Origin of the sequence: Xanthomonas cissicola (assembly GCF_008801575.1) — a bacterium.
Classification (GTDB): domain Bacteria; phylum Pseudomonadota; class Gammaproteobacteria; order Xanthomonadales; family Xanthomonadaceae; genus Xanthomonas; species Xanthomonas cissicola.
In genome coordinates, this window is record NZ_VZPL01000030.1 from 1 (window position 1) to 53,711 (window position 53,711).

The 53,711-nt window shown below is 64.6% G+C and carries 39 protein-coding genes, 1 other RNA gene and 3 pseudogenes; 15 read left to right on the forward strand and 28 right to left on the reverse strand.

Annotated elements, in window-relative coordinates; translation table 11 throughout:
• Positions 1-106: pseudogene (locus tag F7R02_RS13785) on the forward strand (IS5/IS1182 family transposase); the annotation flags it as partial.
• A 231-nt stretch (positions 107-337) separates the two neighbouring features.
• Positions 338-1,576, forward strand: coding sequence for a type III secretion system effector protein (locus F7R02_RS13790; RefSeq protein ID WP_151210112.1), 1,239 nt, complete (start codon positions 338-340; stop codon positions 1,574-1,576).
• Between the two features lie 329 nt (positions 1,577-1,905).
• Here F7R02_RS13790 and xopP read toward each other — a convergent pair.
• From xopP to F7R02_RS13810, 3 genes and pseudogenes are all read right to left on the reverse strand, one after another.
• A pseudogene (gene xopP, locus F7R02_RS13795) lies at positions 1,906-4,055 on the reverse strand (type III secretion system effector XopP).
• Positions 4,056-4,769: 714 nt separating this feature from the next.
• Positions 4,770-5,495, reverse strand: a complete 726-nt coding sequence (locus F7R02_RS13805; protein WP_005918445.1) for an AraC family transcriptional regulator — start codon at positions 5,493-5,495, stop codon at positions 4,770-4,772.
• A gap of 131 nt (positions 5,496-5,626) precedes the next feature.
• Complete coding sequence (locus F7R02_RS13810; protein ID WP_078588826.1) at positions 5,627-6,031, reverse strand: hypothetical protein; 405 nt, start codon at positions 6,029-6,031, stop codon at positions 5,627-5,629.
• 374 nt (positions 6,032-6,405) lie between these two features.
• Between F7R02_RS13810 and F7R02_RS13815 the strand changes: the two genes are divergently transcribed.
• The gene (locus tag F7R02_RS13815; RefSeq protein ID WP_235857266.1) at positions 6,406-6,813 is read left to right on the forward strand and encodes a hypothetical protein; all 408 of its coding nucleotides are present in this window, start codon (positions 6,406-6,408) and stop codon (positions 6,811-6,813) included.
• Positions 6,814-7,055: 242 nt separating this feature from the next.
• On the opposite strand, the gene F7R02_RS13820 is transcribed toward F7R02_RS13815, so the two are convergent.
• The 10 genes from F7R02_RS13820 to lexA all read right to left on the reverse strand — a co-directional run bounded on the left by F7R02_RS13820 (position 7,056) and on the right by lexA (position 22,587).
• The gene (locus F7R02_RS13820; protein ID WP_078588827.1) at positions 7,056-9,176 is read right to left on the reverse strand and encodes a S9 family peptidase; all 2,121 of its coding nucleotides are present in this window, start codon (positions 9,174-9,176) and stop codon (positions 7,056-7,058) included.
• 156 nt (positions 9,177-9,332) lie between these two features.
• Positions 9,333-9,408, reverse strand: a non-coding RNA gene (locus F7R02_RS13825) — sX9 sRNA.
• Between the two features lie 61 nt (positions 9,409-9,469).
• A complete protein-coding gene (locus F7R02_RS13830) occupies positions 9,470-10,315 on the reverse strand; it encodes a transporter (RefSeq protein WP_078588828.1) in 846 nt (281 codons plus the stop codon).
• A 704-nt stretch (positions 10,316-11,019) separates the two neighbouring features.
• Positions 11,020-12,990, reverse strand: a complete 1,971-nt coding sequence (locus tag F7R02_RS13835) for an OPT family oligopeptide transporter (RefSeq protein ID WP_078588829.1) — start codon at positions 12,988-12,990, stop codon at positions 11,020-11,022.
• A gap of 422 nt (positions 12,991-13,412) precedes the next feature.
• Positions 13,413-14,231, reverse strand: a complete 819-nt coding sequence (locus F7R02_RS13840) for an HDOD domain-containing protein (protein ID WP_078588830.1) — start codon at positions 14,229-14,231, stop codon at positions 13,413-13,415.
• Positions 14,232-14,440: 209 nt separating this feature from the next.
• Positions 14,441-16,033 carry an alpha/beta hydrolase family protein gene (locus F7R02_RS13845; RefSeq protein WP_078588859.1) on the reverse strand — a complete coding sequence of 531 codons (1,593 nt, stop codon included), beginning with the start codon at positions 16,031-16,033 and terminating at the stop codon, positions 14,441-14,443.
• Between the two features lie 432 nt (positions 16,034-16,465).
• Entirely contained in the window at positions 16,466-19,717 is a 3,252-nt protein-coding gene (locus tag F7R02_RS13855) for an error-prone DNA polymerase (RefSeq protein WP_167521031.1), read from the reverse strand.
• A 181-nt stretch (positions 19,718-19,898) separates the two neighbouring features.
• Positions 19,899-21,317, reverse strand: a complete 1,419-nt coding sequence (locus tag F7R02_RS13860; RefSeq protein ID WP_078588831.1) for a Y-family DNA polymerase — start codon at positions 21,315-21,317, stop codon at positions 19,899-19,901.
• 9 nt (positions 21,318-21,326) lie between these two features.
• Complete coding sequence (gene imuA, locus F7R02_RS13865; protein WP_167521032.1) at positions 21,327-21,980, reverse strand: translesion DNA synthesis-associated protein ImuA; 654 nt, start codon at positions 21,978-21,980, stop codon at positions 21,327-21,329.
• Position 21,981: 1 nt separating this feature from the next.
• A complete protein-coding gene (gene lexA, locus F7R02_RS13870) occupies positions 21,982-22,587 on the reverse strand; it encodes a transcriptional repressor LexA (protein WP_003490243.1) in 606 nt (201 codons plus the stop codon).
• Positions 22,588-22,734: 147 nt separating this feature from the next.
• Here lexA and F7R02_RS13875 point away from each other — a divergent pair, with 147 nt between their 5' ends.
• Positions 22,735-22,956 carry an AbrB/MazE/SpoVT family DNA-binding domain-containing protein gene (locus tag F7R02_RS13875; RefSeq protein WP_003490241.1) on the forward strand — a complete coding sequence of 74 codons (222 nt, stop codon included), beginning with the start codon at positions 22,735-22,737 and terminating at the stop codon, positions 22,954-22,956.
• Positions 22,957-22,964: 8 nt separating this feature from the next.
• Complete coding sequence (locus tag F7R02_RS13880) at positions 22,965-23,390, forward strand: type II toxin-antitoxin system death-on-curing family toxin (RefSeq protein ID WP_033479379.1); 426 nt, start codon at positions 22,965-22,967, stop codon at positions 23,388-23,390.
• A gap of 109 nt (positions 23,391-23,499) precedes the next feature.
• Here F7R02_RS13880 and F7R02_RS13885 read toward each other — a convergent pair whose 3' ends face one another.
• The 4 genes from F7R02_RS13885 to F7R02_RS13900 all read right to left on the reverse strand — a co-directional run bounded on the left by F7R02_RS13885 (position 23,500) and on the right by F7R02_RS13900 (position 26,479).
• Positions 23,500-24,003, reverse strand: a complete 504-nt coding sequence (locus F7R02_RS13885; RefSeq protein ID WP_059028485.1) for a DUF6496 domain-containing protein — start codon at positions 24,001-24,003, stop codon at positions 23,500-23,502.
• Between the two features lie 165 nt (positions 24,004-24,168).
• Complete coding sequence (locus F7R02_RS13890; protein ID WP_078588832.1) at positions 24,169-24,510, reverse strand: cupin domain-containing protein; 342 nt, start codon at positions 24,508-24,510, stop codon at positions 24,169-24,171.
• 62 nt (positions 24,511-24,572) lie between these two features.
• A complete protein-coding gene (locus tag F7R02_RS13895; RefSeq protein ID WP_033484051.1) occupies positions 24,573-25,166 on the reverse strand; it encodes a GIY-YIG nuclease family protein in 594 nt (197 codons plus the stop codon).
• Positions 25,163-26,479, reverse strand: a complete 1,317-nt coding sequence (locus tag F7R02_RS13900; RefSeq protein WP_078588834.1) for a DUF763 domain-containing protein — start codon at positions 26,477-26,479, stop codon at positions 25,163-25,165. Before F7R02_RS13900 ends, F7R02_RS13895 begins: the two co-directional genes overlap by 4 nt.
• 280 nt (positions 26,480-26,759) lie before the next feature.
• On the opposite strand from F7R02_RS13900, the gene F7R02_RS13905 reads away from it, so the two are divergent.
• Genes F7R02_RS13905 through F7R02_RS13915 form a run of 3 tightly spaced genes read left to right on the forward strand, consistent with a single transcriptional unit; the run spans position 26,760 to position 30,693 of the window.
• The gene (locus tag F7R02_RS13905) at positions 26,760-27,338 is read left to right on the forward strand and encodes a (2Fe-2S)-binding protein (protein ID WP_005920580.1); all 579 of its coding nucleotides are present in this window, start codon (positions 26,760-26,762) and stop codon (positions 27,336-27,338) included.
• Entirely contained in the window at positions 27,311-28,399 is a 1,089-nt protein-coding gene (locus tag F7R02_RS13910) for an FAD binding domain-containing protein (RefSeq protein ID WP_172397184.1), read from the forward strand. The genes F7R02_RS13905 and F7R02_RS13910 overlap by 28 nt, the downstream gene beginning before the upstream one ends.
• Positions 28,396-30,693 (forward strand): xanthine dehydrogenase family protein molybdopterin-binding subunit, encoded by a 2,298-nt coding sequence (locus F7R02_RS13915; protein ID WP_078588835.1) that lies wholly within the window; start codon positions 28,396-28,398, stop codon positions 30,691-30,693. The genes F7R02_RS13910 and F7R02_RS13915 overlap by 4 nt, the downstream gene beginning before the upstream one ends.
• Positions 30,694-31,135: 442 nt before the next feature.
• Here the strand turns inward: F7R02_RS13915 and F7R02_RS13920 are convergent, their stop codons facing one another.
• Both F7R02_RS13920 and F7R02_RS13925 read right to left on the reverse strand, forming a co-directional pair.
• Complete coding sequence (locus F7R02_RS13920; RefSeq protein WP_078588836.1) at positions 31,136-33,664, reverse strand: excinuclease ABC subunit UvrA; 2,529 nt, start codon at positions 33,662-33,664, stop codon at positions 31,136-31,138.
• 256 nt (positions 33,665-33,920) lie between these two features.
• Positions 33,921-34,559, reverse strand: a complete 639-nt coding sequence (locus F7R02_RS13925; RefSeq protein ID WP_005930538.1) for an HD domain-containing protein — start codon at positions 34,557-34,559, stop codon at positions 33,921-33,923.
• A 148-nt stretch (positions 34,560-34,707) separates the two neighbouring features.
• Here F7R02_RS13925 and F7R02_RS13930 point away from each other — a divergent pair.
• Positions 34,708-35,455 (forward strand): annotated as a pseudogene (locus F7R02_RS13930) (EAL domain-containing protein).
• A 155-nt stretch (positions 35,456-35,610) separates the two neighbouring features.
• On the opposite strand, the gene F7R02_RS13935 reads toward F7R02_RS13930, so the two are convergent.
• The 4 genes from F7R02_RS13935 to F7R02_RS13955 all read right to left on the reverse strand — a co-directional run bounded on the left by F7R02_RS13935 (position 35,611) and on the right by F7R02_RS13955 (position 38,819).
• A complete protein-coding gene (locus F7R02_RS13935; RefSeq protein ID WP_078588837.1) occupies positions 35,611-35,916 on the reverse strand; it encodes a UBP-type zinc finger domain-containing protein in 306 nt (101 codons plus the stop codon).
• The gene (locus F7R02_RS13940) at positions 35,913-37,622 is read right to left on the reverse strand and encodes an FAD-dependent oxidoreductase (protein ID WP_078588839.1); all 1,710 of its coding nucleotides are present in this window, start codon (positions 37,620-37,622) and stop codon (positions 35,913-35,915) included. Before F7R02_RS13940 ends, F7R02_RS13935 begins: the two co-directional genes overlap by 4 nt.
• A gap of 353 nt (positions 37,623-37,975) precedes the next feature.
• The gene (locus tag F7R02_RS13950) at positions 37,976-38,605 is read right to left on the reverse strand and encodes an alpha-ketoglutarate-dependent dioxygenase AlkB (protein ID WP_078588840.1); all 630 of its coding nucleotides are present in this window, start codon (positions 38,603-38,605) and stop codon (positions 37,976-37,978) included.
• A 31-nt stretch (positions 38,606-38,636) separates the two neighbouring features.
• Positions 38,637-38,819 carry a hypothetical protein gene (locus F7R02_RS13955; protein ID WP_026006896.1) on the reverse strand — a complete coding sequence of 61 codons (183 nt, stop codon included), beginning with the start codon at positions 38,817-38,819 and terminating at the stop codon, positions 38,637-38,639.
• Between F7R02_RS13955 and F7R02_RS13960 the strand changes: the two genes are divergently transcribed.
• From F7R02_RS13960 to F7R02_RS13980, 4 genes are all read left to right on the forward strand, one after another.
• Positions 38,767-39,747, forward strand: a complete 981-nt coding sequence (locus tag F7R02_RS13960) for an SDR family oxidoreductase (protein WP_078588842.1) — start codon at positions 38,767-38,769, stop codon at positions 39,745-39,747. The genes F7R02_RS13955 and F7R02_RS13960 overlap by 53 nt on opposite strands.
• A 274-nt stretch (positions 39,748-40,021) precedes the next feature.
• A complete protein-coding gene (locus F7R02_RS13965; RefSeq protein WP_078588843.1) occupies positions 40,022-42,376 on the forward strand; it encodes a GH92 family glycosyl hydrolase in 2,355 nt (784 codons plus the stop codon).
• Positions 42,377-42,808: 432 nt separating this feature from the next.
• Positions 42,809-43,711: an SDR family oxidoreductase gene (locus tag F7R02_RS13975; protein WP_005930512.1), complete on the forward strand. Its 903-nt coding sequence runs from the start codon at positions 42,809-42,811 to the stop codon at positions 43,709-43,711.
• The gene (locus F7R02_RS13980; protein ID WP_078588847.1) at positions 43,708-45,513 is read left to right on the forward strand and encodes a glycoside hydrolase family 15 protein; all 1,806 of its coding nucleotides are present in this window, start codon (positions 43,708-43,710) and stop codon (positions 45,511-45,513) included. The genes F7R02_RS13975 and F7R02_RS13980 overlap by 4 nt, the downstream gene beginning before the upstream one ends.
• A gap of 129 nt (positions 45,514-45,642) precedes the next feature.
• Here the strand turns inward: F7R02_RS13980 and F7R02_RS13985 are convergent, their stop codons facing one another.
• The 3 genes from F7R02_RS13985 to F7R02_RS13995 all read right to left on the reverse strand — a co-directional run bounded on the left by F7R02_RS13985 (position 45,643) and on the right by F7R02_RS13995 (position 49,321).
• Complete coding sequence (locus tag F7R02_RS13985) at positions 45,643-47,121, reverse strand: glycoside hydrolase family 30 protein (protein ID WP_139370860.1); 1,479 nt, start codon at positions 47,119-47,121, stop codon at positions 45,643-45,645.
• Positions 47,122-47,672: 551 nt separating this feature from the next.
• Positions 47,673-48,542 carry an NAD(P)H-hydrate dehydratase gene (locus F7R02_RS13990; RefSeq protein ID WP_078588849.1) on the reverse strand — a complete coding sequence of 290 codons (870 nt, stop codon included), beginning with the start codon at positions 48,540-48,542 and terminating at the stop codon, positions 47,673-47,675.
• Complete coding sequence (locus F7R02_RS13995; protein ID WP_078588867.1) at positions 48,542-49,321, reverse strand: histidine phosphatase family protein; 780 nt, start codon at positions 49,319-49,321, stop codon at positions 48,542-48,544. Before F7R02_RS13995 ends, F7R02_RS13990 begins: the two co-directional genes overlap by 1 nt.
• A gap of 215 nt (positions 49,322-49,536) precedes the next feature.
• Between F7R02_RS13995 and F7R02_RS14000 the strand changes: the two genes are divergently transcribed.
• A complete protein-coding gene (locus F7R02_RS14000; RefSeq protein ID WP_078588851.1) occupies positions 49,537-50,166 on the forward strand; it encodes a TetR/AcrR family transcriptional regulator in 630 nt (209 codons plus the stop codon).
• Positions 50,167-50,238: 72 nt separating this feature from the next.
• Here the strand turns inward: F7R02_RS14000 and xopAV are convergent, their stop codons facing one another.
• Positions 50,239-51,006, reverse strand: coding sequence for a type III secretion system effector XopAV (gene xopAV / locus F7R02_RS14005; protein WP_078588852.1), 768 nt, complete (start codon positions 51,004-51,006; stop codon positions 50,239-50,241).
• A gap of 409 nt (positions 51,007-51,415) precedes the next feature.
• On the opposite strand from xopAV, the gene xopAU reads away from it, so the two are divergent.
• Positions 51,416-52,990: a serine/threonine protein kinase gene (xopAU, locus tag F7R02_RS14015; protein ID WP_078588856.1), complete on the forward strand. Its 1,575-nt coding sequence runs from the start codon at positions 51,416-51,418 to the stop codon at positions 52,988-52,990.
• A gap of 246 nt (positions 52,991-53,236) precedes the next feature.
• Here the strand turns inward: xopAU and F7R02_RS14020 are convergent, their stop codons facing one another.
• Positions 53,237-53,503 (reverse strand): XAC0095 family protein, encoded by a 267-nt coding sequence (locus F7R02_RS14020; protein ID WP_078537078.1) that lies wholly within the window; start codon positions 53,501-53,503, stop codon positions 53,237-53,239.
• Positions 53,504-53,711: the final 208 nt, after the last annotated feature.

Sequence of the window (53,711 nt, forward strand, 5' to 3'; positions counted from 1 at the left end):
CGGCCTGGCCAAAAACACCGCACACGTGCTGACCTTGTTTGCGCTCTCCAATCTGTGGATGAAGCGAAAGCAGTTGCTGCCGGCTATGGGGAGCGTGCGCCTGTAAACCAGGAAATTCCCACGGAAAGCGCCAGAAATGGCGAAATTCCAAAGATTCAAACGCCACTCTTCGGAACGACGCGACATCCCGCACTCTCAGGCCTCGTTATTCAGACCTTCCCTAGCCACCAGGGCCGACATCGGCGGCCATCGCCACGCGATGAGCCTGTCCGAAAGCGCTGTTGTCTTCTCGCGCTCCAAGGCGACGTTGGGAGGCAGCGATGTGGGCATGGTCGGGATGCTCGATGGCCAGGAGCATCTTGTCAAAACCGGGATTTCGCGCAGCCTGCTAGGTCAGGCAGTGGATTGTTGCGCGAAGGGCCGAGGCGTGGAGGCCAACAAACGCTTGGGCTACATCGTCGGCTCGGCAGCCAGGCTGCTTGAAGGCAGCATGGACAAGCAGGCCACGCAACAATGGCTGACACTGGCCTTCCATGCCTATCTCGATACCGAAAAAGGTAAGAGATTGACGGAAAAGGCGAAGACAGGTGCGTTGGACATCGACGATGTCTGCGAGATTCACGACAGCCTGGTTGCCGCTGATCCTCGATTACGCAATCCGCTTGGCATCCCTGCCTTGTTTGACGTCATCAACGTCGCTGCCTCACAGGATTTGGTCAACGCGCTGCAGGGGCACCATCTTTCGCGGCAAAACATTCCGGACTCATCACTGCTGACACTGCCCGACAACGCCTTGATCACCTCGCGCCTGATTCATGATGCAGAGCCGCTGGATACATTTCTGACCAAGGCGTTTCTGCCGCCTGACGTTACGCTTGCGCAGGCCAAGCAAGCCGCTGTCCGTGTGAAAAGCTCCGCAGCCGGCAGCGGTGCGCAGGCCGATGAACTTGCCGCAGACCACGCGCTGCTTGCGCGGATCAACGATCCGGCTAATCTTCGTTCGGGCAAACAGGCGTTGATCGATACCTTGCGCCACAGCGGTCTGGACGGGCTGTTCGCCTCGTTGCTGGCCAGGCTGACCCTGGGCGAAGCGTCTGATCTGGGCCCTGACAATATGCTGGTCATTCCCGGAGAAGATGCACGCCACAAGGTCATCAGCATTGATGTGACCGGCTTTCGCTACGACCGGGAGAAAGATACGCAGGCAAATTCACGGGAGCCGCTTCGGTATGGTTGGGGAGACGTCATCCAGAACCCGGTACGGGCACTGCAGGTGCTGCTTGATGCAAGCGTGATGAGCAGTCGTTATGCCAAAGGCCTGGATGGCGTACATGCCATGGTCATCGAGGCCATACACGAGGCCCTTACCTGGCAAGCCACGCCTGAGGTGGAAATGGTCAAGCAGTGGTACGCCGCGCTCGATGTAGACTCCGCCACGTCCTCCTTGCGCTCGTTGGGCGATCAATTGAAAGGCATGTCTGCCGCGGGTTGGATGCCGGATGCCGCGCTGGTGAATCAGGTATTGGCACGCAATTCCTCCTTCCTCAGCAACGTGGTTCAAAAATGCCGCAAATGATGGCTGCGACCAATATGAGCCACGGACTGCAAGTGCGCGGTACCAGTACCGCCCACCGCGAAGGTCTTGGATGAAACACGCCTGGCCGCGCGCCAGCGCCTGCGCGTACACTGGCTCGGGCGTTTGACACCGGCTTTCTTCCAGCAAGGCGTTGGCAGGAGAGAGACCCGAGCTCCCTGACGCCGAATTGCCTCTATCAAATGCTCACCGTTTTCACGCCCTTACCTGGCCTGCTGCAACTGGCCACTCACAGTGAGTGATCCGTGCAGCGCTGAGGGCGCTCGTTCCGGCGATCTCCTTCCTTGGTAAGGACCGACCGAGCGTCGTGATTATTGTTGCCCGCCAGAGCCAGCCGCCCAAAGCTGGCCAAGCAGCTTGGAGCCGATGGTTGCCCGGTGCACCTTGGCCTCGGTATTTCCGAGGGCGCGCATCATCTCCTCCCAGCGTGCGCCCAGGTTGACCTCCCTCGCGGTCTTCAGGTGGACGGCGGCCAAGTCCTTGTAATGGAGCGCGCGCAGCTTGGCGGGGGTTACCGGTTTTTCGGTATGTATGTGGATGAACCAGGGCGCGGGAATGTCTCCATTTGACTGCGGCGCGTGCTCGATACGCACCTCGAATAGCCTGCCACGGTCGCCCTCCGAGCGAAGGCGCTTCGGCGCCGTGACGCGTGCCACTCCATTCATCGCCAACAGGCGCTCCAGATGCGGCGCCCGTGGCTGCGGATCGGTCTTGAGCGCATCGGCTTCGCGCCGTTCGAAAGCATCCTCGATCCTCTGGAGAAGCCGCAGCCGCGTATCGAGTTGTTCGATGCGCCCGTCTCCTGCACGGAGCTTGCTTTTGAGCTGCAGCAGACGCTCACTCGATCCGAACCAGCCCTGCATGCAGGTCCTGGCAAAATCGAAGGCCGTCGCCGCGTCATGCCTGGAGTCGCCGATCAGGCGCTCTACGTCAGTGGTGTCCTTGCCGAGGCGCTTGGCGAGCGCGATGAAATCGCCCCCGAGTTCTGCCACTGGCAACGACTCCAAGCGCGTGCCTCTCAGTATCTCGTCGGCCTGCTTTTGCGCTGCGCTGCGCTCGTCAATGACCCGCCGCGCGGCGGGCGCTGCCGCCGAGCTGGAAGCATCAGGCGTACGCGTGCCTGCCTTGTGTGACCTGCTCGATTTGCCTGCTGTCGTTGTCGTTGTCGTTGTCGGCATGCTTGGTGTGCTCGACGCCGGTGCTTGCTCGGGCGTAGCCGCTGCTGCGCCAATCAGCTGCCTGTCCTGGATGGCGAAATCACACACGTCAAGAATTGCCTGGCGTTGGTCGGCAAGTGCCTGGGCAAGATCGAGCATCGTTGGCCATAGATGATCTGTGGCACGCCCCCCGTCCTCGATGAGCGCGGCGGCATCCATACACAGCTGCGTCGCCGCTCGGCCACGCAGCTCGGCGTATTCGACAAGCACTTGCTTGTACATGGCCAGCATCTGCGGCGTCAGTGAGTGCTCGGTTGAGGACAGGCGTTCGATATGGACCTGGATCACATGCCTGAGCGCTTCACCCACCTCAGCGTGGCCAAGATCCTCGACTTCTTCGAGCTCCCTCAGACCGTCAAGCACCTGGGGCAGGCCGCAATTGCAGGCCTCATCGGCAAGTCTCCTTGAATGTATTTCGACGAGCATTCCGCGGACCGTCTGCATCCGCTCATGGCACGATCCCATCATCGCCCTGACGACCGGAAGATTGACCTTGAGCGAGTCGCGCGGCCCCTGACGCGTCATCGGCGATTTGATGCGCTGGCAAACGTCCTCCATCGCGGCAAGGGCATTCAGAAGATGGCCGCGTAACGCAAGCCATGGTTCCGGTTGCTGCAGACGGAGGGCCTCAGGAGAAAACACCACCATCTCGACCCTTTGGGTCCGCACATGGCCCAATTCGGTAGCCACTTTCTGATCGATCATCTCCTTGCATGAGTCGTGGTGCAGGCATGCGGCTACGGCGAGATGCGTCACCAGGAAATCCTCGTGTTCTCGATATTGTCGACCGGCATGCATTTTTGGATATTCAACTCGGCCAGCGCCTGCAAGCCTTGTCGAGCCGATTCGATCGCGGACGTTCCGGACCGAAGTCTTGCTTCCAGTGCTCTGATATCCGTTGGCTGTGTCGGCACTATGTTTTGTGCCAGGTCGTTGAAGCGTGTCAGCCTGGACGAGGCCTTGCTCAATACTTCGAAAGGATCTGGCCCTTGCGGAACTGACGGCGCGGCAAAGAGCGCCGCCATGACGTCCTGTGCGTTGGTAGAGGATGCCGCTGGGAGATTGGCTCTGGAAGCCCGGCCCAGCCGCCGCGGCCTGATGGAAAGCCCGCCGAGTTGCGCTGAGGGCGCCGCACTGTCGGCAGACGTGCTTGCGGCTGATCCCGAGCCCGATGGTGTCGGTGCAGTTTGAATCAACTGCGCGGGATCCGGTGGGGCCTGCTTGGTCGATTCAATCTTAGGCACGGTGCATCCTCCGATATCGCCATTCAATTTGCTCGCGCACGGCGTCCGAGTGTCCCCCCGCCCGGGAATGTGCGTGGAACGTGGTGGTGCGGCACCCCAGCCTTGCTAGCCGGCAGCAATGCGTGTTGCCACTGCGTGACGCAATAACCGCGTTACCTGTGCCATGGCGCTCGATCCACCTGCCTCATCGTGTTGCATGCTGCAGCGCCTGCGTCACTCACTGCTGGCTCCACCCGGCATTCTTCATCATGCAATTGCGGGATGACCTGCAGCGACTCCGTATTGCCGTTTCAACGCAAGAAGCGCGACCCACTCATGTCGATGTACGTGACATCGCCGCCTTAGTAGACCACCGAATGCTGCGCCGTTCGCATGCGGCGCGAATGCTTGGTGACTGATACGAAGACGACTCGACTGCGCACGCCGTTATTCAAGGACCGGACAAGGCGATCAAGGCATCTCCAAATACTTTGAGCTCCTATCAAGACCCGCTAACACGTCCGACGCCCTTTGACTGTGAGACGAGTGCGAAGCGTCCTGTGGCGCGTGGAGACAAGGCGTGCGCTGCGGCCCAGGCTAGCCGCCTGGGCAAGGCACGCGACGCGGTATCGGCCCGCCACAGGGCGCTTGTTCGAAAAACACCTCATCGGGCAGTTCAAGAGAATTCAGGCGCACCCCATGTCGTGCGCATGCACGTTGAGATCGCCCCGCCCTCTACACTGTTTCGGTCGAAAACTGCTGCGCATTCGCCAACGCACGATATTCGCGCGGCGTCATACCCACCGCTTGCTTGAATTGCCGCGCGAAGGCGCTTTGATCGCTGAAGCCGCAAGCGTGGCCGATTTCGGTGAGGCTCTTGTTTCCGTGCAGCAGATGCATCGCCATCTGCAGGCGCAGCTTGGCCAATACTTGCTGCGGCGTGAGCTGGAATACCTTGCGGAACGAGCGCTGCAGCTTGGACATGGAAAATCCGGTGATCTCCACCAACGCCTGCATGCGGACGTTCTGCGCGTAATTGGCGTTGAGATACGCCAGCGCAAGTCGCAGCTTTTCGTATTGCGATTCGTGGCCATCCTGCGGGCCCAGATCGCGCGAGATGCCGATGATGCCCTGCACCTTGCCGTTCACCACCAACGGCCGCTTGCAGGTCAGGCACCAGCCAGGCTCACGGTTGGCGAACAGGTGGAGCTCCAGCAGGTTGTCGATCACCTCGCCGGCAAGCACCTGCTCGTCCTGATTGGCGTAGTTTGCGCCCAGGCCACTGGGATAGACCTCGGCCACACGCTTGCCGATCAGGTCCTTGCGCGACTTCAGCCCCAGCCGCCGCAGCATGGTCTGGTTGACGTGGGTGTAGCGGCCCTCGCGATCCTTGACGAAGAACAACACGTCCGGCACGGCATCGAACAACGCTTCAAGATCGGCAGGATCGATGCTCTTCATGCGAAAGGGTTCATGCAGGGCAAGGTGCTCGAGACCGGGAAAGGCGCATCAAACCAGGCGCGCGATCGAAACAATCCGCCCCTGCCGCGCCATGATACGCCGCATGCGCGATCTGCCTGCGGCCTGGGGACTCAGCGCGAGTTGTTGCCTGCGTCCACTGCCGCCGGTGCAGGCTTGGCATCTCCCGCCGCAGCGGTCGGGTTACCGATGCGATCCAGCGGCACCTGTCGCGCACGCCAGCTCTGCACCACCGCCGCACCGGCCTGTGAGCCTACCTGCACGCGCAGGCGCGCGCTGCCGCCGGGCGCAATGAACTCGATCTCGCAGTCGCCAGCGGCCATGCAGCTATCGGCCGCAAGGGGATCCACCACTTGCCAGCCTTGCTCCATCACCGCCTGCGCAAACGCGCGATACCCCATGCCGGATTTCAGCACGGCCAGCAATGGCACGCTCGCGTCGCCGCCTTGCTCGGACGACGCAGTCAGCGCCACCTGCGCGCGCGCAGGCGCAACGGCAGGCCGCGACGCAGCGCCCAACGCGGGACTGCAGATCAGAGCGATACCCACAATGCGGGGCGGAACGACGTGCGCATGCAAACGGTCCTTGCGGTCCTGGCAGGGAACTGGGAAGAGGAAGATGCGCTAGTTTGACATGCCCGTGATGCGCTGCGGCAATCGCATTTGGGATGCATTGGCCCGTGATCTGGACAGCGGCGTTGCAACCGGGCCAGTTCAAGCGTCCTCATCCAGCGCGCGTCATTGGAACTGACAACGCTGCAGATCACCATTCGCCGCCGCCATCCATCGTTGCAGCCAACGGCAGACGCATCGATACCGGCGCGACCAGCGCCTGCCCGGTCGCCATCGTCGCGAGCAAGCTGCATCATTGGGGTTTGCCCGCGGAGTCACCGATGGCCATGGCCAGCTCTTCAACCACGACGTCTTCAACCTATGCAGTCGGGCAGCTGTGGCGCTGCCGCGGGCGCAGCGCCGCCGAAACGCCGCTACTGCTGATCAACCAGATCGATACGCATCCGCAGGGTGGCCAGATCCTGCACGTGACCAGCAGCGACGTCCATGTGCGTCATGCGGGAATGCCCAACGGAACGCTGGACACGCTGCCGCACATTCCGGTCATTGCACAGACGCTGGAGCGCAGCGCTGCCGAACACGTCGGCGACAGCACGCCCAATCAGGCGTATTTGCCCGGGTACGCCGAGTGGAAGGCCGCGTTCGACGCCGGGCGTGCCGGCTCGTTCGGGATTGCGGTGTCCGAGATTCTGGACATCGTGGAAGGCCAGCTGGCCAAGCGCGGCTAGCACTGAGCAGGTGTCAGGTGGGCATGGACTGCCAGGAAGAACCGCAGCGCACGCGCGGCAGATGCCGGCGTGGAGTGCCGGCAGCGTGCGTCTGGCAGTGCGCGCAATCGGCTCGCTAGCACTTCAGGCGCAACAGTCAGGATTCGCTTGCCGGAACGGTGACGTCGACAGCGCCCATCGCCCAGAGAACGCATTCGCTCAAGCAACCGACACGCCGCGCCTGGCGGCGTGTCGGTCGTCCGTCACTGACCGATATGCTGCTTCAGCCAGCTGTTGACGGTGTCATGCCACAAGATGCTGTTATCCGGCTTGAGCACCCAGTGGTTCTCGTCCGGGAAATACAGGAACTTGGAATCGATGCCCTTGCGCTGCAGCGCGGTGAAGGCGGCCAGGCCTTGTTCGACCGGAATGCGGAAATCCTGCTGACCGTGGATGACCAGCATCGGCACCTTCCACTTGTCTACGTGCAGCACCGGGTTGAACTTCTCGTAGCCGGCCGGGTTCTGCCACGGCGTGCCGCCGTTTTCCCACTCGCTGAACCACAATTCCTCGGTGGCGTAGCCCATGGTGCGGTTGTCGAACACGCCGTCGTGGTCGACCAGGCACTTCCATGGTTGATTCCAGTTGCCGGCCATCCAATAGACCATGTAGCCGCCATAGCTGGCGCCCAATGCGCAGGCCTTGTCGCCGTTGAGGAAGCCGTATTGCTTCTGCGCGGCGGCCCAGCCTTTTTGCAGATCTTCCAGCGGGCGGTCGCCCCAATGCTGGCTGATGGCGTCGGTGAATTCCTGGCCGTAGCCGGTAGAGCCGTGGAAGTCGATCATGACCACCGCGTAGCCCTGGCCGGCGTAGGTCTGCGGATTCCAACGGTTGCTCCAGCCATTGCCAAAGCTGCCCTGCGGGCCGCCGTGGATGAGGAACGCCACCGGGTACGTCTTGCCTTCCTGGTAGTTGTACGGCTTGACCACGTAGCCATGCACGGTGTCGTTGTTCCAGCCCTTGAACTGGAACTGTTCGTAGTCGCCGAACTGCACCTCTGGCAGCAGTTCGCCGGCGCTCTGGCTGATCGCACGCAGGCCCTGGCCTTGCGTGTCGCTGACGAAGACCTGGTCGCCACTCTTGAGCGAGCTGCGCGTAAACGCCAGCGTATTGCCGGCCAGCGTCGGGGCGTGCACGCTGCCCTCGCCCACCAGCTTGGTGGCCTCGCCGCTGGCGATATCGATCTTGAACAGCGGATGCTCGCCGAGATCGTCGGCACTGGTGTACAGGCTGCTGCCGTCGTCGCTCAGCACGATTTCGCCGGCCGAGCGGTCCCACTTCGGCGCGATCTCGCGGGTCTTGCCGCTGGCCACATCCATCGCCATCAGGCCGAAACGGTCGGCCTCGAAACCCGGGCGCTTCATGGCGCGGTAGTACAGGGTCTTGCCGTCGGTACTGAACACCGGGCCGGCATCCCAGGCCGGGTTGGCCGCGGTCAGGTTGACCGGCGCGGACTTGCCGGTCGCATCCAGGCGGTACAGATCGAAGTTGGTCTGCCACGGCTCGTCGTTGCCGACAGGCTTGCCGCCGGTCTTGGCGGTCTTGCCTGCTTCCGGGCCATGCGGCTGCGGAATGCGCACGCTGGCCACCACGCTGCTGCCATCCGGCGACCAGGTGTAATCGTCGTTGCCACCGAACGGCTTGGACGGCGCGTCGCCGGCCAACGTGGCGCTGATCGCCGACGCCCCGACCACTGCCTTGGCACCGGTCGCAGGCAACTCGGCGACGAACAAGGTATTGCGGCGGCCATCGTTCCAGGTGTCCCAATGACGCACGAACAACTGGTCGTAGACCACGCCGCTGGCCTTGTTGTTCTTGCGCTCGCCCAGCTTCTTCTTGGTGCAGCCCAGGTCCGAGCCGCAGTCCTGGAACACGCCCGCGCTGAAGGCGATGCGCTTGCCGTCCGGCGAGAGCTTGTAGCTGTCCACGTCTACTGCAAATGCGGTGAGTTGCTGCGGGGTGCCGCCGGCCATCGGCTGCGCGTAGAGCTGCTGGCTACCGGATTTGCTGCTGAGGAAGTACACCGTCTTGCCGTCCGGCGACAACGCCGGGCTGTTGACGTTCCATCCTTCCGGGATGAGCCGCTTGGGCGGAGACAAATCGCGGGTGCGCAGATTGCGCACCCACAGGCTGGTGGCCGGCTTACCATTGGCGGTCTTGGCCTGGCGCTTGGCGAACAGCACGCTGCTGCCATCGGGCGTGAGCGTGGGCGAGGACACCCGGTCCAGCGCCACCATGTCGCGCACATCGAAACCGCGCGCGGCGGCAAGGCTTGGCAGGGCAGCCAGCAGACACAGGGGCAATACGGCGTGACGCAGCTTCATCGAGCTCTCCGGCAACGGCAAAACGTCGATGGTAGGCGTTGCTGCGGCGCACGCGCAAAGGCAGGAGGTCATGCGCACGCGACGTGGTGCGCCGCGCACGCATGCGCCTGGCCCATGCCGCCTGCACGCGGCACGGGCGGCTGGGCGCTCTAGCGCGGCTCACAAAACGTAGCGAGCAGTCGTCAGGCGGGTGCGGACGGCGCACAGGAACCGCGGTGTACGCGTGGCACATGCCGATTCCGAGCACCGGCCGCACCCGCCTGGCGGCTACGCAGTCGTTTTGTGAGCTGCTCTTAGAAGCGGTGCGACAGGCCTACGTAGACCTGCCTGTCGGGCGTGTGGTCGTTGAGGCCGAAATTCGCACCCACGTCCAGCTGCAATAGCGGGTTGAGCAGATACGTCGCCGCAATATCGGCCGAGTACTGCTCGACGGTCCGTGCAGGGTCGCGGTTGATCGAGGACCACAGCTCCACCGCCATCGACACCTTCGGTGTCAGCGGGCGCGCCAGATTGATCACGTTGACGATGGCGACATGCTTGCCGCTGCCATCGCTGTCGGCCAACCAATCCAGTTCCGGACCGAACGTCAGCGAGAAGCTGTTGGGCAGCGCAAAATTGATCGGCAATGCGACGCCGCCCTCCCATTCGTCGTTGCCCAATCCGGTGCGCGCGGTGGGTGCCTTGACGAACGGCAGCAGCGCCACGCTGGCGGTGTCGCTCTCGTACACACTCGCCTTCATGCGCAGATAGAGATCGCCGCCGCCGCTCAGGCTGCTGCGCGCGCCGGTGGCGCGGTCGGTGGTCTTGACTTGCAGCTGCGGCGCCCAATTGAGTTGCAGATCGATGCGGTCGCTGACGCCGTACTTGAGCGTGGGATTGGTGAAGTACGCTGTTTCTGTGCGTGTGCCGGGCTGGCTGTCGCGCGTGTCATTGCCGATGTCGGTTTCCAGCTGCCAGGCGCCAGCCGGCACGGTGCAGGTGGCATTGGCCTTGGTCGGCCGATCGGTGCAAAGCGCCGCTTCGGTGGCGTCTTGCGCCTGCGCCTGAACTGCGAGGCTGCTCAGCGCTACAGTCACGATGACGGCGAGCAGCGATGCGGGTGTCTTGCGGGTGGACGAGCGCGAGGTGATGGTGGGCATTGCAGTGATTCCAGGCAAAGCGCGGCACGGATCGCATGACCGTGCAGCGTTGAAAAGTGGGATGAGTAAAGCGTTACGACGCGCGGCATGGCGGCGCTGCGCTTGGTCGGCGGCGCCGCAACTGGTTTTTTTCAGTGCGGCGTCAGTGCGGTCACTGATGCGATGCATACGCCTGCTGCCGAGAAGTGCGCGGGCTTGCACTGCCAGACACGTGCCTGGCTTTGCGGCGTCATGCACAGCGTGAGCGCGCCACGTTCTACAGCGTGGTTGGGATCAGGATCAGTCCAGGCATGCAGCACTCATGGCGCACCGTTGTGCGGGAGACGGCACGATAAGCAGCAGCGGCATAAAGTCGCTATGCCTGGCAGCTGCGCAGGGCGTAAAGCCGGCGCAAAGACATTGAATGTCGATGGCGGTAGCTGATGGCTATGCAGGCAGAGATGCCCTGCATGCGGTAATGCTGCACGGTTCGCATGCGGTGCGTCGGACGCAGTCGCAGCCATGCAATCGAAACGGCGAATCAACTTCCGTCGTACGGAGGACCTGGCGCCATTGCGGCGCTGGCATGTCTTCGCCGGGTAGAGACCGGCGGCCCAGACAGCTGATTCCCGATCCATCACACCTGCAATGGATCAGCCACGCATACAACCACGCGCGGCTTGCAGATGGCGCATGCTGGGCGCATGCGCCATCTGGCATCGCACTCAGGCGACCTGTTCGCCGCGCTTGCCGACGCGATACAGCAGCCAGCCGACCAGGGCCAGAATCGCCAGGCCGACCCACTGGTTGAGCTGCAACGCGGCCGGCAATGCCAGCACATCGGCGCGGCTGGACAGCACGATCGGCACGGCGATGGCGATGCCCATCAATGCCTCGCCGGTGATCAGGCCGGCGGCAAACAGCACGCCCGGGCGATGCACGCGATCACGGCCGTCTTCGTCGTCGGCACGGATGTTGTGGAAGCGCTCCACCAGATGCGCGATCAGACCACCGAGGAAGATCGGCACCATCAATTCCAGCGGCAGATAGATACCGATGGCCGCGGCCAGCACCGGTACACGGAAGCGCTTGCCGGTGGCCTTCAACCATTCGTCCAACGCGATGATGGCTGCACCCACGCCGGCACCGATCGCGATCATGCTCCACGGCAGCTGGCCGCCGAACAGGCCCTTGGCCACCGAGGCCATCAGCGTCGCCTGCGGCGCGCCCAGCGAATTGGGATGCTGTGGCGTAGCTGGGCCGATGCCGTAGGCCTGGGCCAGCAGGTTCAGCACGGGAGCCATGATCAATGCGCACGAAAACGCGCCGATACCCAGCATCAGCTGCTGCTTCCACGGTGTGGCACCGACCAGATAACCGGCCTTGAGATCCTGCAGGTTGTCCCCGCCCACCGCCGCCGCGCAGCACACCACCGCACCGATCATGATGGCGGCCACTGCGCCCAGCGGCGCAGCGCCGATGCCCACCGGCACCAGGCCGCTCTTGCCGAGCAGCAACACCAGCACCGCCGAAGCGAACAGGATGGTGGAGATGGTGATGCCCGACACCGGGTTGTTGGACGAACCGATCAAACCCGCCAGATAGCCCGAAACCGATACGAACAGGAAGCCGGCCACGATCATGATGATGGTCATCGGGATCGACACATGCCACTGCTGCACGATGGCCTGATACAGGCCCAGCAGCGGCAGCGTGCACAGCACCAGCGCCACCAGCATCCACTTCATCGGCAGATCGCGCTCGGTCTCTGCAACCACGCCGCCGCCACTCTTGCGCTCAGCGGCAAAGCCGCTCTTGACGCCGGAAAACAGCGATTTACGCAGCGAGAACAAGGTCCACACGCCACCGATCAACATCGCGCCGACACCGAGGTAGCGAATCTTCGCGCCCCAGATGCCGAACGCTGCATCGGCAGCCGACGCACCGACCAGGCTCTGCGCCAGGGCCGGGTCCGAGCCCATGAAGAACTGCTGGTACAGCGGGATGGCGATGTGCCAGGACAGGATCGAGCCGGACAGCACCACGATGCCTACGTTCAACCCGACGATGTAGCCCACGCCCAGCAGCGCCGGCGACAGGTTGGTGCCGATATAGCCCACCAGCCGGCTGCTGCCCAGGTAGGTGGCCTGCGCCCAGGTGTCGGGAATCACGCGCAGGCCGCTGGCCGCAGCCAGCTTGACCAGCGCACCGATGGCGCCGGAGATGGCCAGGATCTTCAAGCCCGGGCCGGGATTTTCGCCGGCCTTGAGCACTTCGGCCGCCGCCTTGCCTTCGGGGAACGGCAGCGGGTCTTCGACGATCATCGAGCGCCGCAGCGGCACCGAGAACAACACGCCAAGCAGGCCGCCCATACCGGCGATGCCGAGCACCCACCAGTACTTGAAGTCCGGCCAATAGCCCATGATCACCAGCGCGGGGATGGTGAAGATCACTCCGGCCGCGATCGACGAGCCGGCCGACGCACCGGTCTGGACGATGTTGTTTTCCAGAATGGTGCCACCGCCCAACAGGCGCAGCACGCCCATCGACACGACGGCTGCCGGGATGGCGGTGGCGATGGTCAGGCCGGCGAACAGGCCGAGGTAGGCATTGGCGGCCGAAAGCACCACCGCCAGCACGATGGCCAGCGCGACGGCACGGAAGGTGAGCTGGCGCGGCTGCGCGTCGTGGCTCATTGGGCATTCCCCTGTAGGCAAAAAATCCGCACCACGCTAGCGCCTGCGTCCACGCGAGTCCAGCTGCGGCGCGGCGTGACAGTGTGCGCGCTGTGGCGGGTGGGCTTCACAGGGGCGACCCGACGCACGCGCTGCTGCCTGGGTTGCAATCTGCCAAGCGCGGCGGTATCCGGCGCGTTGCTCTTGAGGACGCGGGCACGTTTCGAAGCACGTTCACGCCAACGTCGATACAAGTTCGCCGCGCCTGTCACTTGGCGCCAGCTGCCGCCCAGCGGGGGCGTTATGGGGCCAATGCCTGCCGGTATCTGCGCCGGGCGCGGTGATCACTGCATGGCAGCGGCCCGACACCGCGCGTGCGACGCAAGGCGCAGGAGACTGCGCATGCGCCGCTACGCGGGAATGATGCAGCGTCCTGCCGAGGGTTAGTGCAGCAACTCGGCAAAGGCGCGATCTGCCTCGATGACCTCCGGCAGCGCGGCGAACAACGCGTCCAGATCCACACCGTCCATCAGCGGGCTGCGTATCGCTTCCAATGCCGCCGCGGTGGCGCCGCCGTGCGCATGCAGCGCATCGCAGACCAGTACCGCCTGGGCCACCAGCAATGGCATGCGCGCCCCGTCCGGGGCCGCGGCAGGCCGGACCTGATACCCGATGGCTTCCTGGATCACCACGGGCAACTGCCAGCGACGTGCCAGCTCGGCCCCGACTTCCGGATAGCCGAAGCCCAGTTGCAGGGTTTCTTCGGCCGCATGACCTGCAGAGGAGGTTTCGTGATTGATGCGGCTGGCGTATTCCGGCGCACCGGACTGGATCAAGAGCTCGCCGATGTTGTGCATCATCCCGCAGGTGAAGGCCGTCTCCGGGTCCGCCCCCTGCTGGCGCGTCAGCAGGCGGCAGATGCCGGCCACTTCGAAACTGTGCCGCCAGAAGGCCTTGAGGTCGAAGCCCGGGCCAGCCCGGAACGCGCCAGTCATCGCCGACGCCAGCACCAGCGTGCGCAGGGTGTTGAAGCCCAGCCGCATGGCCGCGTCTTCCACGCTGGTGGAATCGCGCAAGCCATGGAAGCGCGCCGAATTGGCCAGCCGCAACACTTTGGCGGCGATCACCGGATCGCGCTCGATACTGTGCGCCAGCGTATCGATATCGGTCTGCGGATCGTCGAATTGACGGATCAGGTCTTGCGCCACCTTGGGCACGGTGGGCAAGGTGTGCAACTGGTCGAACAACGCCTCCAACTTCATGATCGCCTCGTGGGTGAAAGACAAGCCAGCGCGGCTGCGCGGACCTGCATGGTGTAGCACGGACCGGCTTACTGCCAATGACCGACGGCAGGATGATTCACTCAGGCTTCTGGCTGGGTCTGTACAGCGCACTACCTCCCCGCATGGCCCGACTGACCGCAGAAGCAAGCGAACTCGACAATTCGACGAGGCGACCGTCTCGGTGACCCTCAGTCGGCCTTGGCGCCACCCAGCGATTTGGATAGAAACGCCAGCAGCTGGGCGTAGAACGCGCGTCGATGGGGCTCGGTGTAGAAGCCGTGGCCTTCTGTATCGAAGTACAGCGTTTCCACTGGCGTGCCGGCCTGGCGCAACGCCGCTTCCATTCGCTTGCTGTGCTGGATGGGCGCGCGCTCGTCCTCGCCCCCTGCGGCCAGAAACACCGGCACCTTGATCTGCCTGGCTAGATTAACCGGCGAACGTGCGGCCAGCGTGGCCGGATCGCCCAACCATTGCTTGAGATAGTTCTCGCCGGAACCGCGCTTCTGGATATCGCCGCTGGTGAACATCATCGGCAAGTCGTAGACGCCCACATAACCGGCCGCGCACGCATACAGGCCCGATTCCTTGGCCGCACCCATCAAGGCTGCGTACGCACCGTAACTGGCGCCAAAGATGCAGATCTTGCGTGCGTCGGCATACCCCTGGGCAATCGCCCAGCGCGTTGCATCGGTCACATCGTCCTGCATGGTGCCGCCCCACTGACGCGCGCCGGCGTGCTGGAAGTGGCGCCCGTAATTGCCCGAGCCACGGAAATTGATCTGCAGCACCGCATAACCCGCTTGCGCCAGCAGCTGCGCATCGTCGTCGAACTGCCAGCTGTCGAAGATCTCGAAGGGACCGCCATGGGGCATCACCACCATTGGCAGATGTTTGTCGCCCGCGCTGCGCGGCAGCGTGAGATACCCATGCAGTGGCATCCCGTCACGTGCCTGCAGTGCAATCGGCTGCACGGTGGCCGTGCGCTCGGGGTCGAACCAGTCGCGCCGACTGATCACATGCTGGGCTTTGTTCTGTTGCGTATCGAACACGTAGAAGTCGCCAGGGTTGCTGCCCGAATAGGCTTCCAGCATCACGTAGCGACCGTCTTTGGTGCTGGAGGTCACGCGCACCGCGTTGCCGGCGAAGGCCGCCTCCAGGCTGTGATACATCCGCGCTTCACCACCATGCTCGTCGAAAAAGCGGGTGCGGGGGCGGTCGGCCATGAAGATGGCGCCGACCGGGATGGTGGTGCCGTTGCGGTAGATGATCTCCAGTGGGTCGGCCACCGCGTCGCGCAATACCTGCTCACGGCGATTGGCCTGGATGTCCCAGCCGACGATCGCATCGGGGCCGTCGGCGCTTTGCACGCGCAAGTACGCAATGCGCTCGTCCTGCGAAAAACCCAGCGGTGTTTCGACATGGCCACTGACTTGCTCGTCGTTGATCAGCGCCCATTCGTCGCCCGCGCCCTTGCGGTAATACAGCTTGCTGACATTGTCCGAGCCCGCCCCCTGCGCAAAGCGCACCTGCCCATGATGGTCGGTGGTGAAGCTGGCGCGCTGAATCGGCGCACGCGCCAGCGGCAGGCGACGGCCGGTGGTGACGTCGAGCTTTTCTGCGCGGGTGTAGGGATCCTGCCCCGACATCGGCCAGATCGCCACGATCACGCTGCGGTCGTCGTCGGGCAAGGGATCGGTCAGGAATGCGGCCACCGCTTCGGTCTTCTTGACCTTGATGTTGGTGCCAAGGCCGGTGCCGCGTGCGCGGTAACCCACCAGCAACTCGGCTCCGGTGCCATCGGCGTTGATGGCATACAGCTCGCCGGTCGGCAACGGCTTGTCGAGCAGGCCGTACTTCTGCGCAATGGAAATCAACACGCGGGTGTCGCTGACCCAGGCGAAATCGCTCACGTAGGTGTTTTTTTCCAGCACGAAGGTGGCGCCGATGCTGTTGTCCGAACGCCGCATGATCGCAAGGGCGGTCTTGTCTTCCATGGGCACGGTCGCGGCGAAATACGCGCCGCTGGGCGATAGCTTGATGTCGGCGAACTTGTCTTTCTTGATGTAGGCGCCGACATCCACCTGGGCCGTGGCAGTGCCGGCCGCCATCAGCAGCACCAAGGCCGCAGGAATGATCCATTTCCGCATGTACGACTCCGTGTTGTAGGCAAACCGATTGCGGAATCTAGCAGCAATCCATGGACCTAAAAAGCGTCAATGGAAATCGCGCGAGGGCAGCTGCATGTCGCCGAGCAGGTTGCTGAGGTCGTACAGGTCGCCGGCGATGAGATGCTCTACGCCGTCCACGCGTTCCCAGCGACCGCGCACGGCCAGCAGGCGCGATTCCAGCAGCGCGCGGCGGCGACGCAGCGCAAGGTGCGACCAGACGATGACGTTGATCATGCCCTGTTCGTCTTCCAGGGTGACGAAGATGGTGCCCTTGGCGGTGGCCGGGCGCTGGCGCTGGGTGACCAGGCCGGCCACATGCACGCCGCTGCCGTGGCGGTGGCCCTGCAATTCGCGCAGACCCAGGATGCGCCGCTGGCGCATCTGCGGGCGCAGCAGCGCCATTGGATGCTGGCGCAGGCTCAGGCCGACCGAGCGGTAATCGGCAAGGATTTCTTCGCCCGCGCGCGGCGCCTCGAACTCCACCGGGCGCTCCTCCGGGCTGCCCGGCAACAGTGGGCGACGCGGCTCCACGCCGGCCATTGCCCAGCGCGCGGCATTGCGGTTGCCCACCATGCCTTGCAAGGCGCCTGCTTCTGCCAATGCCAGGCGTGCTTTTTCGTCGAGTGCGGCGCGCAGGCACAGATCGCCGATATCGGCGAACGCCCGCTGCGTGCGTGCGGCAACGATGCGCTGCGCCACCACTTGCGACAGTCCGGCGACCTGCCGCATGCCCAGCCGGATCGCCGGTTGTTCGCCGGGATCGGCAGCGCTGCGCCACGGCCGGCCGCCGACCAGGGTATTGTCCCAGTCGCTGTGCAACACATCCACCGGCAGCACCTCCACACGCTCGCGCTCGGGGCTGCCGCGGCGCGCATCCTGCACGATCTGGCTGGCCGAATAAAAGCCCATCGGCTGCGCGTTGAGCAGCCCGCAGGCGAATGCGGCCGGCTCGTGGCGTTTGAGCCAGCAGCTGGCATAGACGAGCTTGGCGAACGAGGCGGCATGGCTCTGTGGAAAACCGTAGGAACCGAAACCCTTGATCTGTTCGAAGATCTGGTCGATGAAGCTGGAGGCGTAGCCTTTGCCCTGCATGCGTTCGCGTACGCGCGTGCGATGCTGTTCCATGTCGCCGCCGCGCCGCCATGCGGCCATCGAGCGACGCAAGTTGTCCGCTTCGCTTTCGGTGTATTCAGCGGCATGCATCAGCAGTTCCATCACCTGCTCCTGAAACAACGGCACGCCCAGCGTGGGCTTGAGGATGTCTTCAACCGCAGGCGACGGGTAGTTCACTTCTTCGCGGCCCTGCCGCCTGCGCAGATAGGGGTGCACCATGTCGCCCTGGATCGGCCCGGGGCGCACGATCGCCACTTCGATGACCAGGTCGTAGAACACCGCAGGCTTGAGCCTTGGCAGCATCGCCATCTGCGCACGCGACTCGATCTGGAACACGCCGACGGTGTCGGCGCGCTGGATCATCTTGTAGGTTGGCGCGTCATCGCCTGGCAGCGTGGCAATGCTGTAATTGCGCCCACGGTGGCCGCGCACCAGATCCAGCGTCTTGCGGATGCAGGTGAGCATGCCCAGCGCCAGGCAATCGACCTTGAGCAGCTTCATGGTTTCCAGATCGTCCTTGTCCCACTGGATGATGGTGCGGTTGGCCATCGCGGCATTTTCCACCGGCACCAGCAGCGACAAGGGCTCGTCGGAGATGACGAAGCCGCCGACATGCTGCGACAGATGCCGTGGGTGATCGCGCAAATGCTCTGTAACGGCCAGGATCTTGTTGATCAGTGGGTTGGCCAGATCGAACCCGGCTTCTTCGATGCGCTGGTCCATCGGCGTTTCACCATTGCCCCAACCGTAGCAATTGGCCAGCAACGCGATCTGGTCCGGTGGCAGACCGAAGGCCTTGGCCACGTCGCGCACCGCGCTCTTGCCGCGATAGCAGATCACCGTCGCCGCCAGCGCTGCGCGTTCGCGCCCGTATTTGGCGTAGACGTATTGCAACACCTCCTCGCGGCGTTCGTGCTCGAAGTCCACGTCGATATCCGGCGGCTCGTCGCGTTTTTCGGACAGAAAGCGCGCCATCAACAGGCGCGTTTCATCCGGGTTGACCGCGGTGATGCCCAACGCATAACACACTGCCGAATTGGCCGATGAGCCACGGCCCTGGCAGAGAATGCTCTGCTCGCGTGCGAAGCGCACCACATCTTGCACAGTGAGGAAGAACGCCTCGTACTTCTTGAGCGCGATCAGCGCCAGCTCTTTTTCGATGTCCTCGCGCACCTTTGCCGTGATGCCGCCCGGCCAGCGCCTGCGGATGCCGGCTTCGGTGAGCTGGCGCAGATAGCTGGTGGGCGTGTGGCCTTCCGGCACCAGCTCTCTGGGATAGGTATAGCTGATCTTGGAAATATCGAAGGTACAACGCTGCGCCAACTCCACGGTGGCCTGCAACAACGCATCCGGGTAGATATTGCCCAACGCGCGCCGGGTGCGCAGATGCCGCTCGCCATTGCGGAACAGGTGTGCGCCGCACTCGGCCAGCGGCAGCGTGTGGTGGATGGCGGTCAAGGTGTCTTGCACGATGCGCTCGCGACGCTGCGCCATATGCACATCGCCGCTGGCCAACGCGGTCATGCCCAATTGCTGCGCCAGCGCTTGCAGGACGTGCAGGCGCGCGACATCGTCCTGTTCGCGATGCAGTTCCACTGCCAGAAACGCCCGCTCGCCGAAGACCTGTTGCAACCAGGCGCCCTGCTCTACCTGCGGCTGTGCGCCGGGCAGCCACAGCGCAAACACGCCCGGCGCCACGTCGCGAAACTGCGCTTGCACCTCGGCGCGATCCAAGCGATAGGCGCCCTTGCTGGCCGCACGCCGTGCGGTCGTGATCAACCCGCACAGCTGCGGGTAACCGTGCGCGTTTTCCACCAACAGCACGAAGCGGGTGCCATCGACCAGGGTGAATTCGCTGCCGACAATCAAGCGCACGCCGGTGGCACGCGACGCTTCCAGGCCACGCACGATGCCGGCCAGCGAGCATTCGTCGGTAATGGCCAAGGCGCTGTAGCCGCACTGCTGCGCGCGTGCGAACAATTGTTCGGCACTGGAGGCACCGCGCAGGAACGAAAAGTCCGACAGACAATGCAGTTCGGCATATGCAGGCAGACCATCGGCCTGCTGCGCGTGGACGATATCGTCATTGGCCGCGCGCAGGCGTGCAGCCACATTCCAGGCGCGCGGCATGCGCCCGCCGGGCGTGTCGCGGTCTACGCCATCGATGGCGTCATCCCAGCTCATGGATGCTGGATGACTTCAACAGCGCCATGCTGTCTCGCACGGCCCTTGCAATACGCGGCAGATCGCGTCGCTGCAGCTCCTGCTGCGTTCTTTTTGGAGGCCCGGCACCTGTAGCCTGCACCCAACCCGCGACCAGCAGCCAGGCGGCCCGTGCTCGGATCCTGCAATGGCATCCCTGCGCTCACGCAAACCACCCATGCAGCATCCAGCCGTCCACCCGACCGGGCGCGGCGAATGCCCAGCCACGCCGGCCGCGTGCGGTCTCCACCACGTAGTAATCGCGACGCGCTTCATCGTCGTCCCACCAACCGCTTTCCAGCCGCTCCGGGCCGGACACGATGCGCAGGTGCGGGTCGTGGAGCGGCACCGGCTGCGGCAGCAGCCAGGTGGGGCGCGGCGGACGCGGCGGCGCAGCGACTTCGCGCACCGCATCGCCGATGGCGCGGCGCCACGCGCGCTCCGGGCGCGGGTCGTCGGCCGGCAACACGCGATAGACCGCGTCATCGCCCAGCCGTGCACGCAGGCGCTCGCGCAGTTGCGGCCACTCCACCGATTGCTGCGCGCGCTGATCGAACAAGTCGCGCATGGCCGGTACGAACGGTGGCAGCTGCCGTGCCAGCAAGCGCATCGCCACCACCGGCCGCGGAATCTCCACCCGCTCCAGCCGGTTACGGGCCAGCTCGAACAGCAAGGTGGGCGCGCGTTCCGGCGTGAGCAGGCCGATCTCCACATCGGTCGCGCCTTCTTCGTGCTCCAGGCGTAATAAAAACCGCTGCACGCCGCCATCGCGAATGGACAGATACGTGCACAGGTCGCCGATCAGCCGGCGCAACGGAAACAGCAGCGCCGGATGCGTTTCCACCTCATACCCCAACTCCACGCGGTGGTCGAAGTGGTCTGGCGGCGCGTAGCACTCCAGTGGGTCGTCGACCTGCCCGTAGAGGCGATCCAGATGATCGAGCAGGCCCGCACCGAAACGCCGGCGCAACCCGTCGCGCGGCAGCCCACGCACCGCCGCGAGCGTGCGCACGCCCATATGCTGCAGGCGCTCGCCGGCATCGTCGGGCAATGCAGCGCGGCGCACAGGCACCTTGTCGAGCGTGCTGTGCAGGGCCGGCAATTGCGTCACCACCATGCCGTCGCGCAGGCCGGCCAGCACGCGCGCGGCGCGCGGCGTGGGTGCCAGCGCAAGCCGGTGCTGGAAGCCCAAGGCTTGCAGCTCATCGCGCAGGCGACGCTCGAAGCGCGGCCAGGGGCCGAACAGGCGAAAGCTGGCACCGGCTTCCAGCACGATGGCGCGCGACCACTGCAGGCTGACCAGCGAACTGTGCCGATATGCCCAGGCCGCAAGAAAGCGCTGCGTGCGCGCTTCGTTTTGCGCGTCGTAATCGATGGTGCGTACCTGAGTCATCAAGGCATGCGCCGCCGATAGCCGCATGCCGGCCTTCAACCCAGCCGCGCCAGCGGCGGCATTGACCGAATGCAGGCTGCGCAGTTGCGCCGGGCCTTCCACCAGCACCAGCGGCGCCTGCGGCGCTTCCAGACGCCGAAGGACAGCGTCCAGCGCCAGCTGCGGCAGCACTATGCAGGCCCACAACATGCGCGCGCCTCAATGCGCCAGCCGCAGCGGCTGCGACGGTACCTGCCCGCCGCGGCACTTGCGCACCTGCCAGGCATCGCGCTCGGGCAGGAATTCCAGCCGCAAGGCCGCCGGCGATGCATTCACCGCATGACGGCGGTCGCGCAGTGCGAAGGCGCAGCAATTGCCGCTATCGGCCGCGACCTGCAACCGGCGCAGCGCACGCGCATCGCCGGTTTGCGGCCAGCCCAGTACCGCAGCGCATGCGCCGCTGCGCAAGCATTGTTCGAACGCCCATAACGCTTCGCGCGGCTCGGCCTGCACCACTTCCAGATGCTCCAGCACCACCCCGCCCGCGTGCCAGGCCGGCGCGTAAGGAATGAACGGCGGCGCGACCAGCACGACCCGGCTGCTGCTGGCGGTCATGCGTGCCAGCGTGGGCAGCAACAAGGCGATCTCGCCGATGCCATGCGCAGGCAACAACAACTCGGTCAAGGCACGCCGCGGCCAGCCGCCATCGGGCAGCAACGCATCCAATGCCACATGCCCGGTGGATTCGCCGCCATTGGCGGTGGCCGTGCCCTGGCCTGCACGCCAGACGGTGCGCGCGGCGAGCAGGGCGTCCAGCGGCAGTGCCACTGCTGCATTGCCGTCCTGGCTGATGCGCGCCGGCTCCTGGCTCATCTCAGCCCTGCCGGATCAGGCCGCAGTACAGCCCTTCGATAGCGAAGTCGGCATCGGCCGCCACCACGATCGGCGCATGGGCGCGATTGCGCGGCAGCAGGCGGATCCGTTCGGCGCCGCGCTCCAGGCGCTTGATGGTGATTTCGCCATCCACCCGCGCCACCACGATCTGTCCGTCGCGCGCCTCATTGCTGCGATGCACGCCAACCAGGTCGCCATCCAGAATGCCGTCATCGATCATCGAATCCCCCTGCACCTGCAGCAGGTAATCCGGGCGCAGCGAAAACAGCGCGCGGTCCAGCCAGAGCTGACGCTCCAGGCCGATATCCGCACCGATCGGCAGGCCTGCTGCCACCCGCCCCAGCACCGGCAAGGCCAACAATGCATCGCGACCGGCGCCTCCCGGCAGACGGATGCCACGTTTCTGATTGGGCAGCAGCTCGATCAACCCGGCGTCGGCCAGCGCCTGCACATGCTTTTGTGCGGCATTGCGCGAGGCAAACCCGAAGGCCTGCGCGATCTCGGCCAGACTGGGCGAGACGCCTGCCTGGGCCTGCTCCTGCAGGAACGCCAGCACGGCGGCACGTTGGGGAGGAAGCGATGGCATGAGACTCGGCAGCAGAACGGGACAAGGTGTACATTTGTACACCCATCGATCGCAGCAGGCGAGACTGGCTTGCTGAGCGGCTTCAGCACGCACTTGCGACTGGCTGACGACAAAGTTATAACTTTAGTACTAACCCGAGATGCCGCCATGAAACTCAAGATCACTGCCATCGGCAATTCCGCTGGCGTCATCCTGCCCAAGGAACTGCTGGCCCGCCTGCGGCTTGGAAAGGGCGACGAACTCTATGCACTGGAAACACCCGACGGCATCAAGCTGACCGCATTCGACCCGACGTTGGCGGCGCAGATGGATGTTGCCGAACAGGTGATGCGTGAGGATCGCCAGGTGCTGAACAAGCTGGCCAAGTGAACACGCGCATGCTGGTCTGGGTTACGCATGCGCTTGCATTGGCCATCCACGAACGCCAATTGAGCGAGCACGGGGGCGCAAGCGGAGTGCGCGACGAAGCGCTACTGGATTCGGCACTTGCACGCCCGCAACAGCTGTTTTCGTATGGCGACCCTCCACCCGATCTGGTTGAGCTGACGGCCAGCCTGGCTTATGGGCTCGCGCGCAATCCCCCATTCGTGGATGGCAACAAACGAACTGCCCACGTGTGCTACCGAGTCTTCTTGCTGCTCAACGGTGCCGAGCTCATCGCCTCGCAGGAAGAAAAATACGTTGCCATGATGAGGCTGGCCGATGGCGCGTGGAGCGAAGCGACATTCGCCCAGTGGCTACGGCCGCGCGTGCGATTGCGTGCAGACACGCATGTGCACGAACCGCAAGGTCATTACGGCTGAAGCAATCCTGGGCAGCAACGCGTCAGTATTGGCACATGCATGCGCAAGTAGCAGATCTACATATCGCAACTCGGTCAGCATCGACGTCGCTGTCTGACGCATGCCCCCTTTATTCAGCACGCTTCCGCGTCGCCGCCGCTTTCTTCGCGGCGGCCTTGCGTACTGCCGGGCCCTTGGTCTTTGCCGCCTTCTTTGCTGCCGTCGAACGGTCGCTGGCTGTGCGCTTTTTCGCGGCACTCGTGGTCTGTTTGGACAATGCCTTCTTCCCCACCGTCTTCTTGGCGGTAGTGCCCTTGCTGGCGGTCTTGAGGGCTTTCTTGGCACCGGCCGAGCGCGTCGGCGACACCGGCTTTTTGGAGGTTGCAGCTGCCTTGTCCTGCGCGGCTTTTTTCTTGGTGGCCTTGGACGCGGAACTGCGCGGTGCAACATCCACACCATCGCGGCGCGCCTTGGACAAGCCGATCGCAATGGCCTGCTTGGTGCTTTTCACACCATGCGCGCCGTCGCGCACCTGGTCGATTTCTTCTTTGACATATTCGCCGGCCTGGGTGCTGGCCGATTTTCCTTCGCGCTTGTCCTTGGCAGCAGCGCGGCGTGTCTTGGCTTGTGGCATGGCACTTCCCCTGTCGTGGATGGCAACTCGATGTAACAAGCGCAGCGTCAACGCGCAGTGGGCGCGGTGCTCACCTGGCGTTGAAGCATGCCTGCCGCTTTTGCAAAGTCACGCACCTGCGCAGTGACCGATCCAGTCAACGACATGCGACACCGCCAGCGATCACTACGCCTCACCGGCTGGCAAGGGTTCGCCTTGGGCATCGTAGGCGGGCGGGTGATAGAAATTGACCGTCTTCAGCGGCGTGTTCCCGGTATTGCGGATCTCGTGCGTTTCACCGCGCTCGATGGCGATCAGGCTACCGGCCTGCAGTGCATGCCTCTGCCCCTCGACGACCGCCTCGCCGGTGCCGTCCACCACGTACAGCCATTGATCGGCACCTCGGTGGCGATTGTCTGGCCCGCCTTCGCCCTCGCCTGGTGCAATCACCATTTCAGCGGCTTGCACCTGGCGCACCGAAAACAGCACCTTGAACGCGTCGGTCAATGTCAGTTGTGCAATCTGCATCAGGCACTCCTCAGGGTTGAGGCGATGCTGAGGCGACGCACGTCAACGTGCTGGCAACATGCTCAGCCGTTGCGGCAATACCAAGCCCAAATGTGTTCGGGCAGATGGTGCTGCACGGGAAAATCCAATGCGCGATAGCCATCGAGTACATCGCGCAGCGCACGTTGCGCTGGCGTAGGACCGGCCAGGCCATCCAGTTCGTCCGCACTCAACTGCACCGCGGCCCAGTCGTAGAGCCGATCGATACGCTGGGCCATCACCGCCTGCAGCCAGTCGCGCAACACGAACACGCGATACCCGCCCTGCTGCAGTTGCGCTACTGCACGTTGCAATGCATCGCCAACGCCCCGAAACCATTCGGTATGCCCACCGGCCACTGCACGGATCGCCATCGGTGCCGGTGCGTTGTGCGCAAGCAGCGGACGCCGCAGTTGCAGCTCAAGATCGCGTGCATCGCGCTCGCGCTCGGTTTCCACCAGCAGCCCGTGCTCCAGATCGAAAAAATCGAACCAGCGCGGATGCAGGCTAGCGATGCGCCCCAGCGGATCGCGCGAGAAACCGATCTTACAATGGTCTTCCCACTGGCACGGGAACACGTAGGTGAAGCAACGTCCGTCGATGGCTACTGGCGTGCTGCTACGTGCGCGTACGCTCATCGGCGACCTGCATGCGCTTGGGTTTGCACCGCGTGCGCATCCTCCGGCGCCGGCTCCCAGCCGAACACGCTGCGCCCGCCATAGCGATGCGAATCGCGACGTTCCTGCGCGATGTAGTCGTCCACCGTCGGCCCTTGCGTACTGGCTTCGAGCCGACGCGCCTGCGCGTCCAGCCGCGCGATCGCCTGCAAGCGTTCGTCGTTGCCCAGTTTGGCCTGCTGCATCGCTTGCTTGAGTACGCCGATGGTGTGGTCGAGCACGCGTGTGGGCACCGGGAACGGTTGCCGGTCCTTGCCCCCATGCGCAAGCGAAAAGCGCGCCGGGTCGCTGAAACGGCATGGCGTGCCGTGCATCACCTCGGCCACCATCGCCAGCGAGCGCAACGTGCGCGCACCCACACCAGGCACTTGCAGCAGCGCGGTGAAATCGCGCGGTCCCGCTTCGGCAGCGGCGGCCAAGCTGGCGTGCAGTCGTCGTGTAATCACGTTTTCGCTGCGCACGTCATGATGATCGGGCATGGACAGATGCGGGTGTTGTGCCGGGTCCCAGGCGTGGCCGGCGAACAGATCGCCGGTGAGCGGACCTTGCGCCGCAGGCGCCTCCACACCCGCAATCCGTTGCCATTGGCGTGCCAGCCGGTCCGGCGCTGTGCTGCGCAGCAGTGCCACCTGCGCATCGCGCGAGGCAGCGGCGCGGTGATCGGCGAGATTGACGATCTCGCCTTGATGCGCGCCCTCGATGGCAGCATGCGGCGCATCCACAAAACTGCTCAGGCCTTCGGAGAGCCAGTGATACCGGCGCGCCTGCTTGCGCTGCCCGTGCATGCCCTGCTGCACCACCACCCAGCGGCCATCGTCGCTGACGATGAAACCATGCAGGTACAGATCGAAGCCGTCCTGCACGGCAGCGCTGTCCACCTTGGCGACCAGGCGGCTGGCCTGTGCCAAAGCGGCGCCGTCCAGCCCGACCGCATCGCCCACTGCCAGCAATTCGGAAGGCGTGGCACGCGAATGCCGGCCGCGCCCGCCACAGACATGGATGCCCAGTTCGCCGGCCAGTGGCGTCAACCCACGCTTGAGCGCGCCGAGCACGCTGGTGGTAATGCCGGACGAATGCCAGTCCATGCCCATGACCGCACCGAACGACTGAAACCAGAACGGGTGCGCAAGCCGCCGCAACAATTCATCGCGCCCATAGCTGTGCACGATCGCCTCGCACATCACTGCGCCAAGCCGCGTCATCCGCTCACCCAACCAACGCGGGACGCGACCTCCATGCAAGGGAAGATCCGCACTGCCACCACGCCGGCTCATTGCTGCCGCCTCTTCTTCATGCGGTCAGGATAACGGCGGCACGTCGCAACAGCTGGGACACCAGCGCGCTGACGCGCGCGGAAAGCTGACGAATTCAGCGCATGGCATGGCACTTTACGCGCACCGCATGCAGGCACGAGCGTGCAGCGACCAGGATGCCGCTCCTGAATGCGCGTACGCCGTGTTGTATCGCCGCCAATCGCAGCCGTGGTCACTTTGCGTTGACCACAGCGCCGTCAAGGTGGTGGTCCTTCTCCTCAGCCATCGCCACGGGGTTCGCATGACTGCCACACCCGCCACTGCCCATGACACGGCGCCGGCCACTGCCACCACCAGTGCGCCGACCTACCCGGTCAACCTGCGCATCAACGGTCAGCCATATCACTTGCAGCTCGAAGCCTGGGTGAGCCTGCTCGACCTGCTGCGCGACCGCCTCGACCTCACCGGCACCAAGAAAGGTTGCGACCATGGCCAATGCGGCGCTTGCACGGTGCTGGTCGATGGCCGCCGCATCAACAGCTGCCTGACCCTGGCCGTCATGCAGGACGGTGCCGACATCACCACCGTCGAGGGGCTGGCCGATGGCGACGCACTGCATCCGCTGCAACGCGCCTTCATCGCCAACGACGCATTTCAGTGCGGTTACTGCACCCCGGGGCAGCTGTGCTCGGCCGTGGGCTTGATCAACGAAGGCAAGGCGCACGACCGCGACCAGGTGCGTGAACTGATGAGCGGCAATATCTGCCGCTGCGGTGCCTATCCGCAGATCACCGATGCCGTGATGGAGGTGATGGGCAAGCCCAGCGACAGCAGCGACAGCGCGGCCACCCCGTGGACGCCCGGGACGGTGCCGGCATGATTCCGCTCACCTATACACGCCCGGACACCGTCGATGCCGCACTCGGCGCGATTGCAGTGCGCAGCGGCGACACGCAGCCGGTGCCCTCCGAGGCACCGGTACGCTTTATCGCCGGCGGCACCAATCTCACCGACCTGATGAAACTGCAGCTGATGCGCCCCAGCAGCCTGGTCGACATCAATCGGCTGCCGCTGGACAGCATCAGCACCCAGCACGATGGCGGCCTGCGCCTGGGTGCGCTGGCGCGCAATGCCGACACCGCATATCACCCGGAGGTGGAAACGCGTTACCCCTTGTTGAGCGCGGCGATTCTGGCCGGCGCTTCGCCGCAGATTCGCAACATGGCAAGCAATGGCGGCAACCTGCTGCAGCGCACGCGCTGCATGTATTTCTACGACCATGCCACCCCTTGCAACAAACGCGACCCGGGCACCGGCTGTTCGGCCATTGGCGGGTTGACCAAATACAACGCCATTCTCGGCACCAGCGCGCACTGCATCGCCACGCATCCATCGGATATGTGCGTGGCCTTGGCTGCGCTGGATGCGGTGATACATGTGCAGGGCACCAAGGGCGAGCGCGACATTGCGTTCTCGCAGTTCCACCGCCTGCCCGGCGATCACCCGGAACTGGACAGCACCTTGGCTCCGGACGAGTTAATCGTGCATATCGACCTCCCCGACGCGAAGCGCTTCGTCGCACACAGTGCGTATCTCAAGATCCGCGAGCGCCTTTCGTACGCGTTTGCGCTGGTGTCGGTAGCGGCCGCATTGGACCTGGCCGACGACGGCAGCATCCGCGAAGTGCGTGTTGCACTGGGCGGCGTGGCGCACAAACCCTGGCGCAATGCCGATGCAGAAGCACAGCTGGTCGGCCAGCCGGCCAATGCCGACACCTTCGGCCGCCTGGCCGACACGCTGCTGCAAGGTGCGCAACCGCAAGGCGAAAACGCCTTCAAGCTGCCGCTGGCACGCCGCGCCATCGTGCGCGCATTGAGCGTTGCACGCGAGGGCACCATCGACAACCGCGGGCGCACCAGTGCGCTGGAGGAATCGCCATGAACGCACGCAGCACCGACCTGTCCGACAGCGAGCTGACCCCGCCGGTTGCCGACAGCGGCACCGGCTATCGCCCCACCGGCACCGGCGTCACGCGCATCGACGGACGCGCAAAAGTCACCGGACAGGCACGTTATGCCGCCGAATGGCCGGTGCCGGATCTGGCCTATGGCGTGGTGGTCAACAGCAGCATTGCCAAGGGTGAGATCGTTGCCTTCCATCTGGATGCAGCACGCGCAGTCCCCGGCGTGCTGGAGATCGTCACCCACGAAAACCGCCCGCATATGCGCGGCATGGACCTGTTCTACAAGGACATGACGGCACCGGCCGGTTCGCCGTTCCGTCCGTTGTACGACAACAAGATCTTGTACAGCGGCCAGCCCATCGCGCTGGTGGTTGCCGAGACCTTCGAAGCGGCGCGCCATGCGGCGCATCTGGTGGAAGTGGAGTTGCTGCAGGATCCACATGACACCAACCTGATGACCGACCTGGACCGTGCGCACAAACCCAGGCCGTTGAAGGCCGGCTTTTCGCCGCCGCCCAAGGACAAGGGCGATCCGCAGAGCGCATTCGACAATGCCGCGTGCCAGGTACAGGCCGACTACTACAGCGGCGTCGAGCACCACAACCCGATGGAGTTGTTCGCTTCCACCGTCATCCGCGATGCCGACGGCCACTTCACCATTTACGACAAAACCCAGGGGTCGCAGAACAGCCGTTGGTACGTGTCGCACGTGTTTGGGCTCAGCAAGCGCAAGGTGACCGTGCGCAACCCGTACGTGGGCGGCGCGTTTGGCTCCGGGCTGCGCCCGCAGTATCAACTGCCACTGGCGGTGATGGCGTCGATCCTGCTGGATCGATCGGTCCGTGTGGTGCTGACACGGCAACAGATGTTCACCTTCGGCCACCGCCCGGAAACGCTGCAGCGGCTCAAGCTCGGCGCAGACCGCGACGGCACCTTGCGCTCGGTCTGGCATGAAGCCATCGCCGAAACCTCTCGCATCGAAGACTACGTGGAGGTGGTGGTCAACTGGAGCGGGCAGTTGTATGCCTGCGACAACGTGCACCTGGGCTACAAGTTGGTGAGTCTGGACCAATACAGCCCGATCGACATGCGGGCGCCCGGCGCCGCGCATGGTGTGCATGCGCTGGAAGTGGCGATGGACGAGTTGGCCTATGAGGTCGGCATCGATCCGTTGGCACTGCGCCTGAAGAACTACGCCGAGGTCAACCCGGCCGACGACAAGCCCTACTCCACCAAGGCGCTGCGCCAGTGTTACGAGCAAGGGGCAGAGCGCTTCGGTTGGGCGCAACGCCCCTTGCAACCGCGCGCGCGCAAGGAAGGCAGCGAGTGGGTGGGCTGGGGCATGGCCACCGGGCAATGGGACGCGATGCAGATGTTCGCGCGCGCTCATGCAGCGCTGCATGCCGACGGCCGTTTGGTGGTCAGCAGCGCGGCCAGCGATATCGGCACCGGTACCTACACGGTGATGGCGATGATCGCTGCCGAAGCATTAGGCCTGCCGTTGGAGCAGGTGACGTTTCAACTTGGCGACTCCACCTTGCCGGTTGCGCCGATCGAAGGCGGCTCCTCGCACGTCACCACTGTGGGATCGGCAGTGGATGGCGTGTGCGCGAAGCTGCGCGCGCGCCTGTTGCGCCTGGCCCAGGCCCTGCCAGAGTCGCGCTTTGCCAAGGCCAGAACTGACGATGTGGTCTTTGCGGACGGCAAGCTGGCATTGCGGGCCGATGCCAGCAGCGCCCTCGCCTTGACCGACCTGCTGCGCACTGCAGGGCTGGAGCAGATCGAAGATAAATTCCTCCTGCTACCGAACGTACTCAAGCAACGCAAATACACCCGTGCCACGCACGGCGCCGTGTTTGTGGAGGTCCGGGTGGACGAAGAACTGGGCACGGTGCGGGTCACCCGCGTGGTCAGCGCCATTGCGGCCGGGCGCATCCTCAATCCGATCACCGCACGTAGCCAGATCGTTGGTGGCGTGGTCTGGGGCATTGGCCAGGCTCTGCACGAGCACACCCAATCCGACCATCGCTTCGGCCGCTTCATGAATCACGACCTGGCGCTGTATCACGTCTCCGCCAACGCCGACATTCACGACATCGATGTGATCTTCGCGGACGAAGACGACCGCGTCGTGAGCAGCCTGGGTGCGAAAGGTGTTGGCGAAATCGGTTTGGTCGGCGTTTCGGCGGCGATCTGCAACGCCATCTTCCACGCCACCGGCAAGCGCATCCGCAGCACGCCGATGACACCGGACAAGGTGATGGCGGACTGACCTGCATTGCACGTTGCGCTTGCAGGGGATGCTTGGCGCTGCGTGAAGTGAAGTGAAATGAAGTGAATGAAGTGATCCCAATCATCGGGCCCAATGCATCGCTGCATTGGGCCCGCTGCCATGTGTCGGCGACAAACCCGCTCGTACCGTCGCGCCGCAGATGCAGCACCTGCCACTGCCACCCAGCGGCGCGCAGCTTTTTTCCTGCCTTATGCCCCAGTACCGCCCACGCACCTACGTTAGCGGTCGTGATCGCTAGGCAGGCATGTGGGTGATCGGCCTGGCAGGCAGCGGCAAATCGACGGCGATGCCAGACACATCCCGCAACGTGTCACCGCTTTTTTCCGGTGTATCCGTGTGCGTCCCGCCTGGGCCGACCGGGAGCGCAGGCATGCATGGCATTTCGTACGACGCGGCGCGGGCTGACCAACATGTCGGCTACTTATTCCCCGCGCAACACCTGCGCCAGGAACGGTGCGGTGCGGCTGCCACGATGGCGTGCCACGACATCCGGTGGTCCTGCCACCACCACGTGACCGCCGGCGCCGCCCGCGCCCGGCCCCATATCCAGCACCCAGTCGCTGCTGGCGGCCACGCGCATATCGTGTTCGACCACGATCACGGTGTTGCCTGCATAGACCAGCCCTTGCAACTGGGCCATCAAGGTATCCACGTCGGACGGATGCAGGCCGGTGGTGGGCTCGTCCAGTACGTAGACGGTGTCGCGCTTTTGGGCGCGTTGCAATTCGGTCGCCAGCTTGATGCGCTGCGCTTCGCCACCGGACAGTTCGGTGGCCGGCTGGCCAAGACGCAGATAGCCCAGCCCCACTTCGCGCAACACCTGCAACGGGCGCAACACGCTGGCATCGTCGGCAAAGAAGATGGCTGCCTGATCCACCGTCATTTCCAGCACCTGCGCGATGTTGCGACCGCGTAGCGCGATCTCCAACGTCTTGGCGTTATAGCGCGCGCCGTGGCAGGTCGGGCACGGTACGTAGACGCTGGGCATGAACAGCAATTCCACATACACCGAGCCTTCGCCCTCGCAGGTGGCACAGCGGCCCTTGGCGACGTTGAAGGAGAACTGCCCTGGGTCGTAACGGCGCCGGCGTGCGGCGGGCGTGGCCGCAAACAGCTTGCGCACCGGGTCGAACAGGCCGGTGTAGGTGGCCAGATTGGAGCGCGGGGTACGGCCGATGGGTTTTTGATCCACGCGCACCAGCCGGCGCACCTGATCCAGCCCGGCAACAATCGCACCCTCCGATGGCACCTGCGTGCCGCGCTCCAGTGGATCCAGCGCTTCTTCGTCCTCTGCCTGCGCCTGACCCAGATGGGCGGCCAGCAGTTCCACCAGCGCCTGACTCACCAACGACGATTTGCCCGAGCCGGACACACCGGTCACGGTAGTGAACACACCTAACGGCAGGTCCACATCCAGCGCGCGGACGTTGTTGCGGGTGATGCCGCGCAGCTGCAACCAACCGCTTGCCGCGCGCGCCTGGCGCTGCACCTGCGGCGGCGTGCCGAACAGATAGCGCCGTGTGGAAGAGGCCTGCACCTGCTCCAAGCCTGCGGGCGGCCCGCTATAAAGTACCTGCCCGCCCTGCGCGCCGGCCGCCGGGCCTACATCCACGATCCAGTCTGCATGGCGGATCACGTCCACTTCGTGTTCGACCACGAAGACCGAATTGCCGGCCGCCTTGATTTGATCCAACGCACCCAGCAGCGCCTGCGCATCGGCGGGATGCAAGCCGGCCGATGGTTCGTCCATCACGTACACCACGCCGAACAACTGCGAGCGGATCTGCGTAGCCAGCCGCAGCCGTTGCAACTCGCCCGGCGACAAGGTGGGCGTGCTGCGCTCCAAGCTGAGGTAGCCCAGACCCAGCGCCTGTACGACGGCAATACGCGCGCGCAGATCCGCGGCGATGCGTTGCGCGGCGATCGCTTGTTCCGGATGTTGGCGCGTATCTTTACGCGTACCTTTGGATGGGGCGGCTTCGGCGGCGGGGCGCAGCAGCTCGGCCACCTCGTCCAGCGGGCGCCGCGACAGCTCCCCAATGTCCAGCCCGGCAAAGGTGACCGACAAGGCCTCGCGGCGCAGGCGCTTGCCATCGCACTGCACGCATTGTGTGCTGAGCAAATACTGCGCCACGCGCTTTTTCATCTGCGCGCTCTGGGTGGTGGCGAAGGTGTCCAGCACATAACGCCGCGCACTGGTGAACGTGCCCATGTAGCTGGGCTCTTCCTTGCGCTTGAGGGCGCGCCTGACCTCGGCCACGTTGTAACCGGCGTATACCGGCACCACCGGCTGTTCGTCGGTAAACAGGATCCAGTCGCGGGTTTTCTTCGGCAGCGTGTGCCATGGCACATCCACGTCATGGCCCAGCGTGGTGAGGATGTCGCGCTGGTTCTGCCCATGCCATGCGCCCGGCCAGGCGGCGACCGCACGGTCGCGAATGCTCAGGCTGCGGTCGAGCACCATGGTCGCTTCGGTGGCGTCATAGATGCGCCCCAGGCCGTGGCAGGTGGGGCATGCCCCTGCGGGCGTGTTCGGCGAAAAACCGTCGGCGTAGATGATCTCCTGCCCCGGCGGATACTGGCCGGCACGCGAATACAGCATGCGCAACGAGTTGGAGATGGTGGTGACGCTGCCCACCGACGAGCGTGCGCTAGGCGCGCCGCGGGCCTGCTGCAGGGCCACCGCCGGTGGCAGGCCATCGATGGCATCCACCTCCGGCACGCCTACCTGGTCGATCAGGCGCCGCGCATACGGCGAGATCGAATCCAGATAGCGCCGCTGCGCCTCCGCAAAGATGGTGCCGAACGCCAACGACGACTTGCCCGATCCGGAAACGCCGGTGAACACCACCAGTGCATCGCGGGGGACATCCACATCCACGTTCTTGAGGTTGTGCTCGCGCGCGCCGCGTACGCGCACCAGGCCACTGGAAGACGTCGCGTTTGACATGACTACCGACACCAGAGTCGACAAGACGCCAGCCTAGCGCGCGCGACATGCAGCCGGTGTCAGCGATGGTGACCGAGCGCAGGCAACACCTGACCTGCCAGGCGCTGCAGATGCTATGGCGTGGCGACCACGCGTGAGAGGCAGTCGTCAGATGGGGGGCGAACAGTGCGCTGCAACCACATCTTCGCACGGTACCGGCTCCTGCCGCGCGTAGCCAGCGCCCGCCTGCCGGGCGTACGCCGTCCCTCAGCGGCGCTTAGCCCAGCGCATGCGCAGGCGTCACCTGCTCACCGGTGGCGGCCAGCGCATGCATGCGCATCACCATGCCACTGAACAGGCGCGCAGTGGCAGCATTGCGCGTACGGAAGACCTCTTCCAGCGCGGCGTAATACCACAGGGTGCCTTCGCGCCCGGCAGTGAACACATTGAAGATGTCCTGACCGACGGCAGGATTTTCCAGGTCCTGCACGATGCTGCGCGCGTTATAGAGCTTGTCGCAGCCGGACACCAGCAGCGCGCGCTCGGGCGTCTTGCGCAGGTGCGCAAGATAGGCCTGCTTGCGCTCGCGCCAATCGCGTTTGCGTGCGCGCTGGTTGTTGTCCACCTCGGCCTTGTCTTCGGCAGTGGCATCGGTGCAAGCCATCACGATATCGGCCACCGCATCGCCGAACTGCGCACGGATCGAGGCCTCGTGCCCGCCACCGCAGTCTTCCACCACATCGTGCAGCAGGCCGGCGATGGCCTGCTCCTCATCGCCGCCGCATTCCAGCACCAGCGTCGAGACGCCCAGCAAATGACTCAGGTAGGGGACCTGCGTGCCCTTGCGCACCTGGCCGGCGTGAGCGATGCGCGCGTAGTCCACGGCCAGGGCGTAGCGTTCGGTGAGAGCGGTCATGGGGCATCCGATGCGAGCGATGCGCCTAGTATCGCCGAGCCCGACTGCCGACAGGTGAGGACGCTGCCATGAGCGATTCAGGCTAAATACTGCGCGATCGCGGCCGATAGGTCTAGGCTGCACCTACGCCGTTCGATGATCTAACGCCATGACCACGCTTCCTGTCTGCAACGCCTGCCGCGACGGCCAGGACTTCCCCACCGCGATCACCATGGCCTTCCAGCCGATCGTGGACGTGTCCACTCGCAGCATCTACGCAGGCGAGGCTTTGGTGCGCGGCATCAACGGCGAGTCGGCCGGCAGCATCCTGGCCGCAGTGGATGAGCGCAATCGCTATGCATTCGACCAGGCCTGCCGCATCAAGGCCATCGAATGCGCCGCGCAGATCGCCTTGCCGGCGCTGCTGTCGATCAACTTCATGCCCAACGCGGTCTATAACCCCGAGCATTGCCTGCGCGCCACGCTGTCGGCCACGGCGCAATACGGCTGGCCGCTCAACGCCATCATCTTTGAAGTCAGCGAGCAGGAACATCTTACCGACCCGGCGCACCTGCTCGGCATCCTGCGCACCTATCAGGCGCGCGGCATGAAAAACCGCCATCGACGACTTCGGCGCCGGCTACGCCGGGCTCGGCCTGCTGGCCGAGTTCCAGCCGGATCTGCTCAAGCTGGACATCGCCCTGGTCCGCGGTATCGACACCGACCGCAGCCGCCAGGCCATCGTGCGCCACGTGACGCGCATGTGCGAAGAGCTCGGCATCGCCGTCATTGCCGAAGGCATCAAACAACCCGACCAATACCGCGCCCTGCGCGACCTGGGCATCCACCTGCAGCAAGGTTATCTGTTCGCCAGACCGCAGATCGGCGAACTACCGAAGGTGCATTGGCCGGAGTGAGTGCGCGCGCGTACCGATGACGTGGCATTGAGTCACTTCTGGAGGGAACATCAGCGAGCAATCACCACCCACTGCGGCTTCACGGGAAAACAAAGCGCACTGAATGCACTCTTACGAATCTTCAATCCCAATTCCCGGCGGCGCACCAGCGCCGCTCACACATACCGCGGAATCGGGCCCAGCTGCGGCGTCTGATCTGGCAGCTCCACTTCTACTTCGTCCACATAGCACCAGCCCCAGCCTTCGGGCGGGTCGTAGCCTTCGATGATGGGGTGGCCGGTGGCGCGGTGATGCGCGGTGGCGTGGCGGTTGGGCGAGTCGTCGCAACACCCCACATGGCCGCAACTGCGGCACAGGCGCAGATGCACCCATTCGCTGTCAATGGCCAGACATTCTTCGCAGCCACGCGCACTGGGCGTGACCGTATTGATTTGATCGGTATGGCGGCAGTGCTGGCTCATGCGCTGGTGGACTCCTGGGTGGCGCTGGCAAGTTCGGAGACCGGCACTGGGTTGGCCTGATGGGCGAGGTACTGATGGATCTGCGCGACCACGGCGGCGCCCTCGCCCACTGCAGCGGCCACGCGCTTGACCGAGCCCGCACGCACATCGCCGATGGCGAACACGCCAGGGCGATTGGTTTCCAGCGGCAGGCACGCCGGTACGCCGTCGCCACGCGCGGTGCCGGTCATGACAAAGCCGCGCTTGTCGGTGTCCACGCAGTCCTGCAGCCAACCGGTGTTGGGGTCTGCGCCGACGAACAGGAACAGGTGCCGCAACTCCACGCGCGCGGTTGCACCGTCCTTGCGGGTGCGCAACACCGCGGCCTGCAAGCCGCGCTCGGGGTCGCCTTCCAGCGCGGCCACTTCGGTGCCGGTGTGCAGCTGCACGTTCGGCAACGCGGCGATACGTTCGATGAGGTATTGCGACATCGAGCTCTCCAACCCGTCGCCGCGGATGATCAGGTGCAGCTCCTTGACCCGCGGCGCCAGGAACGCCACCGCCTGCCCTGCAGAATTGCCGCCGCCTACCAGCGCCACCACGCCGCCTTCGCACAGGCGCGCTTCCACCGGCGAGGCCCAGTAGGACACACCGTGGCCTTCGAAGCGATCCAGGCCCTCGATCTCCGGGCGCCGGTAACGCGCACCCGACGCGATCACCACCGTGCTGGCCAGCAACTGTTTGCCATCGGCAAGATCCAGCTTCAGCGCGCCATCGTCGCGGCCGCATTCCAGCATGGCCGCTTCGATCGGAATCACCAGTTCCGCGCCGAATTTCAGCGCCTGGTTGTACGCGCGCCCGGCCAGCGCCTGCCCGGAAATGCCGGTGGGAAAGCCGAGATAATTTTCGATACGCGCCGAGGCACCGGCCTGCCCGCCGATGGCGCGCTGGTCCAGCACCAGCACCGACAAGCCTTCGGATGCGGCATACACCGCCGTCGCCAGGCCGGCGGGGCCGGCGCCCACGATCGCCACGTCGTAGCGTTTGTCCGGGTCGATGTCCGGCGTCATGCCCAGGCAATGCGCGGCTTCGGCATCGCTGGGCTGGCGCAGCACGCGCCCGCTCGGGCACACCATCACCGGTAGCTCGTGCTCCTGGATGCCCAGGCGCTGCACCAACGCGCGGCCTTCGTCGTCGGAGACATCCATCACCGTGTTGGGGTAGCCGTTGCGGGTCAAAAAGCCCTGCAACCGGGTCAGATGCGGGTCGTCCGGCTCGCCGATCAGCACCGAACCCGACGCATCGCCCTCGATCAGCCCGACGCGGCGCAGGATCAATGCACGCATCACCACTTCGCCCACTTCGGCCGAACTGATCATCAGCGCGCGCAGATGCGCGGTATCGAATGGCAGCGCCAGGCAGCCGTCCGGCCCGGCACGTCCAGCCGCCAACGACGCGCGCCCGGCCAGCTGACTCACCTCGCCGGTGAACTGGCCGGGCGTGTGCCGGGTGATCGGCTTTTCGTTGCCCAATCCATCGCGGCGCACCACTTCGATGGCGCCCTCCAGCACCACCCACACCGGCGCATGGGCATCGCCGACCTCGAACACGGTATCGCCCGCGCCGAACCGTTGCGCCGGCCCGCTGGCGAAGCGCCGGGTGATCGACAACTGGCCCGCGTCCAGCTCGGGAAACATCTGATGGTGGCGGGTCTGGTCCAAAGACATGGAGGGACGACGCAGCTAGGGGATCACATGCAAGCATGGGCAGTGGTGACGGCAATGGCAATCACCCGAAATGGTCACTGATGGCCACGACAGCGCGCAGACGCCAGGCAGGCGTACGCGAGCGAACGCTGCTGCCGGTCAGACGTACCCAGCTGCTTTGAAGACCGCACGCGCTCAGCGTGAGGACATCCAGCACGCGAATAACGGAGCGGGCAGTCGTCAGGCCGGGGGCAACCGTACATGGCAAACGAAGGTAGGTGTAGCGCATCTCGCACGGAGCAACGCCCGTGCGCGTCCGGCAACTGCACGGGCGTTTTGTGCGCTGCCCAGTCAATCGAGCCCAAGCATGTGCCTTACGACTGCACAGGCTCCCAATGTGGGCCATGCTGCCCGGCCGCCATGCGCTGGGCCGGGCGCACGCGAAACACCACACTGATGCGCTCGCCCACCGCACGCGTGCTCTTGGCAATACCGTGCACGTGCGTGTGTTGCGAGGCGTGGCTCATCGCCAGCAGGCTCCCCGGTGCCAGCTCCAGCGCAACTGCCCGCGTGCTGCCGTCCTTGGCGCGCAGTTGCATCCGGCGCGGTGTACCCAGCGACAGCAGCGCGATGGGGTGCGGTGCCACCAGCGTGTGTAGCGCGTCGTGATGCATTGCCACGCTGTCGCGCCCATCGCGGTACAGGTTCAAGCCCACTGCGTTGTACGGCGCCGGGAGCACCGCCTGCACCGCATCGAGCAAGCGCTGCAGCGGCAACCCCGCAGGCAATGCATCATCCAACCGATACGAGGCCAGCAGGCGCGGCACGTCCACCACCCGGTCGTACATTTCGCGGCGCTGGCTGCGCCAATCGGCGCCATCGCGCAATGCGTCGAACGCCTCCTGCGCCAGTGCAGGCGGCAGCAGCTGCGGCCAATAGCACACGCCGCCTTGCTGGTCGTGCAGCACCTGCAGCGGTGCGATGGGAGCGTTGAACAAATCCATCAGCCCGCTATGCGGGCGCCTGCAGCCGATTTCAGCGCCACGCTGTCATCACGCATGGCGCCAGCCCGACCAGTTCAGCTTCACGCTGCGGTACGCAAAGCGCCGCACCGTGTTCACGTACGGCGATCAAGCATGCCTGCTCGTTCTTGTGGAGACATCCCATGCATCGCACCCCTCCTGCCCACGTGGTGATTTCCGGCGCGTCCAGCGGCATCGGCCAAGCCACTGCAGAAGCATTCGCCGAACAAGGCGCGCGCCTGGTGCTGGCCGCACGCGGCGAAGACGCCCTCGATGCGGTTGCCGAACGCTGCCGTGCGCGAGGTGCCGAGGTCTTGGTGGTGCCCACCGACGTCAAACATGCCGAACAGGTCGAGGCACTGGCGACCAGCGCGCAGAGTTTTCTGGGGCGCATCGACCTGTGGTTCGGCAATGTCGGGGTGGGCGCAGTCGGCAAATTCCATGAGGTACCGATGGAAGCGAGCGCGGCCGTGATCCACGCCAACCTGCTCGGTCGCATGCACGACGCCCATGCGGTGATCCCCATCTTCGTCGCACAAGGCCACGGCATCTTCGTCAACATGATCTCGTCGGGCGGCTTTGCATCCACGCCATTTGCGGCGGCGTACGGCGCCAGCAAATTCGGGCAACGCGGCTTTTCCGAAGCGTTGCGCGCCGAGTTGAGCGACTACCCGCACATCCACGTGTGCGACGTGTACCCGTACTTCGTGGATACGCCGGGCCTGCGCCATGGTGCCAATTACGTGGGCCGCCGCATCAGCGGGCCACCGCTGATGCTGGACACCCGCACCGTCGCGGCGGCTGTCGTGCGCCTGCTGGACCGGCCACGCAACACGGTGGTGTTGGGCACTGCCGTCCATGCGATGCGCCTAGGCCATGCGCTGGCGCCGCAGGCCCTGGCACGCGCCATGTACCGCTTCTTCGACCGTTATTTTGCGCAGGCACCCCGGGTGGCGCGTTCCACCGGCAATGTGTTCGCAGCACCCAGCATGGCCGGCGGCATCGACGGTGGCTACCGGCGGCGCCCCAGGTTGCGCGCACGTTCTACACGCGACAAGGTGTTGATCGGTGCGGCCGCTGCAGCAGTGACGGGCTTGGCGGTGCTGGCTTTACGACGCAGGTGAGTCCCCGAGGTCCGCGGTTGCAGTGGCGACAGTGGCGCGCTCTTGCCAGCGATTTCCAGACGCTGCGGCAAGGTGGGAAGCAGACGGGCCTCAATGCGACACGACAGCGGCGAGCGTGCGCGCCACTGTGCATGCCGATGGGCCACACCTCGATGACGACGCGTCTGCTCAGCGAACCCAACCATGACGGCGATGGCCATCGCACATCCTCAGGTGTGGCGCGCCCACGCGGCTGTGCTACGGTCCGGCGCTGCATCCGCCTGGAGCACTCTGCATGCCGTCTCGCTTGATCGTCCCACATCGGGCTCGTTGGCTGGCAGCGCTTGCGGCCGTCATCGCCGTTTTCGGCAACGCCGCGCCGCGCACGCCTGCAATTGCCTTCGACGCAGTCGACCCGTTCATTGGCACCGGTGGCGAAGGCCACACCTATCCTGGTGCCACGGTGCCGTTCGGCATGGTGCAGCTGAGCCCGGATACGCAAATCAAGCCGCGCAAGGACGCCTATGGCTGGGCGGCCGGCTACCGGCATAGCGACACCACCATCGTCGGGTTCTCGCACACGCATTTTTCCGGTTCCGGGCATTCGGATCTGGGCGACATCCTGCTGATGCCGCAAGCTGGCGACATCAAACTCGAACGCGGGGATGCCAGCAAGCCGGGCAGCGGCTATACCGCGCAGTTCGACCACACCAGCGAACAGGCGCAGCCCGGCTATTACGCCGTGACCTTGAACGACCGCAATATCCGCGCCGAACTCACTGCCAGCGCGCGTGTGGGCGTGCATCGCTATCGGTTCCCGAAAGGCACGCCGGCGCATGTGCTGGTCGACCTGCGCACCAGCCTGTACGACTACCCTGGCAAGGTGCAGTGGTCGCGGCTGCGTGTGCGCAGCGATGGCACGGTGACCGGCTTTCGCGAAACACGCGGTTGGGCGCCCGGCCGGCAGTTGTATTTCGCCATGCGCTTCTCGCGCCCGCTCACTGCCACGCAACTCCATGACACCGAACAGGACATCCCGTACAAGGGCTTTCCACCGCCGGGCGAGAAGAATCCTGCGCAGCGCGCGCAGATCGAAGGCCGGCAACTGGTCGGTGTGTTCGATGTAGCCAACGACGGCACACCGCTGGTGGTGAAGGTGGCGCTCTCGCCGGTCAGCGAGGCCGGTGCCATCGCCAACCTCGATGCCGAAGTGCCTGGCTTCGATTTCGATCGCGTCCGCGCCGATGCACGCGCGCAATGGACGCAGGCGCTGTCGGCGATCGATGCACAGGGCACCACGCAACAACGCACCCAGCTCTACACCGCGCTATATCACACCCTGCTCGGGCCTACGCTGTTCATGGACAGCGACGGCCGCTACCGCGGGCCAGACAACGCGGTGCATCAAGCGACTGGCTGGACCAACTATTCCACCTTCTCGCTGTGGGATACCTACCGCGCCTTGCATCCGCTGCTCACCCTGGTGCAGCCAGCGCAACGCAGCAGCGATGTGGTCAATTCGCTGCTCGCCTCGCGTCGCGAAAGCGCCTACGGCATCCTGCCGATATGGGCATTCCACGGCCTGGAAACCTGGTGCATGATCGGCTACCACGCCGTCCCGGTGATTGCGGACGCGTACATGAAAGGCATCGGCGGCTTCGACCCAGATGAGGCCTTGCAAGCGATGGTCGCCAGCGCCAACTACGGCCCTTACGACGGCATCGCGCAGTATCGCGAGCTGGGCTATGTGCCCATCGACGAAGAAGGCGAAGCCGCATCCAAGACGCTGGAATACGCCTTCGACGACTGGCCCATCGCGCGCATGGCCGACAGGCTCGGCAAGGCCGAGATTGCCGCCGAGTTCACCAAGCGTGCCGGCAACTGGAAGCACGCCTTCGACCCGGCCACCGGCTACATGCGCGCGCGCACCCGCGCCGGCAACTTCCGCGAGCCGTTCGACCCATCTGCCAGCGGCTACGGCAGCGACTACACCGAAGGCAATGCGTGGCAATACTCCTGGTACGTGCCGCAGGACGTGGCCGGCCTGGCTGCCGCGCATGGCGGCGAGGACACATTGCTTGCCCGGCTGGATGCGGTGTTCGATGCCAAGGTGGCCCCGAAGGTCTTCGAGCATATGGAAGACATCACCGGCCTGATCGGCTGGTACGCGCATGGCAACGAACCCAGCCACCACGTTGCCTATCTGTATGCTTATGCCGGCCAACCGTGGCGCACGCAGGCGCGTCTGACCCAAATCATGCGCAGCCAATATCACGCAGGGCCAGAAGGCCTGGCCGGCAACGACGATCTCGGCCAGATGTCGGCGTGGTATGTATTCACCACGCTGGGCTTCTACCCGGTGGCGCCCGGCAGCAACCAGTACATCATCGGCCGCCCCTTCCTGCCGCGCGCCACGCTCAACCTGCCCAATGGCAAACGCTTCTCGATCATCGCCGAAGGCTTGAGCGATGCACGCAGCTACGTGGGCAGCGCCACGCTCAACGGCAAACCGTTGACCCGCGCTTACGTGACACACGAACAAATCCTGGCAGGCGGCGAACTGCGTTTCCGTATGCAGGCGACACCGAATCAGCAGTGGGCGACCGACCCAGCGCAGCGGCCGTATTCGATGTCGGCGCAGGTGCAATAAATCAGAGCAACTGCGAGATGGAGCGACCGGGTGATCCTTTAGGGATGCAAGTCCGCAGGACATGAGGCGGATGCGCAGGCTCGACCGGACGCTCGCTACGTTTCGTTAGCGGACCCCTGCATTGGCCTGGCTTACTGCCTCAGTAGTACATCCGCATGCGCAAGCCGCATGGATCGCGCGCCACCACTGCTGGCAGGCTGCCGGCGTGCTCGCGCAGTCGATTCCTGCACAACCCATGCGCTTGTCTGCCGTTAGTTTCCGAATGCGAGGCCTTCGATGCCGAGGTGATCGCACCACGTGCACCACCGTCACGTATTCACATGATGCACAACTTTCGTTCACCGATACGCATCGCCCTGCTTTCCACACTGGCTGCCATCGGTACGCACGACGACTGCGTGCCTGCCCTTCCCCCAATGCAGGAGCGTGTGCATGTCCAGCACCAAGAATCAGTATGAAATGCAGAACCCGTTGACCCAGTTTCCCCAGCCGCAATTTCCGGAACAAACCCAGCAGGCGCCGGGGACCATCCATGCACTGCAGCCCAAGGCAGACCACGGCGAGCAGAGCTACAAGGGCTTTGGTCGTCTGCAGGGCCGCAAGGCACTGATCACCGGCGCAGACTCCGGCATCGGGCGCGCCACCGCCATTGCTTTCGCACGCGAAGGTGCCGATATCGTGCTCAATTATCTGCCTGAAGAAGAACAGGACGCAGCCGAGGTGGTGCAACTGATCCAGGCAGAAGGGCGCAAAGCCATCAGCGTTCCGGGCGACCTCAAGAACGAGGCGTTTTGCACCGAACTGGTGGACCGTGCGGTGAAGGAGCTTGGCGGCCTGGACGTGCTGGTCAATATCGCAGGCAAACAGACCGCCGTGAAAGACATCGCAGACATCACCACCGAGCAGTTCGACGCCACCTACAAGACCAACGTCTATGCGATGTTCTGGCTGTGCAAGGCCGCCATCCCGCATCTGCCGCCGGGCGCATCCATCATCAACACCGGTTCGATCCAGTCGTACCAGCCCTCGCCTACACTGCTCGACTACGCCTCCACGAAGGCGGCCATCGTCAACTTCACCAAGGGGCTGGCGCAGCAGATCGCCGAGAAAGGGATCCGCGTCAATGCAGTCGCGCCCGGCCCGGTATGGACGCCGCTGCAGCCCAGCGGTGGTCAGCCGCCGGAGAAGATTCCCGATTTCGGCTCTGAAACGCCGCTCAAGCGCGCCGGCCAGCCGGTAGAAATGGCGCCGCTTTACGTGATTCTGGCATCGCAGGAATCGAGCTACGTCACTGGCGAAGTGTTCGGTGCCACCGGCGGCCTGCTGCTGTCTTGAGTCGCACCGGCGCCGACTTCCAACGCGATGCCACCGGCACCTTGCCGATTGCTGCGTACGCGGCGATCGGCGACGGGCGCACGGTGGCGTTATGCGGTGCGGACGGCAGCATCGACTGGTGGTGCGTGCCAAAAATGGACTCGCCGCCGTTGTTCGATCGTCTATTGGATGCAGGCGAAGGCGGCTATTTCGCCCTCACGCCGCAACAGCTGCAGCATGTACAGCGCCGATACCGCGACGGCAGCAATATTCTCGAAACGACCTTCACCACCGCAACCGGCAGCGCACGTCTGACTGAGTCGCTCAACAGCGGCGAAGCCGGCCGGCTGCCGTGGTCGGAACTTGCGCGACGCATCGAAGGCATCGAAGGCAGCGTGGTCTTCGACCTGATCTACCGGCCCGGCACCCGTGCCGGCGAAGCCACGCCCTGGCAAAGCGAGACGCCGAACGGCCGTGTGCATCACGTCGGCCCGCTCATGACCATGCTGCGCTACGACAAGGATGCAGCGCAGCTGTTGCAGTGCGACGACCGCGGCGTGCACGCCACGCTGGCGATCGGCGCAGGCGACACACAGGTGGTCGCGTTGCTGGCCGCCGAAGAAGATGCGCTACCGGTGCCCGCACTGGAAGACATCGGTGGGCGCATCGAGCGCAGCGACCAGGAGTGGCGCGAATGGAGCGGCAACCTGTCCTACGCCAATGGTTACCACGATGCGGTCGTGCGCTCTGCGCTGGCGCTCAAGTTCCTGTGGTTTTCGCCGACGGGCGCCATCGCCGCCGCGGTCACCACGTCATTGCCAGAGCAGATTGGCGCAAATGGCAATTGGGATTATCGCTATGCGTGGGTCCGCGATGCCGCCTACACCACCAAGGCCTTCCTGCGCGTAGGCGCATTGGCCGATGCCAAGGCTGCGTTTAGCTGGTTGATGCGCACCATCCGCCAGCATCGGCCAGGCGTGCGCCCCTGCTACACCCTGGAAGGCGCGTTGGTGCCCGACGAGCGCGTGATCGATCTTCCCGGCTACTGCAATACGCGCCCGGTGCGCGTCGGCAACACCGCCAGCAACCAGCTGCAGCTGTGCCTGTACGGCGACATCTTCGAAATGGCCGCGCGCTTTCTCGATGCCGGCCATATCCTGGACCAGGAAACCGCACGCCAGTTGTTCGAGCTCGGCAACGAATGCGCAAACACCTGGATGCGCAAGGACGCCGGCTTCTGGGAACTGGAAGCCGCCGAGCATTACACCATGTCCAAAGTGGAATGCTGGCTGGCGCTGCGCCGCGCCAGCGAGCTGGCCAAGGCCGGCCATCTCTCCACCGCGATGCTGCCACGCTGGGAGCGCGAACAGGTGCGCATTCTCGCGTGGATCGATGTGCACTGCTGGTCCGACACCAAGCAGGCTTACACCTTCTACGCGGGCACCGACGACCTGGACGCGAGCCTGCTGTTGGCCTCGCGCTTTGGGTTGGGCGGGCCGCGCCGCGAGCGCATGATCGCCACCCGCGATGCCATTGCCTCAGAACTCGGCAGCGATGCATTGCTGCACCGCTACAGTGGCATGCAACAACGCGAAGGGGCATTTATTGCCTGCTCGTTCTGGCTGGTGGAAGCCTATGGCCTGCTCAGCGAGCGTGCCGAAGCCAGGCGCTTGTTCGAGCAGTTGCTGGAGCAGTTGGGCAACGATGTCGCACTGATGCCCGAGATGCTGGACACGAGCACGCGCGCCGCCCTGGGCAACGTACCGCAAGGCTTGAGCCACCTCGCGCTGATCCACGCAGCGCTAGCCGTGGATGGCGAATAAGCGCAGCGCAGCACCTGTCGCCTTCACCAGGTTGTTATCGCAGCAAACTCCTTCTCCACTCGGCAGAAGGAGCACGCTAGACGGATGCGGCTGCGCCAGATCGCAGCTCGACCAATTGCGGCAGTTCGCTTACTGCGCCAATACCACGGTCTGGATCGCATGCGCCGGAATCTCCAACGTACTGGATGCCTCGCCCACATACAGGTTGTAAGCAATCGCAACGTCGCCGGCATTCATGACCACCATGGCCAGGCTGCCATCGGTGTTGAGGAACGCCGTGGTCGCCAGATTGCTACGGCTGCTGGCTGAGCTGACCCGCCGTGCGCCCGGCCGGATGAATTTGGAAAAGTGGCCGATATACCAATAGCTCGGCGTATAGATCACCTCGCCCGTGCGCGTATCGGCATGCACCGGCGCAAAGCAGTAATTGCCCACGTGGTTCGGCCCACCATGCTGGTCGAGCAGAATGTTCCAGTCCGTCCAGCCCACTGCGCCATGATTGAGGTCGTTGATGATGGCCGTGCCGTAGCGTTCGCCATTGGGCCAATACTGCAATTTGGCCGGGTCGAACTTTTCCACCGCCGCTTCGGTCAACAGCAAGTGCTTGTCCGGGTACGCCTGCGCAACTGCCGCCACGTTCTCCACCATCGGCTCGAATCCGGCCCAGGTTTCATACCAATGGAAGCCCATGCCCCATGCATATTTTGCCGCTTCCGGGTCATCGAAGATCACATGCGCGCGATGCACCATCATGTCGCGGTTGTGGTCCCACACGATGATCTTGCGCTCGCCGTAGCCGGCGCCGGCCATTGTGGGCCCAAGATGATGCTTCAAGAAGTCGCGCTCTTCCTCGGCCGAAAACAGCATCGACTCCCAGGTCTGCACCGCCATCGGCTCGTTCTGCAGGCTGATGCCCCAGATAGGGATGCCCGCTTTCTCGTACGCGGCAATAAAGCGCGTGTAGTAGCTTGCCCAGGCCTGCGCGTACTCGGGCAATAGCTTGCCGCCCTTGAGCATGGTCTTGCTGTCTTTCATGAAGGCCGGCGCACTCCACGGGCTGGCGAACGTGGTGAGCTTGCCGCCGGCCGCCGCAATCGCCTGGCGCAACATCGGGATGCGGTACTTGGCGTCGTGCTTGACCGAAAAACTCTTCAGCGCCGCGTCGCCCTCCTTGATGTAGGTGTAGCTGCCGCTGCTGAAATCCGAGCTATGGATGGTGATACGCGCCAGCGTATAGCCAATGCCCTGCTGCGGATCGTAGTACGCCGTGAGCAGCGCACGTTGCGCACGCTTTGGCAGCTTGGCAAAGGTCTCTGCGCTGGAATCGGTGATCGCGCCACCGATGCCCAACAGTTCCTGAAATTGCCGTTGCGGATTGACGAAGATGGAGTTTTCTTTTTCGGTCAGCGGATGCCCGTTGGCAGGAGCAGCAGCCGTGCTGACGCGCATCTGCTGCGTGGCGCCTTGAGAACTGGTGTAGACGCGCAGTGCACCAGTGCTGCTCACCGCTGGCGAGGTCTCATCTACCGCTGTTGGCGTCGCTGCGGATGCAACAGCCGTCGCTGCTGCACTCGCGCTCATCACTGTGCCCAGCCCCATCCCTAACATCCCCACCACCGACCACGTCATCGCTCGCTTCACCGCGCACCCTCCCAGGTAGATCGCGCAAGCCTAACCGACCAACGCGCCGCAGCATTGCAGGACAAACGAGCGCAAGCGCAGTGCGGTGTGACATCAGACTTCCTTCTCCCGTCGGGACATTGCCCCCCTTCATGGGAGAGAAGGTGACGCGCAGCGCCGGATGAGGGTACGTGAGCACTTAAAGGTGCCGGCCGCGCGCGTAATGCGTCGCGAACAAAACAACGTAAAAGACTTCAATCTTCACCAATCCCAGCAGCCGTACCCTCACCCCAACCCCTCTCCCGGAGAGAGAGGGGCTAAGCCGCGACGCCAGCATTTCCTTCTCCCGTCGGAACATTGTCCCCCTTCATGGGAGAGAAGGTGACGCGCAGCGCCGGATGAGGGTACGTGTGCACTTAAAGGTGCCGGCCGCGCGCGTAATGCATCGCGAACATAACAACGTAAAAGACTTCAATCTTCACCAATCCCAGCAGCCGTACCCTCACCCCAACCCCTCTCCCGCAGGGAGAGGGGCTCACTCACTTGCGCGACAAACGATCCAAAATCCCGGGCACTTCTTGTGGAATCTCGCGTGCCAGAAATCCAACCGTGCCAATCCGCCTGGACAGCTGCTTACCCGCTACCGCGTGCACAAATACACCCCACAGCGCGGCGGTCAACGCATCGCTGCCCCGCGCAGCAAACCCCGCGATCAAGCCGGCCAAGGTGTCGCCCGAACCAGACGTGCCTAATCCGGGCACACCACCGCGATGCACCCACAACGCACCAGCCGGCCCGGCGATGAAACTGTCCGCCCCCTTGACGATCACCACGCTGCGCATCTTCTGCGCGAAGGCAAGCGCGTACTCGCCCGGCGCTGCTTCCACCGCAGCCTTGTCGTCGCCGGCGAGCGTTGCCATTTCGCCGGCATGCGGCGTCAGCACGAATGGGCGCCCAGGCGGCGCACGCAAGCTGCGCGACAGCGCGCCGGCGTCCAGCACCAAGGTACAGACCGCCTTGGCAGCGGCCAGCTTGACCAGCGCCGTTGCCGTCGTGGTCGACGCCATGCCAGGCCCGATCACGGCCGCGTCGCAGGCTGCCAGCGCCGCGTCCAATGCACGGTGCCCGCGCGTAATCTCGCCCTGCCCGTTCTGCCCCAGTCCCAGCACCAATGCCTCGGGCACCGCCAAGGCCATTGCCGGCGCCACGGTGGCAGCGGTGGCGATCTGCAATTTGCCGGCGCCCGCGCGCAATGCAGCTTCCCCGGCCAGCAATGCGGCACCGGGCACGCGCATCGAGCCCCCCACCACCAACACGCGCCCCCGCTGCTCCTTGTCGCCGCCGGGCGATGGCAGCGGCATCGCACGCAGTGCGGCAGCGGTCAGCGTGCGAAGGCGTGCGGCAGCCATCAGCGCGCTCCAGCCGGGCGATCGGATTCGGTGGTCACCGGCTCATCGGCCAGCTCTGGCGGCACGAACTTGGTGCGCACCAGTTGCAGCGATTGCCCATCGGCCGCGGCCTCATATTCGGTGACGCCACAATTGGGCACGTCGCCTTCGCGGTCGATGGCCAGGATCGTAGCCTCGTCCATCCGCTCGATCAGGTAACGGAAGCAATTGACGATCACCTGGTGCCCCACGATCAGCACGCGCGCACCTACATGATTGCGCTGCAGGTCGCCCACGATGCTGCGCAAGCGAAAGATCACATCGCACCAGCTCTCGCCACCAGGCGGGCGGAAATAGAACTTGCCCACCAGCTTGCGCTGCTCGGCCAGCTCCGGAAACGTCGCCAGGATGCCGGCCGTGGTGTAACGGTCGAGTACGCCGAATTCCTTCTCGCGCAGCCGCTCGTCCACGCTGACCACATCGGTCGGCTGGCCGAGCGCACGCGCAACCGCAGCGGCGGTTTGCCGCGCGCGCACATAGGTCGAACTCAGGATCAAGGTCGGCCGCTCGTGTTCGGGAAGCCCAGCCATCCACGCGCCCAAGGCCTCGGCCTGGCGCTCGCCCAGCGCCGAGAGCGGCACGTCCGCATCGCGATGCTCCAGGTCGATCAACGTCGCGCCATTGGACTCGGCCACATCGCGCGCCACGTTGCCTGCGCTTTGCCCATGCCGCACCACCCACAGGCGCGCCGGCCACTGCGCCGACACCCCCGCAACCGCACTGTGCTCACTCACACCCATCTCCTGCATCACGTCGGCACCACGTGTCGCACAGCCGCCGTGAACAGGTGGTCGACCATGCGCGCGGCATGCGCCGCCGCGCTACCGGTGTCATACATGAGCCCGCACATCGCGCACGCTGCAAGGAACATGCGCCATAGCACGGACCAGCGCGGCTCCAACGGATGCATAACCCTGTCTCGGTATACTGCAGGCCCCCGACACACCGCTCGCCCATGTCCAACGTCCTTCAGCTGCGCACCGCAAAACAGCGCGAAGAGCTCCTGGTAGACGACGTACTGGACGCCGCCGAACGCTGCATCGACGAGATCGGCCTTTCGGCCACCAGCTTCGAGCTCATCGCCGAACGCACCCGTCTGTCATGCGGCAGTCTGCTGCAGCGCTTCGAAGACAAGGACGCGCTGGTGCGCGCATTGCTCGAGCGCAACTACATGCCCGCCATCCGTCAGATGTGGCTGGTGGAACGCCCGGCCAACGTGCACGTGGTGGACTTCATCGCCGGCCTGCTCGAAGACTGGCTGCTGCAGGAAATCAACATCAAGCGCACCCGCATCGACCTGGAGCTGCACCTGGCCACCCTGCGCGACCCGGTGCTGGCCGCCTTCATGCGCCGGCAGAGCGCATCGCTGATCGAACACCTCAGCGCATTGCTCAAGCGCCTGCTCCGCGGCCATACCGACACCGCCAGCAGCGAACACGAATTCCAGGCCCGCGTCCTCGCCGTCGCTGCCATGTGCGGCGGCCTGCACAGCGTGATGACCAGCGGCATGGAACTCAACCGCATGCATCTGCAGCTGATCCTGCGGGAGAGTTTGTCGGGCATCCTCAAGTCGGCGCCGGTGTAATCCTCGAGCAGCACCGGCTCGCCGATTGCGGGCCGCATGCTCCCGCCATTTGCCAGCGCTCACTCAGTCTGCCTACGACGTCGACGCTTGATCCGCTGCACGGGCTCTGGCTGCCTGCAAAAGCTGGGTGACCAACCTGTGCGCATCGTCGCCAACACCGCTGGCCGCTTGCCACAATTCCGGCGGCAAGCGAGAACGCTCCACCGTCATGAGGTGCAGCAGATCCGTGGCCAATACCAGCTGCTCGCCTCCGTCCATGGCAGGCCCAGGATGGTCGGCGTCGAATATGGTCACCATGTCGACCGCCTCATCCAGGCAGGCCTCGGTTGTTCCCAACTCGCTTGCCCGCTGCGCCTTCGTCGGCACTTCGTACCACCGAGCTTGCGCCTCCACGTAGCGAGCGGCCATCACATCGGCCAGCCTCATCCCCAGGAATGCGGCCAGCGCTCCTACTGCCTGGCAGCTACTGACCACAGCGAGATTCTTGTAATACAGATCATCGTTGAGATAGCCGTATGCCGCCGCGGCAGGTGCCTGGAGCGCCGCAAACCCTCCGCAGAGTGCGGCCCCGGCGGCGCCCACATATGCGATCGAGCGTCCCACATTTGCGAGGTGGGCGCCATGCGGCGTGCCAGGCGCTCTCAGCGGCGCCTCGCGCACGGGCCGCCGCGGCAGGTTCTGGGCCAATTGCGTGTTGGCGTGCGGGTCGCTGGCCGGTGCAGACGGGCCGGCGTCTGCCACGGTCGCGCCCTCTTGCTGCTCGCGCCTGGCGCCTCGGCGCGTGGCAGACGTCAATGCTGAAGGTCGCATGGTCACCTCTCCGCGATCGATGCCCGCCATTGTTCCCCAGCGTGATCGGGCATGACGCATCCGGCCGAAAAACCATTGCCGAACACGAAACAAGCGGCACTGCGCTTGCCAAAGCGCGCACGCGTTCCAGCCGGCACCAGCGCATCGCGGCAGGCGAACGAGCCGAGTGGCTGGCGATCGCGTGGACATTGCGCGTCGGCCACACCCGCCGGGGCGATCCCGCCGCCCCAGATGCCAAGACACGCAGCACTGGCGCAACTTCGCACACGCCTGCACCGCTTCGTGCATTGCTCCCTACGCATGCACCACTGCCTCAATGATGATGCCGGGTGACGCAGCCGACATCGCCGCTGAGTGGCTCCTGGTTCCAACGGGCGCACGCCAGTTGCCGCATGGCCGCGTGTTGCAAGCGAACCGCCAGAGCCACCTCCCCTGATCGTTGACCACACTGGCCTCGACCATGAAACAGATCTCCGGCAACTTCACTCTCCCTTCCACGGCGCTACGTGCAGACGCAGAGCGCGATGCGCCCGAAACTGCACAGGCGCCCGAGCCGCATACCCCGCCCCATCCCGTCGCAGACCATCCGCTCAACCTGCTGGAAAAACGCAGAAGCATCACCGGCATGCTCGCCGATGAACGTAAGCGCCTGGAGGTCGTGGTGCCCCACCTGCAGGCAGCGTCGGCACCGCACACCTGGTCCTCATCCAGTAGCGATTCGCCAACGACGCCTGTCACCGGCCGCAGCCCCCGTCTCGGCCAGCAGCCCGGCTCACCGACGTGGGCCTGCCTGCTGGAGACACCGGCGCGCACATCGGCCCTTGCGGGCGCCGACAGCAATGACGCATTCCAGAACTTGCGCAACGCACGGCGGCTGGTCAGCGAGATGCGTCATGCCCGGCAGCACGTCGTGCTGAGCCCGCGTCTGGTGAAAGCGCTGACCAGCCGCTCCGAACGCCCGGACTTGATCCAGAAGCTCTCGGCGTTGAAGCCAGGCGCCCTGGATGTAGACACTGGTTTTCTCAAGGTGACGCTGGAAACCGGGCACGCAGGCACTGCAGGAACGCTGGACGCCATGCCCACCGTCGGCACCGGCGCATCCGCCTCAACCTACGCGGTGCGGCTGGCCGAAGATCTCTGGCAGGGCGAGCAACATTGCGGACGCGACTTCATCTTCAAGGCCTTGTTGTGCACGAACCCGCAACGGCCGATCCCACTGACACTGTACGACCCTGCCACCGTTACAGACGCACCGACGCTGCAGGAACGGATCGCTGAGCGCAAAGCCATGATCTTCCATGAGTATCAAATGATCAGGTCGGTGGATGCAGTGCCGTATATCGTCCACGCCCATGGCGTGGTGCAGATCGAACATACCTTCGGAATTTTGCTGGAGAAAATCGACGGCATCAGCGTGCGCAGCATGATTGGCCGCGCACGCCCGGCGCTGCAGCAAGGCGCCATCAGCGCAATGGAGTATCTCGGCCTGGCCCGGCAGCTGATGGCCGATGTACTGGTGGGCATCGCCTGCTGCGAAGACGCCGGCATCGTGCATCAGGACATCTCGCACAACAACGTCATGTACGACCAACCCACCAAGATCTTTCGGCTGATCGACATGGGGCTCGGTTCAGAGGAAGGCGACCCTAACCGCGGCGGCACACCGGGCTTTTACGACTTGAGCACCCCCGCCAGGCATACGCGCGACGTCTACAGCGTGGCGCAACTGCTGGTGCATGTGCTCAAGCGCCCCGACTACAACATGGGCATGATCGGGATCAATCGCCCCAAGACCGCAGACACCTTTCCCTTCATGGATGCGTTGCAGGCCCTCCCCGCAGACCACAAGCGCACGGTGGTCGGCTTCTTCAACAGCATGCTGGACGACGGAACCGGCGAACGCACCAAGGCCGAGAGACTGCTGCGCGCCCCCTTTTTCACCGAACCGCCGCTCCCGCCCCGTGATCGGATGCATCGCACCTTCGAAAAACTGACGCGCTTGCCTTCTTTTTAGCAGCAATTAGTTTTAGCAGCGCCCACGTTACAGGTGAGCGCGAGCCAATAGACCACGTAGGTTGTAGTGGCTGGGTCTAGAAGCGCGGGATTGAAAAGCAAGTGAGCCAAGTGTGCACGTACGCGCGCAGTCTGAGCGCTGATACGGGCATTCGATCGGCACCGCTGCGTGCTGCCATACCCGTGCCGATCATGCGTCCATTCGGCGGTGATCCGGACGTCAACAGGATCCGGAGGGCACAACACGTCATGGCAACGGATGCGCCCCTTCGATGACAGCGCACTCCACATCGTCCAGCACCCGGCCCACCTGCTCGGCCAGTAACTCCAGACAAAACGCCAACTCATCCATGCAGATGGCAGGCTGCCTAGCCTGCTCTTCGGCCTGTGTGCGTGGCTGCGCAAGGCGCGCCAAGAAGCGCATGTGGTCGCGCAGTTGCTGCAGGCGGTATTGCGCGCCTTCTGGCAGGTAGTAGCCCGGCTGTGACTGCACATCGCGTATAACGTCCGACATGGCCTGCTCCTCATTCCATGGAATCAGCCCGCCCGCCGCAAGGCGACGGACGGGAAGTCGGGAGGCTCGAAACCGCGTGTATGATACGCCCAGGATTTCTTAGACATCTCAAGGCCATGGAAAATGGCTGATTCGGAGGTGTCCATGAGCAGTAAGCGGTATACGGATGAGTTCAAGATCGAGGCGGTCCGGCAAGTGACCGATCGTG

Excerpts from the sequence above, each read along its gene's own strand:
- F7R02_RS13950 (WP_078588840.1), bottom strand. The coding sequence starts at position 38,605 with ATGGATTTGTTCAACGCTCCCATCGCACCGCTGCAGGTGCTGCACGAC.
- F7R02_RS13995 (WP_078588867.1), bottom strand. The coding sequence starts at position 49,321 with ATGGGTGTGAGTGAGCACAGTGCGGTTGCGGGGGTGTCGGCGCAGTGG.
- F7R02_RS13975 (WP_005930512.1), top strand. The coding sequence starts at position 42,809 with ATGTCCAGCACCAAGAATCAGTATGAAATGCAGAACCCGTTGACCCAG.
- F7R02_RS13985 (WP_139370860.1), bottom strand. The coding sequence starts at position 47,121 with ATGTTAGGGATGGGGCTGGGCACAGTGATGAGCGCGAGTGCAGCAGCG.
- F7R02_RS13820 (WP_078588827.1), bottom strand. The coding sequence starts at position 9,176 with ATGAAGCTGCGTCACGCCGTATTGCCCCTGTGTCTGCTGGCTGCCCTG.
- F7R02_RS13875 (WP_003490241.1), top strand. The coding sequence starts at position 22,735 with ATGAAACTCAAGATCACTGCCATCGGCAATTCCGCTGGCGTCATCCTG.
- F7R02_RS13990 (WP_078588849.1), bottom strand. The coding sequence starts at position 48,542 with ATGGCTGCCGCACGCCTTCGCACGCTGACCGCTGCCGCACTGCGTGCG.
- F7R02_RS13925 (WP_005930538.1), bottom strand. The coding sequence starts at position 34,559 with ATGACCGCTCTCACCGAACGCTACGCCCTGGCCGTGGACTACGCGCGC.
- F7R02_RS13885 (WP_059028485.1), bottom strand. The coding sequence starts at position 24,003 with ATGCCACAAGCCAAGACACGCCGCGCTGCTGCCAAGGACAAGCGCGAA.
- F7R02_RS13935 (WP_078588837.1), bottom strand. The coding sequence starts at position 35,916 with ATGAGCCAGCACTGCCGCCATACCGATCAAATCAATACGGTCACGCCC.
- F7R02_RS13965 (WP_078588843.1), top strand. The coding sequence starts at position 40,022 with ATGCCGTCTCGCTTGATCGTCCCACATCGGGCTCGTTGGCTGGCAGCG.
- F7R02_RS13880 (WP_033479379.1), top strand. The coding sequence starts at position 22,965 with ATGCTGGTCTGGGTTACGCATGCGCTTGCATTGGCCATCCACGAACGC.
- F7R02_RS13860 (WP_078588831.1), bottom strand. The coding sequence starts at position 21,317 with ATGTTGTGGGCCTGCATAGTGCTGCCGCAGCTGGCGCTGGACGCTGTC.
- F7R02_RS13855 (WP_167521031.1), bottom strand. The coding sequence starts at position 19,717 with ATGAGCTGGGATGACGCCATCGATGGCGTAGACCGCGACACGCCCGGC.
- F7R02_RS13940 (WP_078588839.1), bottom strand. The coding sequence starts at position 37,622 with ATGTCTTTGGACCAGACCCGCCACCATCAGATGTTTCCCGAGCTGGAC.
- F7R02_RS14000 (WP_078588851.1), top strand. The coding sequence starts at position 49,537 with ATGTCCAACGTCCTTCAGCTGCGCACCGCAAAACAGCGCGAAGAGCTC.
- F7R02_RS14020 (WP_078537078.1), bottom strand. The coding sequence starts at position 53,503 with ATGTCGGACGTTATACGCGATGTGCAGTCACAGCCGGGCTACTACCTG.
- F7R02_RS13920 (WP_078588836.1), bottom strand. The coding sequence starts at position 33,664 with ATGTCAAACGCGACGTCTTCCAGTGGCCTGGTGCGCGTACGCGGCGCG.
- F7R02_RS13905 (WP_005920580.1), top strand. The coding sequence starts at position 26,760 with ATGACTGCCACACCCGCCACTGCCCATGACACGGCGCCGGCCACTGCC.
- F7R02_RS13895 (WP_033484051.1), bottom strand. The coding sequence starts at position 25,166 with ATGAGCGTACGCGCACGTAGCAGCACGCCAGTAGCCATCGACGGACGT.
- imuA (WP_167521032.1), bottom strand. The coding sequence starts at position 21,980 with ATGAGCCAGGAGCCGGCGCGCATCAGCCAGGACGGCAATGCAGCAGTG.
- F7R02_RS13915 (WP_078588835.1), top strand. The coding sequence starts at position 28,396 with ATGAACGCACGCAGCACCGACCTGTCCGACAGCGAGCTGACCCCGCCG.
- xopAV (WP_078588852.1), bottom strand. The coding sequence starts at position 51,006 with ATGGCGGGCATCGATCGCGGAGAGGTGACCATGCGACCTTCAGCATTG.
- F7R02_RS13835 (WP_078588829.1), bottom strand. The coding sequence starts at position 12,990 with ATGAGCCACGACGCGCAGCCGCGCCAGCTCACCTTCCGTGCCGTCGCG.
- F7R02_RS13955 (WP_026006896.1), bottom strand. The coding sequence starts at position 38,819 with ATGCCGCTGGACGCGCCGGAAATCACCACGTGGGCAGGAGGGGTGCGA.
- F7R02_RS13830 (WP_078588828.1), bottom strand. The coding sequence starts at position 10,315 with ATGCCCACCATCACCTCGCGCTCGTCCACCCGCAAGACACCCGCATCG.
- F7R02_RS13960 (WP_078588842.1), top strand. The coding sequence starts at position 38,767 with ATGCATCGCACCCCTCCTGCCCACGTGGTGATTTCCGGCGCGTCCAGC.
- F7R02_RS13900 (WP_078588834.1), bottom strand. The coding sequence starts at position 26,479 with ATGAGCCGGCGTGGTGGCAGTGCGGATCTTCCCTTGCATGGAGGTCGC.
- F7R02_RS13805 (WP_005918445.1), bottom strand. The coding sequence starts at position 5,495 with ATGAAGAGCATCGATCCTGCCGATCTTGAAGCGTTGTTCGATGCCGTG.
- F7R02_RS13815 (WP_235857266.1), top strand. The coding sequence starts at position 6,406 with ATGGCCATGGCCAGCTCTTCAACCACGACGTCTTCAACCTATGCAGTC.
- F7R02_RS13890 (WP_078588832.1), bottom strand. The coding sequence starts at position 24,510 with ATGCAGATTGCACAACTGACATTGACCGACGCGTTCAAGGTGCTGTTT.
- lexA (WP_003490243.1), bottom strand. The coding sequence starts at position 22,587 with ATGCCATCGCTTCCTCCCCAACGTGCCGCCGTGCTGGCGTTCCTGCAG.
- F7R02_RS13840 (WP_078588830.1), bottom strand. The coding sequence starts at position 14,231 with ATGAAGTTGGAGGCGTTGTTCGACCAGTTGCACACCTTGCCCACCGTG.
- F7R02_RS13790 (WP_151210112.1), top strand. The coding sequence starts at position 338 with ATGCTCGATGGCCAGGAGCATCTTGTCAAAACCGGGATTTCGCGCAGC.